The sequence below is a fragment of the Microcystis sp. M20BS1 genome, from assembly GCF_020245305.1.
Taxonomy (GTDB): domain Bacteria; phylum Cyanobacteriota; class Cyanobacteriia; order Cyanobacteriales; family Microcystaceae; genus Microcystis; species Microcystis ichthyoblabe_A.
Genome location: NZ_JADBUZ010000093.1, coordinates 1 through 57411, shown reverse-complemented (window position 1 = coordinate 57411; position 57411 = coordinate 1). Strand labels below are relative to the sequence as shown.

Annotated in this window: 59 protein-coding genes, 1 pseudogene and 1 riboswitch (1 of these 61 only partly in view); of the genes and pseudogenes, 22 read left to right on the top strand and 38 right to left on the bottom strand. The window is 42.7% G+C overall.

All coding sequences use genetic code 11. From position 1 onward, the window contains the following. From acnB to IM507_RS09550, 7 genes are all read left to right on the top strand, one after another. A protein-coding gene (gene acnB / locus IM507_RS09575) for a bifunctional aconitate hydratase 2/2-methylisocitrate dehydratase (RefSeq protein ID WP_287636932.1) crosses the window boundary here: on the top strand, positions 1 to 1718 show its 3' portion. 892 nt of this gene lie to the left of the window's left edge; only the last 1718 of its 2610 coding nucleotides appear in the window; the start codon falls outside the window, past its left edge; the stop codon is at positions 1716 to 1718. Between the two features lie 139 nt (positions 1719 to 1857). Continuing rightward, the gene (locus tag IM507_RS09570; RefSeq protein WP_002735016.1) at positions 1858 to 2151 is read left to right on the top strand and encodes a BrnT family toxin; all 294 of its coding nucleotides are present in this window, start codon (positions 1858 to 1860) and stop codon (positions 2149 to 2151) included. Beyond that, positions 2099 to 2365 carry a BrnA antitoxin family protein gene (locus IM507_RS09565; RefSeq protein ID WP_002746336.1) on the top strand — a complete coding sequence of 89 codons (267 nt, stop codon included), beginning with the start codon at positions 2099 to 2101 and terminating at the stop codon, positions 2363 to 2365. The genes IM507_RS09570 and IM507_RS09565 overlap by 53 nt, the downstream gene beginning before the upstream one ends. Positions 2366 to 2496: 131 nt before the next feature. After that, on the top strand, positions 2497 to 2850 hold the full coding sequence (locus IM507_RS09560) for a hypothetical protein (RefSeq protein WP_002732513.1): 354 nt from the start codon (positions 2497 to 2499) through the stop codon (positions 2848 to 2850). Positions 2851 to 2944: 94 nt separating this feature from the next. Continuing rightward, positions 2945 to 3091 (top strand): element excision factor XisH family protein, encoded by a 147-nt coding sequence (locus tag IM507_RS23490; protein ID WP_002734274.1) that lies wholly within the window; start codon positions 2945 to 2947, stop codon positions 3089 to 3091. After that, entirely contained in the window at positions 3084 to 3425 is a 342-nt protein-coding gene (locus IM507_RS09555) for a XisI protein (protein WP_002732365.1), read from the top strand. The genes IM507_RS23490 and IM507_RS09555 overlap by 8 nt, the downstream gene beginning before the upstream one ends. A gap of 178 nt (positions 3426 to 3603) precedes the next feature. Beyond that, on the top strand, positions 3604 to 4500 hold the full coding sequence (locus IM507_RS09550) for a polyphosphate kinase 2 family protein (protein ID WP_069474980.1): 897 nt from the start codon (positions 3604 to 3606) through the stop codon (positions 4498 to 4500). Positions 4501 to 4600: 100 nt separating this feature from the next. On the opposite strand, the gene IM507_RS09545 is transcribed toward IM507_RS09550, so the two are convergent. The 10 genes from IM507_RS09545 to IM507_RS09500 form a co-directional block, all read right to left on the bottom strand. Beyond that, positions 4601 to 5515, bottom strand: coding sequence for a DNA adenine methylase (locus IM507_RS09545; protein WP_002733157.1), 915 nt, complete (start codon positions 5513 to 5515; stop codon positions 4601 to 4603). A gap of 73 nt (positions 5516 to 5588) precedes the next feature. Continuing rightward, complete coding sequence (locus tag IM507_RS09540; RefSeq protein ID WP_123230515.1) at positions 5589 to 6104, bottom strand: alpha/beta hydrolase; 516 nt, start codon at positions 6102 to 6104, stop codon at positions 5589 to 5591. A 167-nt stretch (positions 6105 to 6271) separates the two neighbouring features. Then, positions 6272 to 6661 (bottom strand): hypothetical protein, encoded by a 390-nt coding sequence (locus tag IM507_RS09535; RefSeq protein ID WP_002777582.1) that lies wholly within the window; start codon positions 6659 to 6661, stop codon positions 6272 to 6274. 166 nt (positions 6662 to 6827) lie between these two features. Further along, positions 6828 to 7790: an orange carotenoid-binding protein gene (locus IM507_RS09530; protein WP_002777584.1), complete on the bottom strand. Its 963-nt coding sequence runs from the start codon at positions 7788 to 7790 to the stop codon at positions 6828 to 6830. A 301-nt stretch (positions 7791 to 8091) separates the two neighbouring features. Beyond that, on the bottom strand, positions 8092 to 8850 hold the full coding sequence (locus IM507_RS09525) for an ABC transporter ATP-binding protein (protein ID WP_002760935.1): 759 nt from the start codon (positions 8848 to 8850) through the stop codon (positions 8092 to 8094). A gap of 70 nt (positions 8851 to 8920) precedes the next feature. Next, entirely contained in the window at positions 8921 to 9736 is an 816-nt protein-coding gene (locus tag IM507_RS09520) for an ABC transporter permease (RefSeq protein WP_123230514.1), read from the bottom strand. A gap of 86 nt (positions 9737 to 9822) precedes the next feature. Next, positions 9823 to 10863: an ABC transporter substrate-binding protein gene (locus IM507_RS09515; protein ID WP_287636931.1), complete on the bottom strand. Its 1041-nt coding sequence runs from the start codon at positions 10861 to 10863 to the stop codon at positions 9823 to 9825. A gap of 63 nt (positions 10864 to 10926) precedes the next feature. Beyond that, positions 10927 to 11616, bottom strand: coding sequence for a hydrogenase nickel incorporation protein HypB (gene hypB, locus IM507_RS09510; protein WP_016515019.1), 690 nt, complete (start codon positions 11614 to 11616; stop codon positions 10927 to 10929). 58 nt (positions 11617 to 11674) lie between these two features. Further along, positions 11675 to 12031, bottom strand: a complete 357-nt coding sequence (gene hypA / locus IM507_RS09505) for a hydrogenase maturation nickel metallochaperone HypA (protein ID WP_002760929.1) — start codon at positions 12029 to 12031, stop codon at positions 11675 to 11677. Positions 12032 to 12037: 6 nt separating this feature from the next. Next, complete coding sequence (locus IM507_RS09500) at positions 12038 to 13216, bottom strand: agmatinase family protein (protein ID WP_069474976.1); 1179 nt, start codon at positions 13214 to 13216, stop codon at positions 12038 to 12040. Between the two features lie 68 nt (positions 13217 to 13284). Continuing rightward, positions 13285 to 13419: riboswitch (guanidine-I (ykkC/yxkD leader) on the bottom strand. 282 nt (positions 13420 to 13701) lie between these two features. Here IM507_RS09500 and IM507_RS09495 point away from each other — a divergent pair. Then, entirely contained in the window at positions 13702 to 15123 is a 1422-nt protein-coding gene (locus IM507_RS09495) for a hypothetical protein (protein ID WP_287636930.1), read from the top strand. Then, positions 15092 to 17725, top strand: a complete 2634-nt coding sequence (locus IM507_RS09490) for a tetratricopeptide repeat protein (RefSeq protein ID WP_287636929.1) — start codon at positions 15092 to 15094, stop codon at positions 17723 to 17725. The genes IM507_RS09495 and IM507_RS09490 overlap by 32 nt, the downstream gene beginning before the upstream one ends. 118 nt (positions 17726 to 17843) lie before the next feature. Here IM507_RS09490 and IM507_RS09485 read toward each other — a convergent pair whose 3' ends face one another. The 9 genes from IM507_RS09485 to IM507_RS09445 form a co-directional block, all read right to left on the bottom strand. Further along, positions 17844 to 18809 (bottom strand): permease, encoded by a 966-nt coding sequence (locus tag IM507_RS09485; protein WP_287636928.1) that lies wholly within the window; start codon positions 18807 to 18809, stop codon positions 17844 to 17846. A gap of 161 nt (positions 18810 to 18970) precedes the next feature. Beyond that, the gene (locus IM507_RS09480) at positions 18971 to 20308 is read right to left on the bottom strand and encodes an anthranilate synthase component I (protein WP_287636927.1); all 1338 of its coding nucleotides are present in this window, start codon (positions 20306 to 20308) and stop codon (positions 18971 to 18973) included. A 349-nt stretch (positions 20309 to 20657) separates the two neighbouring features. Then, entirely contained in the window at positions 20658 to 21035 is a 378-nt protein-coding gene (locus IM507_RS09475; protein ID WP_002734118.1) for a hypothetical protein, read from the bottom strand. Positions 21036 to 21071: 36 nt separating this feature from the next. Next, positions 21072 to 22790, bottom strand: coding sequence for an ABC1 kinase family protein (locus IM507_RS09470; protein WP_123230508.1), 1719 nt, complete (start codon positions 22788 to 22790; stop codon positions 21072 to 21074). Between the two features lie 146 nt (positions 22791 to 22936). Next, positions 22937 to 23515, bottom strand: a complete 579-nt coding sequence (locus tag IM507_RS09465) for a HEPN domain-containing protein (protein ID WP_242028711.1) — start codon at positions 23513 to 23515, stop codon at positions 22937 to 22939. Between the two features lie 2 nt (positions 23516 to 23517). Continuing rightward, positions 23518 to 23697 carry a hypothetical protein gene (locus tag IM507_RS09460; RefSeq protein ID WP_242028712.1) on the bottom strand — a complete coding sequence of 60 codons (180 nt, stop codon included), beginning with the start codon at positions 23695 to 23697 and terminating at the stop codon, positions 23518 to 23520. Next, complete coding sequence (locus IM507_RS09455) at positions 23681 to 24754, bottom strand: ParA family protein (RefSeq protein ID WP_287636926.1); 1074 nt, start codon at positions 24752 to 24754, stop codon at positions 23681 to 23683. Before IM507_RS09455 ends, IM507_RS09460 begins: the two co-directional genes overlap by 17 nt. Before the next feature lie 172 nt (positions 24755 to 24926). Beyond that, a complete protein-coding gene (locus tag IM507_RS09450) occupies positions 24927 to 25652 on the bottom strand; it encodes a Uma2 family endonuclease (protein ID WP_123230506.1) in 726 nt (241 codons plus the stop codon). Positions 25653 to 25811: 159 nt separating this feature from the next. Then, positions 25812 to 26051 (bottom strand): hypothetical protein, encoded by a 240-nt coding sequence (locus tag IM507_RS09445; protein ID WP_002750530.1) that lies wholly within the window; start codon positions 26049 to 26051, stop codon positions 25812 to 25814. An 8-nt stretch (positions 26052 to 26059) separates the two neighbouring features. Here IM507_RS09445 and IM507_RS09440 point away from each other — a divergent pair, with 8 nt between their 5' ends. Further along, complete coding sequence (locus IM507_RS09440) at positions 26060 to 26326, top strand: glutaredoxin family protein (protein ID WP_002750529.1); 267 nt, start codon at positions 26060 to 26062, stop codon at positions 26324 to 26326. A 230-nt stretch (positions 26327 to 26556) separates the two neighbouring features. On the opposite strand, the gene IM507_RS09435 is transcribed toward IM507_RS09440, so the two are convergent. Together IM507_RS09435 and IM507_RS09430 are read right to left on the bottom strand one after the other, a co-directional pair. Then, entirely contained in the window at positions 26557 to 27738 is a 1182-nt protein-coding gene (locus IM507_RS09435; protein WP_287636925.1) for a serine hydrolase, read from the bottom strand. Positions 27739 to 27765: 27 nt separating this feature from the next. Beyond that, a complete protein-coding gene (locus IM507_RS09430) occupies positions 27766 to 28566 on the bottom strand; it encodes an RNA methyltransferase (protein ID WP_002746411.1) in 801 nt (266 codons plus the stop codon). Positions 28567 to 28602: 36 nt separating this feature from the next. Between IM507_RS09430 and IM507_RS09425 the strand changes: the two genes are divergently transcribed. The 4 genes from IM507_RS09425 (at position 28603) to IM507_RS09410 (ending at position 32188) form a co-directional block, all read left to right on the top strand. Further along, positions 28603 to 28758, top strand: coding sequence for a DUF2256 domain-containing protein (locus tag IM507_RS09425; protein ID WP_002731581.1), 156 nt, complete (start codon positions 28603 to 28605; stop codon positions 28756 to 28758). 169 nt (positions 28759 to 28927) lie between these two features. Next, complete coding sequence (locus IM507_RS09420; protein ID WP_069474969.1) at positions 28928 to 30076, top strand: glycosyltransferase family 4 protein; 1149 nt, start codon at positions 28928 to 28930, stop codon at positions 30074 to 30076. Positions 30077 to 30085: 9 nt separating this feature from the next. Beyond that, positions 30086 to 31420: a TrkH family potassium uptake protein gene (locus tag IM507_RS09415; RefSeq protein WP_069474968.1), complete on the top strand. Its 1335-nt coding sequence runs from the start codon at positions 30086 to 30088 to the stop codon at positions 31418 to 31420. 78 nt (positions 31421 to 31498) lie between these two features. Next, positions 31499 to 32188: a potassium channel family protein gene (locus tag IM507_RS09410; protein ID WP_002732601.1), complete on the top strand. Its 690-nt coding sequence runs from the start codon at positions 31499 to 31501 to the stop codon at positions 32186 to 32188. A 148-nt stretch (positions 32189 to 32336) separates the two neighbouring features. Here IM507_RS09410 and IM507_RS09405 read toward each other — a convergent pair whose 3' ends face one another. The 6 genes from IM507_RS09405 to pirA all read right to left on the bottom strand — a co-directional run bounded on the left by IM507_RS09405 (position 32337) and on the right by pirA (position 38498). Continuing rightward, entirely contained in the window at positions 32337 to 33935 is a 1599-nt protein-coding gene (locus IM507_RS09405; protein ID WP_287636924.1) for a SpoIID/LytB domain-containing protein, read from the bottom strand. Between the two features lie 165 nt (positions 33936 to 34100). Further along, positions 34101 to 35150 carry a hypothetical protein gene (locus tag IM507_RS09400; protein WP_002798288.1) on the bottom strand — a complete coding sequence of 350 codons (1050 nt, stop codon included), beginning with the start codon at positions 35148 to 35150 and terminating at the stop codon, positions 34101 to 34103. A 124-nt stretch (positions 35151 to 35274) separates the two neighbouring features. Further along, positions 35275 to 37317 carry a PP2C family protein-serine/threonine phosphatase gene (locus IM507_RS09395; protein WP_287636922.1) on the bottom strand — a complete coding sequence of 681 codons (2043 nt, stop codon included), beginning with the start codon at positions 37315 to 37317 and terminating at the stop codon, positions 35275 to 35277. A 256-nt stretch (positions 37318 to 37573) separates the two neighbouring features. After that, positions 37574 to 38029, bottom strand: coding sequence for a GNAT family N-acetyltransferase (locus tag IM507_RS09390; protein ID WP_002732819.1), 456 nt, complete (start codon positions 38027 to 38029; stop codon positions 37574 to 37576). After that, positions 38022 to 38186 (bottom strand): hypothetical protein, encoded by a 165-nt coding sequence (locus tag IM507_RS09385; RefSeq protein WP_002732944.1) that lies wholly within the window; start codon positions 38184 to 38186, stop codon positions 38022 to 38024. Before IM507_RS09385 ends, IM507_RS09390 begins: the two co-directional genes overlap by 8 nt. Positions 38187 to 38336: 150 nt before the next feature. Then, positions 38337 to 38498, bottom strand: coding sequence for an arginine synthesis PII-interacting regulator PirA (gene pirA, locus IM507_RS09380; protein WP_002733724.1), 162 nt, complete (start codon positions 38496 to 38498; stop codon positions 38337 to 38339). Positions 38499 to 38632: 134 nt separating this feature from the next. Here pirA and IM507_RS09375 point away from each other — a divergent pair, with 134 nt between their 5' ends. Next, the gene (locus IM507_RS09375) at positions 38633 to 39430 is read left to right on the top strand and encodes an SAM hydrolase/SAM-dependent halogenase family protein (RefSeq protein WP_002750510.1); all 798 of its coding nucleotides are present in this window, start codon (positions 38633 to 38635) and stop codon (positions 39428 to 39430) included. Between the two features lie 47 nt (positions 39431 to 39477). Here the strand turns inward: IM507_RS09375 and nadC are convergent, their stop codons facing one another. Continuing rightward, the gene (gene nadC, locus IM507_RS09370; RefSeq protein ID WP_002731530.1) at positions 39478 to 40326 is read right to left on the bottom strand and encodes a carboxylating nicotinate-nucleotide diphosphorylase; all 849 of its coding nucleotides are present in this window, start codon (positions 40324 to 40326) and stop codon (positions 39478 to 39480) included. A gap of 71 nt (positions 40327 to 40397) precedes the next feature. Continuing rightward, on the bottom strand, positions 40398 to 40964 hold the full coding sequence (locus IM507_RS09365) for a Uma2 family endonuclease (RefSeq protein ID WP_002750507.1): 567 nt from the start codon (positions 40962 to 40964) through the stop codon (positions 40398 to 40400). Between the two features lie 161 nt (positions 40965 to 41125). Here IM507_RS09365 and IM507_RS09360 point away from each other — a divergent pair, with 161 nt between their 5' ends. From IM507_RS09360 to IM507_RS09350, 3 genes are all read left to right on the top strand, one after another. Beyond that, entirely contained in the window at positions 41126 to 41593 is a 468-nt protein-coding gene (locus IM507_RS09360; protein ID WP_002750505.1) for a CBS domain-containing protein, read from the top strand. Positions 41594 to 41635: 42 nt separating this feature from the next. Further along, on the top strand, positions 41636 to 41887 hold the full coding sequence (locus IM507_RS09355) for a hemolysin XhlA family protein (protein WP_069474967.1): 252 nt from the start codon (positions 41636 to 41638) through the stop codon (positions 41885 to 41887). A 91-nt stretch (positions 41888 to 41978) separates the two neighbouring features. Next, positions 41979 to 43025 (top strand): S66 peptidase family protein, encoded by a 1047-nt coding sequence (locus IM507_RS09350; RefSeq protein ID WP_123230501.1) that lies wholly within the window; start codon positions 41979 to 41981, stop codon positions 43023 to 43025. A 327-nt stretch (positions 43026 to 43352) separates the two neighbouring features. Here the strand turns inward: IM507_RS09350 and IM507_RS09340 are convergent, their stop codons facing one another. From IM507_RS09340 to rimM, 5 genes are all read right to left on the bottom strand, one after another. Continuing rightward, positions 43353 to 45458 (bottom strand): secretin N-terminal domain-containing protein, encoded by a 2106-nt coding sequence (locus IM507_RS09340; RefSeq protein WP_002732522.1) that lies wholly within the window; start codon positions 45456 to 45458, stop codon positions 43353 to 43355. Between the two features lie 73 nt (positions 45459 to 45531). After that, complete coding sequence (locus tag IM507_RS09335; RefSeq protein WP_002734484.1) at positions 45532 to 46323, bottom strand: hypothetical protein; 792 nt, start codon at positions 46321 to 46323, stop codon at positions 45532 to 45534. Then, positions 46320 to 47081: a PilN domain-containing protein gene (locus IM507_RS09330; RefSeq protein WP_002733761.1), complete on the bottom strand. Its 762-nt coding sequence runs from the start codon at positions 47079 to 47081 to the stop codon at positions 46320 to 46322. The genes IM507_RS09335 and IM507_RS09330 overlap by 4 nt, the downstream gene beginning before the upstream one ends. Positions 47082 to 47250: 169 nt before the next feature. After that, positions 47251 to 47814, bottom strand: coding sequence for a transposase (locus IM507_RS09325; protein WP_242028713.1), 564 nt, complete (start codon positions 47812 to 47814; stop codon positions 47251 to 47253). A gap of 553 nt (positions 47815 to 48367) precedes the next feature. Beyond that, positions 48368 to 48946, bottom strand: a complete 579-nt coding sequence (gene rimM / locus IM507_RS09320; RefSeq protein WP_002734345.1) for a ribosome maturation factor RimM — start codon at positions 48944 to 48946, stop codon at positions 48368 to 48370. A gap of 150 nt (positions 48947 to 49096) precedes the next feature. Here rimM and IM507_RS09315 point away from each other — a divergent pair, with 150 nt between their 5' ends. Further along, positions 49097 to 49894, top strand: a complete 798-nt coding sequence (locus IM507_RS09315; RefSeq protein ID WP_123230499.1) for a Tab2/Atab2 family RNA-binding protein — start codon at positions 49097 to 49099, stop codon at positions 49892 to 49894. Here IM507_RS09315 and IM507_RS09310 read toward each other — a convergent pair. Both IM507_RS09310 and IM507_RS09305 read right to left on the bottom strand, forming a co-directional pair. Beyond that, positions 49877 to 50671, bottom strand: coding sequence for a CPBP family intramembrane glutamic endopeptidase (locus IM507_RS09310; RefSeq protein WP_123230498.1), 795 nt, complete (start codon positions 50669 to 50671; stop codon positions 49877 to 49879). The two genes, IM507_RS09315 and IM507_RS09310, sit on opposite strands and share 18 nt — an antisense overlap. Positions 50672 to 51229: 558 nt before the next feature. Next, complete coding sequence (locus tag IM507_RS09305) at positions 51230 to 51616, bottom strand: AbrB family transcriptional regulator (RefSeq protein WP_002734386.1); 387 nt, start codon at positions 51614 to 51616, stop codon at positions 51230 to 51232. A gap of 532 nt (positions 51617 to 52148) precedes the next feature. Between IM507_RS09305 and IM507_RS09300 the strand changes: the two genes are divergently transcribed. The 3 genes from IM507_RS09300 to IM507_RS09290 all read left to right on the top strand — a co-directional run bounded on the left by IM507_RS09300 (position 52149) and on the right by IM507_RS09290 (position 55409). Continuing rightward, the gene (locus IM507_RS09300) at positions 52149 to 53132 is read left to right on the top strand and encodes a succinate dehydrogenase/fumarate reductase iron-sulfur subunit (protein ID WP_002732817.1); all 984 of its coding nucleotides are present in this window, start codon (positions 52149 to 52151) and stop codon (positions 53130 to 53132) included. 73 nt (positions 53133 to 53205) lie between these two features. After that, a complete protein-coding gene (locus tag IM507_RS09295) occupies positions 53206 to 54207 on the top strand; it encodes a CsgG/HfaB family protein (protein WP_287636919.1) in 1002 nt (333 codons plus the stop codon). Between the two features lie 239 nt (positions 54208 to 54446). Continuing rightward, positions 54447 to 55409: a protochlorophyllide reductase gene (locus tag IM507_RS09290; RefSeq protein ID WP_008202560.1), complete on the top strand. Its 963-nt coding sequence runs from the start codon at positions 54447 to 54449 to the stop codon at positions 55407 to 55409. 362 nt (positions 55410 to 55771) lie between these two features. Here IM507_RS09290 and IM507_RS09285 read toward each other — a convergent pair whose 3' ends face one another. Both IM507_RS09285 and IM507_RS09280 read right to left on the bottom strand, forming a co-directional pair. Further along, on the bottom strand, positions 55772 to 57043 hold the full coding sequence (locus IM507_RS09285; protein WP_353847147.1) for an esterase-like activity of phytase family protein: 1272 nt from the start codon (positions 57041 to 57043) through the stop codon (positions 55772 to 55774). A 150-nt stretch (positions 57044 to 57193) separates the two neighbouring features. Beyond that, a pseudogene (locus IM507_RS09280) lies at positions 57194 to 57385 on the bottom strand (hypothetical protein); the annotation flags it as partial. Positions 57386 to 57411 lie beyond the last annotated feature (26 nt).

The window sequence follows — 57411 nt, the reverse complement described above, 5'->3', positions numbered from 1 at the left end:
TTAAAATCTATCCCTACGAAGGCAAAATCACCAACGAAGCGGGCGCAACTATTAGCACTTTTAGCCTCAAACCTGAGACAATTCTGGATGAAGTGCGCGCCGGCGGTCGTATTCCCCTCTTAATCGGTCGCAGTCTCACCGATAAAACCCGTCACGCCTTGGGACTTGAGGCTAGTACCCTATTTACTCGTCCAACTATGCCTAGTGACACGGGTAAAGGTTACACCCTAGCGCAAAAAATGGTCGGCAAAGCTTGCGGTTTACCCGGGGTGCGGCCGGGTACTTCCTGTGACCCAATTATGACTACGGTAGGGTCTCAGGATACCACCGGCCCGATGACCAGAGACGAGTTAAAAGAGTTAGCCTGTTTAGGTTTTAGCGCCGATTTAGTCATGCAGAGTTTCTGTCACACGGCAGCCTATCCCAAACCGGTTGATATTCAAACTCATCACCAATTACCGGACTTTTTCTCTACCCGGGGTGGGGTGGCTTTACGTCCGGGAGATGGCATTATTCATTCCTGGTTAAATCGGATGTTATTGCCGGATACGGTGGGGACTGGAGGCGATTCTCATACTCGTTTTCCCCTGGGAATTTCCTTTCCTGCGGGGTCGGGTTTAGTGGCATTTGCGGCCGCTTTGGGAGTAATGCCTTTGGATATGCCGGAATCGGTTTTAGTGCGTTTTACGGGGGAATTACAACCCGGTGTAACTCTGCGCGATATTGTTAATGCTATTCCCTACGTTGCCATGCAAGAAGGCAAATTAACCGTGGAAAAACAGAACAAAAAAAATGTTTTTAACGGTCGTATTATGGAGATGGAAGGGCTGCCGGATTTGAAATTAGAACAGGCTTTTGAGTTAACCGATGCCACGGCGGAACGTTCCTGCGCCGGTTGTACGATTAAGTTAAGTACCGAGACAGTGGCGGAATATTTACGCTCTAATGTGGCCCTGTTAAAAAATATGGCGGCCCGGGGTTATAGTGATGCCAAAACTATCCTACGTCGGGTAGCAAAAATGGAACAATGGTTAGCTAATCCTGTCCTGATGGAGGCGGATAAGGATGCCGAATATGCGGATATTATCACCGTCAATTTAAACGAGATTAAAGAACCAATTGTCGCCGCACCCAATGACCCCGATAATATCAAGTTAATGTCGGAATGTGCCGGGGATAAAATCGATGAGGTGTTCATCGGTTCTTGTATGACTAATATCGGTCATTATCGCGCCGCCGCTAAGATATTAGAAGGAGCAGGAGTTGCTAAGGCTAAACTGTGGATTTGTCCCCCCACCCGCATGGATGAAAAACAATTGCGCGATGAGGGAATGTATGGCATTTTTGCCGCTTCTGGGGCCCGTACTGAGATGCCTGGATGTTCCCTTTGTATGGGTAATCAAGCGCGGGTTGAAGACAGAGCGACGGTATTTTCTACCTCGACTCGTAACTTCAATAATCGCATGGGAAAAGATGCGCGAGTCTATCTCGGTTCCGCTGAATTAGCGGCGGTTTGTGCGCTGCTAGGACGCATTCCCACCCTTGAGGAATACCTGGCAATTGTCACCGAGAAAATTAATCCTTTTGCCAGCGATTTATACCGCTATTTGAACTTTAATGAAATCGCTGGTTTTGAGGATGAAGGCCGGGTAATTCCCCTAGAAGATTTACCTAAGATTGAGGATATCTTAGGGATTCCTTCTGGTGTTTTGAGTTAGTTGACCGGTTATGGGTCATTTTGATCGAGGCGAAAGATTTCTTTTGATTTCGATCAAGATGACCCCTCTAACGATCAAATTTTCGACAATTATAGGATTTTTTTCGATATACGGAATGACAACTCGATAAAATAAAAATATGAAATTCGAGTGGGATCGACAAAAGAACCGAGCGAATATCATCAAGCACGATCTAGACTTCGCGGACGCGCAGCGGATATTTGAACATCCCATTCGAGTTTCCCTTGACGAACGAGAAAATTATGGCGAAGATCGATTGATAGGAATCGGTACGCTCGATGGCCGAGTGGTAGTTGTCGTTTTTACAGAACCGAGTAGAGATACAATTCGTATTATTTCACTTCGTAAAGCTTTACCCTATGAACGAAAACGATATGAACAATACCTCCGAGACGAATTGGGAGAAAGTTGACGCTCTTACGGAAGAGGAAATCGACACATCCGATATTCCGCCCTTAACCGAGGAGTTTTTTAGTAAATCGCGGTGGTGGAAACCTGTAGAGAAAGTAAATGTTCTTGTTCAAGTAGATCCCGAAACCCTAGCTTGGTTTCAATCACAGGGCGAGGATTGTGAACAAAAAATGTCCGCCGCTTTACGGATTTATGCGGAGGCTCACAAAGTATAGTCAAGTTTAGTTCGGGTACAAGCCACACAATAAAAAAGTTCGCTATCATTTTGAGCGGGATGAAAAGCCACACAATCTCATTTACCAATAAATCGCCTTAAATGAAATGATAAAAGTGAGTACGAAAAATTATGATTATAGATGTACCGACTGGAGATGATTTTAAATCCGCTGGCATTGATTTTTTAAATCTGGCTTGGGATACGCTGATAAGTTTATCTACAAAACTTAAGGATGCGGAATATTTTTATAATGTGTATTATAGCGATGAGAATGAAGAAGTAATCGATCAATTGTCATCTGAGCAATATTGGAAACAAGCACAACGTCCATTGAGTACAGCCCTTTCCCTTATTCAACAAGGAACCGAATTTCGGTTCTTCGGTTTGTCTTATGCAATGGACGGGGTTATAAGGGATGAAACCCTTATAGAAACAGACATTACTGCGATTTTTGTCAATTGTTTGCGATCTGGAGCGAACTAATCAATTAAATCTCTTGCCAGATAAGGATTTAGTCGATTTATGCCACCCTATCGAACCATACCAAGTAACGAAGAACCATTGTAATAAATATCTTGTGTGTATTAATTTCTTTATTTTTTTAATCGGACAAGAAATTTATGAAAAGTTTTTCGCTCAAGCTGCCATACAAATAATCTTGCAAAAGTATCAAATTTTATTGTTAATTGTTGACACTAATCAGGAGGAATCGTCCAATGGATAAACTAAATTATTATCAAAGCATAATCAAGAAAATTCTCACAAAATATGCAGAAATTTTCTCACAAGTACCCGATCAAGACATGGAAGAAATATTGATATTTGACGATAATAGAAGCCAATATCTTTGGTTTAATATTGACTGGAAAAATGGCAAACGAATTAAAGCAATTTCCGTTTATCTTCGTCTAAAAAATGACAAAATTTATATTGAAGAAGATTGGACAGAAGCAGGTATCGCCACGGAATTAATGCGCTTAGGAATTCCCAGCAGTGAGATAGTTTTAGCTTTTCAACCTCCCGAAGTGCGTCAGTTTACCGAGTTTGCGATCGCCTAAAAATTATTCTTTACTTTCTCTTCAGATGAGGAGTCGCTAAAATCGAGTATTTAAATATACTTGTTTCTCGGTCATTGCTGCCACTTCATCCTTGACTCGCCAGTTCAAGGGTTGGATATTTTCCGAGCAAAAGTGCTACAATGTAATTTTAGGGGTCAAAACAATCAAGGAGAAGAGCATGGTCAGCAAAATTGATCGCCAAGCATTTTTACAATCCTTAATCGTGCCACCGGGTAAAGAAATTTCTCTGCACAAAGACTACGATCCTGGGTTTAAGCCAGACTACATTACCAAAGAAGATGCCACACTGCTGCTGCAACAGGGGATCGAAAAAATGGCCGAGTTTCAAGATAAACTCTATGCCCAGGATACCTATGCCCTCTTAATTAATCTGCAAGCCATGGATGCGGCGGGTAAAGATGGTACGATCAGACACGTTATGTCGGGCTTAAATCCCCAAGGCTGTCAGGTATTTAGCTTTAAAGTTCCCTCGGCCGAAGAACTAGATCACGATTATCTCTGGCGATATTATAAAGCTTTACCAGAGCGGGGTCGTATCGGTATTTTTAATCGTTCCTACTACGAAGAATTATTAGTCGTGCGCGTCCATCAAGATTTATTGGAACGGCAAAAACTCCCCCCAGAAGACAGAACCAAGAAAGTTTGGCAGCGACGTTTTGAGGAGATTAATAATTTTGAAAAATATCTAGTTAACAATGGGGTTATTGTCCTAAAATTCTTTCTCAATGTTTCTAAAGAAGAACAGAAAAAACGATTTTTAGAAAGAATTGATCGCCCCGAAAAAAACTGGAAGTTTTCCGAAAATGATGTCAAAGAAAGAGCTTTTTGGGATGATTACACGAAAGCCTACGAGGAGGTATTCAATCATACCAGTACCGAGTGGGCCCCCTGGTATATTATCCCGGCTGATCGCAAATGGTTTACCCGTTTAGCTGTGGGGGCGGTTATTTATCACACCCTGGAATCCCTCGGTTTACGATATCCCACCGTCACGGAAGAACATCGCCAAGCTTTACTGAAAGCCAAAGAAATCCTCGAAAACGAGCCAGATTAAAAATGGAAGAAAATCCCGAAAAAGCGATAATTGCCAGAAAATCGATCTCTTGAAGAAATATTTTTATTCATGTCGTCTTTTCTGTTAGGCTGAATTTTTGTCAGTTATTGATCAGTAATTCCCAGATTTCTCCCCTATTATTGCCCTGGGAATTAATATTTCTTCGGGCTTTTACCCTTTGAATATTATAATTTTTATATAAGTCATCAAAAAAATTATTGTCAGAGTCAAAGTTTTTAAGGTCGGAATTGCTTAAAATAAATTTATAACCCGCTCGATCGACTTGATCGATAAATTGTTTTAATCGCATTTGCTCCTCATCGTTAAAATCTTCTTTGGTATAAGAGGTAAAAGCTGATGTTTTTTTAATCGGTTTATAGGGAGGATCAAAATAAAATAAAGTCTTGTTATTGGCATAATTTAGAGTTTGGACAAAATCTCCTTGTAGGATCGTCACTTTCTGTAAATGATGATTGACAGCTAATAAGTTTTCTTCATTGCAGATCAACGGTTTGACATATTTTCCAAAGGGGACATTAAAAAGTCCTTTGCTATTGACTCTATAAAGTCCATTAAAACAAGTTCTATTGAGAAATAATAACAAAACTGTTTTTTCTAGACAGTCATCGCAGCTGCGAGAATTAAATTCTATTCTTTTATCCAAAAAAAACTTTTGTTGTTCCTCTAGATTTTTAAGTTCATAAAAATCCTGCTGAATTTTTTTAAGCTTGACTATTAATTCTTTGACATTATTTTTAATAACATTATAAGCCATGATTAAATCAGGATTAATGTCATTAATAATGACTTTTTGGACAGGAGAAAAATCATTTAAGACTGAGAATAAAACTGCCCCACCTCCGACAAAAGGTTCAATGTAGTTAAACTGACAATTTTGAGAAATCTGGGAATTAATCAAAGATAGAATATTGGGAACCAGTTGAGTTTTGCCTCCCGCCCACTTTAAAAAAGGTTTGGCACTAACTGTTTTCCTTTCAGACAAAGAAGTGGTCATTATTCCTACCAGATTATCCTAATCTATTCAATTTACAGCGCAATTCATGAAAACCTGAAAGGCGGATTTGATATCAGAAAGGTAAACGGGGCATTTTTTTCAATACTGACTCAATTTGGTTGATTAAATCCAGCAGACGATTGCCATCCACATGAACCTCGCTGGTGGGATAATTAGCGAGGACTTCGATGATTTGAATCTCATTATCATTAAGTGCAGAAGTGACTAAGGCACCGCGTAAAGCTTGCCGACTAGCAGCTCTATTGGGGGTATGGACAATTTCAGTCGCATAATCTAGCAAACTTTCGCCAAAAAAACTATTAAGAAATTTGGAAAGAAAGACGGCATCCACCGCTACCCGACGATTAAGGATTTTGCGGAATTCTTCAGGTTTTTGGTTAGCCATCTTTAATTGTGCCGCTAAAGCGGGGGCTAATTCGCCTGTTTCGCTCAATTGCTTTAATTCTGATACCGATACGGACCCTTGGAAGATGTAGTATTTGATGATAGCTGATTCGGCGGCTGACAAAGGCTGACAAACACCGAGAAAGATAGATATTCCTAGGGGAAGTAAAAGATTTTTGAACATAAACCAAAGGTACAAAACAAGCGAAAAGCGATCAGGATGATTGACTCATTCTAGCGAAATTGGTTGCCGCTTAGGAAAAACTGAAGACGGTGTTGGTTATCTAGAGATGAATTTTCTAGTCACCCAACTAGAAGCAGAAAGCTGATAGCTTAATGCCAATCATTAATTTACATTCGCGAGAGGGCAGCGATTTTTGCTAGTTTATCTTTTTCCAAACCGTTGAGATCCTCTAGCTTCAACCATCCTTCCTTTAATAGTTGAGCAAAGACAAAAATTAGGGAAGTATAGCGATACTCATATTTACCATCAATCTGATGTCGTCGGGCGCTTAGATAATCGTGCATTTGCCAGATATCATCTAAAACCGTGATCTGACCAGACTGTTCTTTAATATGTTCTATTAAAGTCCTAGTTTCTCGCTGATAAGCTTTTTGGAAAGCAGTTTGAGCAATTTCTTGTTCGGTATCTGACCAAATTATTTCACTCATAGGCATGATTTTAGTTTTAGGGATGATAATTTTGGGTTTTTGAACTACCTCGACTCTTTTCGCCCACATCTGTAAGAATGATTGTTTAGTTATTCTTACCTAGATCGCAGAAGAAACCGGTGTATTTACCAATTTTTTTAAGTCAGCCTTTTAATTGTATAAAAAAAAGAGTTCACTTGACAAGGAACTCTAATAAGTTTCATCAGAATTTTTAATGATTTCTCTCAGTAGCTATTTAGCCACGGGCAAAGTTTAATAATTCTTTCGGAGAAGCTAATAAATCGATCGCCACGAAGAAAATTTTATTATCAGGAGTTAGGAGGAAGCGCCATGCCATATTCATACCCACACCCGCACCAAACCAGGGGGTTTGTACTTTTCCCGTCACTTTAATCTGAGTAAAACCGTCATCGGCGGGTTCCACCACACCGCGTTCGGGGATTAATTTTAAATTTTGGCATTCTTCGCGGAAAAAGCGATATACTGCCTCTTTACCGACGACGGGACGTTGGAAAGGTGGTTGCAGAGCGCCGTCAGGGGTGAATAATTCAATTAATACATCAAAGTCATTAGCGTTGAGGTTGTCCATATAGTTGAGGACGGTGGCATTGGTAACGCCTTCAATGCTAACTTTGGTCCGTTCGGCAATATTTTGGGGAGGAACCACGGGTTCGGAAATACGGTTATAATCGCCCAGTTTCTTCGGATCGTAGCCCATATCGACCACACAATTCCGCAGAACGGTGATTTGTTGTCCCGACTCTAATTTTTTAATCCCGTCTAAAACGGCACTAGCATTAGCAGATAGTTCATAACCCTTGGGAATTGGGGCAACACTGCCATCTTCCATCCATTGTCCTAATTGATACCAGAATCCCAGCTTGATATTAGCAGACCAAGTGCCATAGGTACGACAAATCGGGGTGTCAGCATGGTTGGCTAAGTCGCACATCACCTGCGACTGTTGCAGGGGTGACATCTGCCGAATTTCATTCATGGTTTTTTCGGCAAAGACCATACTAGCAGCGCCGGGGGCGGCAACGGTGATGGTTTTGCCCATTTCTAGATAGGCAAACCAAATCAAGGCTAGTTGATCTTCGGTATTCAGCTGATTGAAACGCGCAATCGTGGCAGGAACCACATCCGCTGACAGCGTGTTGGGGAAAATGCTCCGCGCTGATTCGATCGTAAACGGCATAGATTCACCTTGAAGTAAAGTTTTGTATCAATTTACCCTCATTCTATCATATTTGCGCCCCAAGGCAGCACCACTAGAGAAACTTTCCCAAAAAAAGCTGTACTTTAGATCACACTTACCCGGGATTATCACAAAATCTTAATGGTTGAACAACTGTTCCATCACTTATTTAGGGTTGGCGGCAGCAGCGAGCGATCGCTGTTTGGCGATGCTAGATAATGAAAAGTATCTCTAGAGGATGATTTTTGCTGCTCTAACTCGTTTTCAACCCGGGACTACTCTTGATCATCCCTAGTTTTTTCTAGGATTTCTCACCCCGTAGCAGGCCGTAAATTTCATCGGTATAGTCATAAAACTGAGCTTGTCGTTTAATTTTATGATTACGATCTAGGGGTAAATTAATTGTTAATTCTCGTTGTATAGTCCCGGGCCTAGCACTCAAAACATAAATACGTTGAGCTAAAAAAACCGCTTCATCCACATCATGGGTAATCATTAAAATACTACACCTAATTTTTTGCCAAATTTCAATTAAATATTCGTGCATTCTTTCTTTGGTTTGTACATCTAAAGCTGCAAAGGGTTCGTCCATTAATAAAACTTTGGGATGACAAGCAAGAGAACGGGCGATCGCTACCCGTTGTTTCATCCCACCCGATAGTTCTCTGGGGTAAGCATTAGCGAATTGAGTTAAACCGACAATATCCAGATAATAACAGGCCACTTCCCAGCATTCTTTTGTCGATAATCCCTGTAGTTTTAAGCCAAATTCAACATTTTTTTGGATCGTCATCCAGGGATAGAGTGTATAATTTTGGAAAACCATGCCGCGATCGGCTCCTGGCCCTGTCACTTCAACACCATCAACGGTAATTTTGCCGGAAGTGGGCAGCTCTAAACCCGCAATCATTCGCAACAAAGTTGATTTTCCCGAACCAGAGGCCCCGACCGCACAGACAAATTCAGCACTTTCAACGTGTAAATTAATATCTTTCAGAGCGACCACAGCACCTCGTTTAGTGGTGAAAATTTTATTGAGTTGAGTAATTTCTAAGTGCATTAAGGTTCTTCTCTTATCATTAAAATAACTTTATTGGTGACATAATCAACTCTGTTATTGAGTTTTTAAGTTAACGAGTAATTGACCATTTACAAGTCCACTGCAAAAACAAACGAAAACTTAAATCTAGGGCAAAGCCAATAATTCCCAGGACAATTAAACAGGCAAAAATTTCATCGGTTCTCAGAAATTTCTGGGCCAATAAAATCCGTTTGCCTAATCCATTATCGGCCGCCACCAATTCCGCCACCACTACCAAATTCCAGGCGGCTGCCATATTAACACGAAAAGTATCGATAACATTAGGAATAATATAGGGAGTAATCACTTTAAATAAAACCTGTTTTCGAGTTCCTCCAAGGGTATAAGTTACTTCGATCAATTCACGGGGAATGAACTTAACTGCATCCATAATCATCAGGGTATTAAAGAAAATTGTCCCGATAAAAATGAGCATAATCTTTGATGTTTCTCCAATACCCAAATAAATAACCAATAGGGGAATAAAAGCAGGAGCGGGCATATAACGTACAACGCCAATGATCGGTTCCATTAAACTACGAATACTCGGAAAAGTTCCCATTAAAATCCCCAGGGGAATAGCAAACAATCCTCCCCAAAAAAAGCCCCCAACTACTCGTAAAAAACTGGTAATAGTATCTTGAATTAAAAAGCCCTGTTCTGCCAATTTTCCTAGGACCTGAATAACGGCTAAAGGAGAAGGCAAAAATACGGATTCAATGCCCGCAAAACTAGAGATTAGTAACCAGAAAATAAGCGGGACAATAATAGAGGAAACCATTAAAGTCCATTTGAGGGATTCGGGAATATCCTCGGTAATCCGCCAAAAAGTGCTTTGAGGAAGCGTTTTAGGTGTTGTGGTCATGGGATTTGCCAAAGAAAAGAATAATTTTGATAGCCAATATCACCCAGTTATCAAACAATTCTTGAAGTCAATGATCGAGGGACTAATTAGGATTTTTTGTCTTGATTTGCCAACGACTTGACAAATTTGGGCTCTAAAATGGTTGTTAGATCGGGGACTTTTTTAATAAAGCCAACTTCCCTCATAAAACCAGCCATTTTTTGAGCGGCAAAGGGCATATTTTTCATGGTTTTCCCCGGACTAAAAGCTTCTAAGTTTTCTTCTAAGGTGAAAAACTTCGTTCCCTCTTTATATAAGGCCAATTCTTCTGGGCTAATGCCGGCACGCTTGGCCATAATCTCATCGGCTTTTTGGGGATTTTTAGCCATAAACTCTCGAACATCAAACCAGGTTTTGACAAGAGCCTGAACCTGTTCTGGTTTTTCTTTGATTAATTTGGCACTGACAACTAATAAATCGGGAATAGCACCGGGAAAAGCTTTGGAACTAATTAATTCTTTAGAACCTTTTCTTTTAAGGGCTGTTGACCAAAAAGGTGGAAAAGCACCAACTGCATCTACTTTTCCCGATGCAAAAGCGGCGGCAGCAGCCCCTGTTTCCATGGGGACAATTTGCACATCTTTACGGCTCATTCCTTCTTTTTCTAGAGCTAAACTGAGGAGAAAATCACCGACAACGCCTTCTTCAGCAGCAACTTTTTTGCCTTTTAAATCTTGAATCGTTTTAATCTCTTCTGTGACAATAACTTTGTCATTTCCTGACGAGTTATCATTAACTAAAACAGCAACTTGACCATTCACTGCATCTCCCGCAAAAGCGATTGTATCGTTGAGAGTTTGACTATTTCCATCTAATTGTCCGGCGGCCAAAGCTTGTAAGGATTCAAGATAACCATCAAACCATTTCATTTGAACATTAGCCCCATTTTTAGCAAATAATCCCTCTTCTTCAGCGATCGCCCATGGCCACCAACCGGCCCAATTACTATAACCGATGACAATCGGGGCAGTATTACTCAGAGAACTACTTGCATTGGGGGTTTGCTGAGGAGCTTGATTACAACTAATGGTCAGGAGTAAGCTACTAAAAAAAACGAGAAGTAAGGAGAAAAAATGGCGCCGTTTCATAGGTAATAGCCTTTAGAGATGACAGCTAGTAAAACAGAAATAAATCTCAAAAACTGTTACTGATTAACAATTCAAAAACCTCGGAATATTGACTTGGCTTTTTAGCCAATTTAACCAGTCTTCTAAACCTTCTCCTGTTTGAGCAGAAAGAGCAATAATCTTTACATCGGGATTCATGGAGCGAACATTTGCTTCTAAACGTTTTAAATCAATCTCTAAATAAGGAGCCAGATCTAATTTGGTAATAATCAGACAATCCGCTTCTTGAAACATAATTGGATATTTGAGGGGTTTATCTTCTCCTTCAGTAATACTTAATAGAGCAACTTTAGCGTGTTCCCCTACCTCAAATTCGGCGGGACAAACTAAATTTCCCACATTTTCCACCAACAATAAATCAAACTCTTTGGGGTTATAATCTTCTTTGAAACGATGAATTCCCCCAGCTACCATTTTGGAATCTAAGTGACAGGAGCGACCCGTATTAATGGCAATTACCGGAACTCCATATTGTCTCAGGCGCTCTGCATCTAGTTCTGTAGTCATATCGCCTTCAATAACAGCCATTTTTAATTGATCTTTTAAGGCTGCGAGGGTTTTTTCCAATAATACAGTTTTACCCGCACCAGGACTACTCATCAGGTTTAAACAGGTGATGCCCCACTCGTCAAAATGTTCCCGGTTGTGATCGGCTCCTGCTTGATTGGCATGAAGTAGATTAATTTCTAGGGCTGCGTCAAAAGTTTGGTGCATTTTAGTTGAGAATGAATAATTGATCATCGAACTTGTAGAAGCGATCGCCCAACTTTGTTTAAGAATCTAAAGAATATTCAATGTGGTCAATTTTTAACTCTCGACCTGAACGAATATCCTCCATCGGCGATCGACAAGTTGGGCAGGAATATTGCTGGCCAATTTGGGGTTGATAATCCTTTTGACAGCAATGACAATAAGCAATTAGGGGAATATTTTTAATCGCTAATTCCACGCCAGCCAGAAAAGTATTGGCAGTTTGAACTTCAAAGGCAAATTGTAAACTGACTGGTTCGACACAGGTAAATTCACCAACCATGAGATGAATTTTTTCAATTTTGAGCTTTTCAGGTTGGCTATCATACCAATCTCGAACTGTCATAATTAACGCCTTGGTCATATCAGTTTCGTGCATAGGAAATTACTGCCAGGGTTCGTCAACGGCCAGATTGGCATCAGGATGAATATAATAGGGCTTTTCTTTACGCGGTAATTGACCTGAAATAACCAGATGGGCCATGGCATCACAAATAACACGGGTAGCCATCAAAGAGGTCATATCACTAATATCGTAGGGAGGGGAAACTTCCACCACTTCCATACCACAAATGGGAGCTTTTTGGATAATTTTACCTAATAAAGCTAAGGCTTCACGGGGTAATAAACCCCCCGGTTCTGGCCAACCCGTGCCGGGGACAAAACCGGCATCAATGCAATCAATATCAAAACTAATCCAAACGCAATCCGTACCATCTAAAGCTCGTTCTAAGGCAAATTCGGCGGCCGCATCAATGCCTCGTTCCACAATGTCGGTGACGGTCAAAATATTAGTGGCCCGCTCGCGGCAAACTTTAACACCTTGACGGGGAACTTGCCAACCACCAATCCCTAATTGGACGAGATTTTTAGCAGGAGCATTTTTCATATTGGTGGCATGAAACCAGGGGCAAGTGTGCATCCGTTCATCTAAATCCGTTTCCTGGGTATCCACATGGCGATCAAAGTGAATAATACCAACTTTTTTATTCCCTAAATGCCGACAAATACCCCGCACTGTCGGAAAACCAATAGAATGATCACCCCCTAAAATAATCGGCAAGGCACCGGAACTAAAGACATGGGCAACCCCTTTAGAGATTTGATCGAAGGACTTTTCATTATTAGCAGGAATGGTGAAAATATCCCCTAAATCACAGAGCGTAATTTGTTCGCGCAAATCTACCCCTAATTCAAAATTGTAGGGCGTATAAAGGGCCGAAATCCGCCGAATTCCCTGGGGTCCAAAACGAGTTCCGGGTCGGTAAGTTGTCCCCGAATCATGGGGAACACCGACGATGGCCACGTCATAATTGCCCACATTCCGCACATCTTCCAAATAGGGGGCCTTCATAAAGGTGTTAATTCCCGCATAGTGGGGTAACTCACCCCTGGAAAAGGTGGGAATACTGCGATCGCGAATACTATCGGCCGCCTCTAAACCGTAGGTTAACCCCTGGGAAACTTCCTGTTGCCAACCGGTTAGGGGCAAATGGCGTTCTTTTTCTAGGGCCTGTTGAGCTTCAGTTACATGAGGGGGTTGAAAAGTAGATTCCTCGGACATCATTTTACCTCAAAATACAATAACCCGGGAGTCTTCAAAGACACTGCCTCAAAACAGTTATCCTTAAAGTCTCCCGGGCTTTTATCCCGCCGTGTAGCCAGCTTAGACGGAAAAAATGTTTGATCCGCTCATTTAAGACTAGCTTGCTCCTCTCGGACCTGACATTTAAGGACGCTTAAATCGGAACCCTAGAAGCAATTTTCTTGACATTAGACGATCTCAATCCCAAAAACAGTATCATAGACTACACAAAAGGGGATTTTTTCCCGCTTAAATATGGTTTGCTGAATAATTAGGTGGGTATTAAAAACTTTCAGATGCCCCCCTTATTAAGGGGGGATTAAAGGGGGGACTAAGGGGGGATCGGCATCCTCCTTATCAAGGGGGGCTAGGGGGGATCGAACCTAAAATCCATTTTTAATTTAATTATAACCAGCTACTTATATAATAAAAAGTATCTCCAGAGAATGATTTTTCCTGTCTCTATGCAACACCCCTCTCTGACTCGCTTTGAACCTGCGACTACTCTTGATGAAATCCATTTAACTATATCTCCTGAACCCCTATTAACTCAGAAGGAAATAGATGCTTTTTATCGAGAAGAAATGAATAAAGTGAGAGGGGAAGATAAAATTCAGCGTCTAAAATTAGGGTTAAAACGGGTCATAGATACGCAACAATATTACAAAGCCTGTTTAATGGGACACACGGGGGTAGGCAAATCGACAGAATTAACTCGTTTAATTAATGATCATGAGATTAAACAGCATTTTGAACCCCTGCGATTTAGTGTTTTAAGTGAACTCGATGCGATTAATTTCAGTCCCCTTGATGTGTTTCTCTTTATGGTGGTGGAAATTGTTGAGAAAACCGCTAAAATTTCTCGACAACCCAGTGATGAAAATTTACAAAAGCTTTGGGATTGGTTTAGTTCTGAAGAATTTACCCGCAAGGAAACCAGAGAAAGTCAAATCAAAACGGAAGCAGGAGCGGGAGTAAAGGAAGATTCTTTCTGGAATAAAATTCTCGGACTTTTTGCCTCTCTCAAGGGAGAATTCCGGTTTGCTTCCTCGCGAGAGAAAAAAGTTGTTGAATACCGTCTTTCCCGTTCCAGAGATTTAATTAATATTGCTAATCAACTCCTGAAAGAGTGTAATCAGAACTTACAGGAAACTATGCAGAGAAGCTGGTTAATTATTGGAGAAGACTTCGATAAAGCTGGTGTTTCACAAGAAGCGGTCAGGGATTTATTTTTAAACTATTCTAACATTTTCAAAGATTTAGACATTCACATTATTTTTAATATTCCGATTGGATTGTATAATTCATCTCCTGGGATTAACCTCACTTTTGACCATAATCTCCTGATTCCCGATACTCCAGTTTTTTGCCAAAAAGATCATACTCCTAACCAAAAAGGACGGGAAGCGGTTAGAAAAGTTTTAGAAGCAAGAGTTAAATCTAATTTATTTGAAGATGGACAAATAGAGCGGGTTATTATTGCCTCTGGTGGCAATATCAGAGATTTATTTTATTTAGTTAGAGAAGCTTCTGATGAGGCAATTGTCAATCAACAAAATCTGATCATGTCTAGTCATATTAGCAGGGCAATTCGCAGTTTAAGAACAGAATATGAAAGACGTTTAGGCCAAAATCCTTATGATATCGATTCTGTTAGTTATGGGGATAAGGTATTATTGTTAAAACGAATTTATGATGCTAATCCAGAAGCACAAATTCCCAATGAGATATTATACGCTTTATTAAATGATCGAGCGATTCAAGAAGTAGATGGAGACGGGGAAAGATGCTTTATGGTGCATCCCCTTGTGGTTGATATTTTAAATGCTCAAGGTCATATTCCTACTGGTCCCGATGGAGGTGTCCCCGGTGGTACATCAAGTTAATCAAACTAATCGATCGGAGTTAGAACCGGGTACTATTTCCCATACGGCAGCTCGTTTGCTATTATGGGGACGAAGACCATCTAGAGGTTTAGCTAGGGTGGAATTTTATGATGATTTTTCCCGTCAGCAAGTAGTTAGAGAATTAGAGAATAAACTGCAAGAACAAGGCATTATTTTTCATAAAATTGTCTTACCAAGATGGGAAAAACCCTCTTTTGTCTTGAACTTCTTGTTAACACAATTGGCAGAATTGGAGTCGGGAGTAGTATCAATTACTGGTTTTGAAACCGCTTTTTCTAATGCTTCCCTAGTAGATGCCTTGCAATTAATTAATTTCAATCGAGAAAATTTAGCTCGCTTTAATCTCCGACAAATTTGGTGGATGAATCATGATTTTACTAACAAAGTTATTCGGTATATGCCAGATTTAAATTCTTGGTTTTTCCTGCGGTTATTTTTAACAGAAAATTCAACCCAAGCTACCAACTATAATCAGCTATTTACCGATAAAAATACCGTTCATGATCCCTATAATTTACCAGGAACAGCAGTTAACTTTGTTGGTAGAGAACAGGAATTATCCCGGATTCATCAAGCTTTTCAGCAATCTTCCCCAATTGTTTTAAGTGGGATGGGAGGTTCGGGAAAAACTGAATTAGCTTTACAGTATGCTTGGCAACATAAAGGGGATTATCCTGCGGGTATTTGTTGGATAAATGTCCTTAACAGTGACCCCGGTTTGGCTATTTTATTTTTTGCCAGAGAATACCTGGGTTTAAACATCCCCAATCAGGGAACCTTAAGTGAACGAGTGCGTTACTGTTGGCAAAATTGGCCCGAGGGAAATGCTTTAATTATTTTTGATGATGTGCGTGACTACGACCAAATTACATCTTATCTACCATCAGGAAAAGAATCTCGTTTTCGGGTTTTAATTACCACTCGCTTTAGTTACTTAGGGGTATCGCTATCAACGATAAACTTAGATGTTCTCACAGCAGCGCAAGCTTTAGATTTACTGCAAACCTACTTAGGAAAAGAACGTCTAACCGCGGAGTTAGAGGCAGCCAAGCAACTTTGTCAGTGTTTAGGATATTTGCCTCTAGGATTACAATTACTAGGCAGTTTTCTGAGACAAGCAACCACTGAAACTTTAGCAAATATCAAGGAAAAATTCCCCAAAAAAGGCTTAAAATATCTCAACTCTGATAAGGAGGAAGTCCGCAGTATTAAAACAATTCTCGATCTCAGTTGGCAACTGTTAGAAACAGAAGAACAAAAATTAGCTCTTTATCTCAGTTTATTTGCTTCGGCACCTTTTCCCAAGCACTTAATCATCAGTTTATTTTCTGATGAAGCTAAAGACGAGATAGAAAAATGGTTAACCGATAGCTTGGTTAAGCTTAATTTGCTGAAATCTTTAGGCAATGAATGGTATCAACTGCATCCCCTCATCCGTCTTTATCTACGGGAAAAATTAGAAGGTTCCGAGATAGCCAATACCGCAAAAAGTCGTTATTGTACGGTGATGACAGATACATCGAGAACAGTCCCCGAAACTCCTACTCTAGATATTATTCAAAATCTGACTCCCTTAATTCCCCATATTGAACAAGCTGTCAGGGAATATCCCCAATATATCGCTGATGAGGATTTAGTTTCGTCCTATACGGGTTTAGCTCGTTATTATAAAGGACAAGGATTGTATGCTATTGCTGAACCTTACTATCAAGCTTGTTTAACCGCAACTCGAACTCGCTTAGGAGAAAATCATCCCCATGTGGCACTTTCCCTCAACAATTTAGCAGCATTGTACGATTCCCAAGGCAGATACTCAGAAGCAGAACCTCTCTATCTAGAAGCTTTAGATTTGACAAAACGACTCTTAGGAGACAATCATCCCGATGTGGCAACTTCCCTCAACAATTTAGCACACTTGTACGATTCCCAAGGCAGGTACACAGAAGCAGAACCTCTCCATCTAGAAGCATTAGATTTGTATAAACGACTCTTAGGAGACAATCATCCCCATGTGGCAACTTCCCTCAACAATTTAGCACACTTGTACGAATCCCAAGGTAGATACTCAGAAGCGGAACCTCTCTATCTAGAAGCATTAGATTTGAGAAAACGACTCTTAGGAGACAATCATCCCCATGTGGCAACTTCCCTCAACAATTTAGCAGCATTGTACGATTCCCAAGGCAGGTACACAGAAGCAGAACCTCTCCATCTAGAAGCATTAGATTTGTATAAACGACTCTTAGGAGACAATCATCCCCATGTGGCAACTTCCCTCAACAATTTAGCAGGATTGTACGAATCCCAAGGTAGATACTCAGAAGCGGAACCTCTCTATCTAGAAGCATTAGATTTGAGAAAACGACTCTTAGGAGACAATCATCCCGATGTGGCAACTTCCCTCAACAATTTAGCAGCATTGTACGATTCCCAAGGCAGGTACACAGAAGCGGAACCTCTCTATCGAGAAGCGATTAAGATTGCTACCCAAGTATTAGGAGACAATCATCCCGATAGCCAAACAATTATGGAGAACTATAAAACTATGTTGTCGCAACTCCGACAAGCAGAATTAAGATGAGTTAGAGTTTAAATGCTTAGGAAAATAGGGTTCGTAGGCGCACGGATTTTCCACTATGAATACAGTATCATGTCAAGGGGCTTTTGTCAAGAGAAAATTTTTTTGACCCGGAAGAAATTCAACCTAGATAAAAACTGAGGATCAGAGCCACTAAAAAACTCATTAACAGGCATAAAATTCCGAAATAAAGGACGATTTTAGGACGGAAAGCTGATAGGAGAAGGATAAAAGCTTTAATATCAATGAGGGAAGCGACCAGTAAAAAAGCTAGAGTGGAACCCACGGACAGATTAGTAATTAAAGAACCGGGGACAAAAGTGCTAAGACTGGCATTAACAGGGAGAGTGAAACCAAAAAACAACTGCACGAGAATTTGAGTAACGGGAGTATTCCCCCAGGCAATTAATTGACTCTGAGGTAATAATAACTGAAAGACACTAGCGATCGCACAGCCAATAATTAATAATCCCCCTAATTCCAGTGCTTCATCGATAAAGTTATCGAGAAATAACTGCACAGAAATTGGCCAAGCTTGCCTATCTCTAGTTTTATACTCATAAACAAGACTGCCGACTCTTTGTAGGGGTTGACTGGCTGCTTCCTCCGGTAAAAAACTACCGGAAAGAACTAAACTCGATTCTAGGGGAATTTCACTATCGGTGCGGGGTTTTTCCCGATAGAAACTAAAGAGAGTGCCGATAAAAATTGCCATTAACCAGACCGAAAGCGATCGATAGAAGAAAATACTAGAATAGGTGAAAGTCTGCCAAGTTAGCCAAAGAGTGACGATATTTAGGGTAGGTGCAGCGGTGAGAAAGCTAAACACCACCCCTGGGGGTACCCCCTCTAATAAAAATCTTCTAGCGACGGGAATCGTGCCGTATTGTCCGACGGGTAAGATTAATCCGATGGCACTGCCAACGATCGCTCTTAACAGTCGATTACGGGGAAATATCGCCGCTAATCGCTGTTTATTGACGAAAACCAGCAAAAAACTGGAAACGGCTGCCCCGAAAAGTAAAAAGGGAAGCGAGGTCAAGACTAAACTAAGAAAAAAAGTAACGGCGATAGAAATTTGATTCATGAATAGGGTTCAAGATCGGAAGCTATCCTACAAAATAGCAGATAAGGTAAAAAGTAAGTAGTCGTGCCAAATTAATTTCTTGGTTAGGATAGGCACTCATGCAAAAGGCAAAAGGCACTCATGCAAGATGCAACAATAGGTTAGTTTGTTGAAATCAACAATTAAAAAGAACGTAAAGCGATTAATTGTGCCTCAGCTTTATGAAGGGATTCTAACCATTCTTTTTCGGGATCGCTATCGGCAACTATTCCCGCTCCCACTTGTCCCCAAACGGTGTTTAAATTCCCTTGATTAGTCATTAATAGGGTACGGATGAGAATATTCAAATCTAAATGACCCCGTAGGTCAATATAGCCACAGGAACCATAGAATAAATTGCGTCGCACTGGTTCCAATTCTTCGATAATTTCTAGACAACGAACTTTCGGACAACCAGTAATTGTTCCCCCAGGAAAAAGAGCTTTAATTAAATCAATAGCATGATACTTTTTATCTAATTTTCCTTGAACATTACTGACCAAGTGCATAACGTGACTATAACGCTCGATCGTCAGTAATTCATCCACATCCACCGATCCCCATTCACAAACTCTACCCAGATCATTACGTTCTAGATCCACTAGCATAATATGCTCGGCGCGCTCTTTTTTATTAGTTAATAGTTCCTCGGCTAATTGTTGATCGAGTGCCTCGGTTTTACCCCGGGGACGGGTTCCAGCTATCGGTCTAGTGCTGGCTATTCCCCTTTCTAATTTGACCAATCTTTCGGGAGAACAACTAATCATTTCTCCCCAAGGGGTGCGCCAATAACTGGCAAAAGGAGAAGGGTTAATCTGTTGTAAACTGCGATAAATTTGCCATCCTTTTGCCCTAGTTGTGCTTTGAAATCTTAGGGATAAATTTGCTTGAAAAATATCACCTTTTCTGATATAATCTAAGGCTTTTTTAACAGCTTTTTCGTAGTCGAGTTGAGAAGTATAAAAGATTAAGGGAGAGGGTTGGGGATCGATGAACTCAAAATCGGGGTTAGTGGTTAAAGATTGTTCGTATTTATCTAAATCTTCGGGTTTAGTGGCAGCTAACCAGAGAATTTGTGCTTGGTGATCGAGAATGGCAAAACTATCCGGTTCATACCAATAAGCGACGGGAAAAGGGAGAGTATCAGCTTTCCTGTCGGGTAATTTTTCTATTTCCCAAGCTAAATCGTAGCCTAACCACCCCAACCAACCGCCATGGAAGGGAAGATGATCGGGAAGATGACCACATCGGGGTTGGGGGAGTAAACTGCTTAAAAAGGGCAAAATTTCCCCTAATGCGGGGGTCCAAAGCTGACGCGGGGAACCAGCACAAAGAGAGTAACGGGAGAGGGAATTACCCGGATAGGGACTTTCTAGTAAAGTAGCGATCGCATCTTGGGCGAATAAGCAAGCAAAAACCTCGGAACCAGTGCGCTGATGCAGAGGAAGCGATCGCCAATGCCATGCTAAAGGTTTTTGCATCTAAAATCGCGGGCCAAAATAGCTGGGAAATTGGGTATAACTAGGGTTTGCGGCAAAAAGTTTTTCGTGGGGGTAGGGTGTAGGGTGTGGGGTGTGGGGTGTGGGGTTTTACCCATTTTCAGGTGGTCAATTACCTAATTTTCAGGGAAAAAGTCCCGGAATTTTCCCCCCAATCACTCCAATGGTCGGCACTTTTTGAGGGAAAAAAAGTCTAAAGACCTTATCCAACAAGGTTTTTAGATTTATTCAGCCAACCCTAACTAGGGGTTTGGTGTTAGTTGTGGGGTAGTTGATCTTTCCTATCTGCTAACACCTATTCTCTTAGTCCTAAATGTTTGCTGCCTCGTAATTATCCCCGATAATCGAGGTCAATTTCTTTAGAACCGCCGCGCTGTAATTGGCCTAACAATTCCCCTAACTGACTCCAAACCAAACCACCGATAAAGATAGTCATCGGGAGAGAGATAGCGTAGGCAACCCAACCATTGAGAATAAATATATCTAATCCCGAGGCCAGGAAAAGACAGATTCCTACACAAATACCAATAAAAGGAATTTGTAAGGAACTGGATTTTAAAAGATTTTGATCGTCTGAACCCTTATTTTTATACCAATTGTTAACCACTTGCTTGAGACTAGCTTCAAAAGCAGCCCCGCAGGTAATACCGATAAATAAACCGGCAAAAACTAGAAAATAGGGAGGTTGGGGCAGAAAATAATAATCCATAGAAAAAGTGATTAAGCGATAATGACCTTAAACACTTTAACGCGAACTGGTTTCTCGCGGAAGGACAGCGGCCACACCTTGGGACGATAATTCCCGAAAAGCGCTCATGGCCACATCCAAGAGTCGCCGCGGTTGCAATTCTCCTTGAATTAAACCCCAGAGACGTTGCACTTCGGCAGTATGGAGACGGTCATCTTCCGTTAAAGCTAATAGCAATTGACGACGCAGATAACGACCTTCTTCCGAGAGAAGAAAAGTGATGCCTAATTGCGCTGTGGGCAGTAAATCGAAGTTACTTTCCGATCTAGCCATTGTAATCATGTTTTCTAGGCGTTGCCACTGGAATTTACCGTCTTTGAACAGCACATCCAGTAAACGTCGGCGCAGTTGGGGCGATTCCCCGGTCAGGAGACGTTTAGCGACGTAGGGATAGGCCACTTGGACGATTTTGAAGTTAGGATCGAGGGTGAGGGCTGCCCCTTCTTGGGTGACGAGGGAACGAATAATCAGGGCGAATTTGGCGGGAATCCGGAAGGGATACTCGTACATCAATTCGGAGAACTCATCGGTAATAGTGCGGAAATTGAAGTCACCGACCCTTTGACCGATGGCATTGCCTAAAACCCGTTCTAGAGCCGGAATAATGGGTTTTATATCCGTTTCTGGGGTTAAAAATCCCAGTTTGACAAAGTTGGCGGCCAGGTTTTCGTAGTCTTTGTTAATTAAATCGACGACGCAACTAGCGAGGGTTTCTTTAGTTTCCTCCTCTAACTGGTCCATCATGCCAAAATCAATATAGGCCATGCGACCATCAAAAGTGGCGAAAAGATTACCCGGATGGGGATCAGCATGGAAAAAGCCGTGTTCGAGGAGTTGCTGTAATCCAGAGGTTACGCCGATTTTAACGATATTATTGGGGTCTAATCCTAAAGCTTTGATGTTCTCGGTATCGGTGAGTTTATAGCCATCAATCCATTCCAGGGTGAGGACGCGGCGACCGCTATAACGCCAGTAGATACTGGGAACTTTAACTTCGGGGTTATTTTGGAAGTTGGTGGCGAATTTTTCGGCGTTGCGACCTTCGTTTTGATAGTCGATTTCCTCAAAGAGTTTGGTGCCGAATTCATCGACAATCAGGGTGAGGTCGTGGCCGAGATTGAGGGGTAATAAACGGCCGAATTTTTGGGCGGCCCAGCGCATTAGATATAAATCAAGGCTTAAAAGCGACCGCAGCCCGGGCCGTTGCACTTTAACGGCTACTTCTTCGCCGGTGGGGAGAATAGCTTTGTAAACCTGTCCTAAACTAGCGGCAGCTACCGGGGTGGGGGATATTTCTCGATAGGCTTTTTCTACAGGCATCCCCAATTCTGTCTCGATAATGGCAAAAGCGATGTGGTTATCGAAGGGGGGAAGTTGGTCTTGCAGTTTAACTAATTCGTCTAAAAAGTCTTTGCGAACGAGGTCGGGACGGGTAGAGAGAGCTTGACCGACTTTGATGAAGGTGGGACCCAAACGGGTGAGAATTTGCCTAAGTTCGCTGGCACGCCGGTATTTATTGGCTTCTTCTTGCTTTGTCCATTTGTCCCAGAGGAGACTGAGGAGAAATAATCCTAAAGACCAAATAATCACGAAAGCGCGACCGAACAATTGCCAAGGTTTATAACGGTATTGTTGAGCGATCGCTGCTGCACTGTAAGGAGTGAACTGTGTTTCTTCTCGTTTCCGGTCAGTTTGACTGTCTTGATTCCGACTCACAAGCTAATCTCTATATATCTTACGCCACTTCATATTGTAGCTAAGTTCTTGACTTCAGTATACAAAACTACACATTATTTAATAATTGTTATAATTCCCTGAGAAATCATAAGTATTTATGGCTGGACTGCCGGGGAAATTTTCGGCTAGTGGATGTCCTCAAGTACCTGATGGATATTTTCAACAAGCTGTTCTATAAAGGTAACGGCATCATTAACGAGATTTTCATCGATATTCCAGCGACTGCCAATGCCGTAACTCGGGTCTATATCAGCTTCGTGGGCGATTTTGTTCCTTCGATCAACAATTATGCTAAGTTGGCTTTTAATATCTTTGGCTGGTTTATTTAGTTTGCTGGCCACTTCTTCCCACAATTTCTTGGCTGAAATTAATCTAATGGCCTCCGCTATCTTGTCCGGTTGTTGAAAGCTTTTATATCTGAGGTTTTCTCTAATTTCAGTCTCTAGCCAATAATTACTATTAAGTTTGTTGGTGAGGAGATTTTCAATCATTGGTAGTACCTCGGAAATTGAGCGAGATTCTTGATCAAAAAAAGAACCGTAGTTTTGTTGAATTTCGTTCTCTAACCAAGAGCCAATACTAATAGCTATCAATCGTTCTTGTCGTGCGCCATTCAAGGAGACTTGAAAACGAGAAAAGGCAGATTGAGAACTGTTAGGAGTGGGAGAAGGTTCTGAACGTTGGCCTCGATAAATTTCTAGCATTCCTAGAGTAACCACTTCGTGAACATAATATCTAAAGCGCTCACAGTCAGGACTAAAGCGGCTCTGAGGATATCCGATACATCTAGGTCCGAAGTAGTCTGAGATTTGAGGGAATTGTGGATAGCGATCAAGTCACGAACGCGGGCAAGACTAAGGCGAAATTGTTCAATGGCTAACTGCATAAATCTCGGAGGTAAGACCGATAACTTTGTCTGCTAAGTCAGAAAAAATCTTTTTAAAGTCCTCTTGTTTTTCTTGGGCTTTACCTAACACTTTACCCTGCCACTTAGCTGATTTCAATTGTTCAGCAGTTAGCGCAAAAACAGGCATTTGATGCTCTTGAGATAAGGCAATAAGACTATTAAAATTAGGAATTTTTACTAGAGTACAGCAGTCTGGTACACCATTCTGATCGTAGATAAATTTCGGTAGCATCATGCCATTTTTTCCTAGGGCTGGAATCATTTTATTGCCGATATTTTCCTCGATTGTGTTAATCCAGTTTTCAAAGGCTTTTGTTTCTTTTCCACGAATAATTCGATAGTTTTGAACAATAGTTCCCAAAAAATGTAGGTTAACTTCAGGGAAGGGATAGTTGGCGGTTTTGAGAATTGGTAAAGCACTAGCTGCCTTGGCCCATTGGTGCCACTTAGGCAAGATTTTAGTTAAAGAATCGATAGCCATAACCGAGAAAAAATCCGCTGTGGTTGGCACAATAAAAAAGTTGCTGGTCATCAGTATATTTTGATTGATTGACCCCAAACTGGGACTCATATCGATTAAAATATAGTCAGCTTGAAATCTTTCGGCAGTTTTGTCTAATAAATATGTAATCGCACCGGGGAGATTTTTTAAAGCCTGAATTGACCCACTAAGTTCTTGAGCAATACCTAGGGTAACTTCATATTCAGCCAACCCCACATGACCGGGCAATAGAAATAAACGATCACGACCATCAATAGGAATACAGTCCACAGCTTCAATTAATCTCGGTTGAGACTCAAAAGCAGGTGCTAAAGCTGTTTTAATATTAGAGTAAGTATTGTAGATTGCTTGTAGTCTTTCCTCCCTATCTTCACTTTCATTAGTCAAAGCCATACCAGTTAAGTTACATTGGGGATCGGTATCGACAATAATTACTCTTTTGCCCTTCTCAGCAAGCATCCAACCAAGGTTAAAAGTGGTTGTAGTTTTGCTCACTCCACCTTTATGATTAAAAAAAGCTATTTTTTGCACCATGGCATTAATTATATTTGAAGATTGTTGCCCTTGGTCATTATTGTAACATCAGTGTGGAGATTTTGCCATGATTTCTAGGCTAGAATCAGAGTTTCGGATTACTCGTTTTAATGCCTAGCAATTAAGGAAAAATTGCGCCATGGTTTCCACCCTAACACCCCCAATCGGATATTTAAGCAATTTCATCGGGATTAATGCCCAATTCTCGCAGCTTTTGGGCTAATTTTTCCGCCCGTTGTTGTTCTCTTTCTTTGGCTAATCTTTCCTGTTCTTTGGCTAATCTTTCCCGTTCTTTCGCTAATCTTTCCTGTTGGGCCGACTCTTGAGGGGTGGGAACCAATTCACCCGATTCGGTGAAATAGCGCAATTTATTGGCAAAAATTCCTAAATATAATCCCAGTTGCTTACTCCATAAATAACCTTTTTCATTAGGGGTAATCGGTTGGTATTGTCCCTCGATTAAAGTAAATCCTTGCCATTCTAAGGTATTGGGATCAAACCAAAAATATTCAGGAGTCCGGAAAGTATGCTGATATAGTTCCTTTTTGGCTTTTCTGTCCACATTAGCGGTGGAATCGGAGAGAATTTCGATGATTAGATTGGGATATTTACCCCCTTCTCCCCAGACGACCCAACTTTTCCTGGGACGTTTCTCTGTATCTAAAACCACGAAGAAATCTGGTCCACAAAAATCTCGCTGTTTTAGTTGTCTTTCGTTATAATAAATAGTCAAATTGCCCGAAGCATAGTAATCGTTTCTATCTTGCCAGAGCCAATCAAGACAAGATAATAATAAAATAATTTGTTGTAAATGCAGATCACTTTCCAATGGTGGTTCATCACTCCATAAATCGGTGGGAGGACAGACAATATCGGTAGCAATATCTAGGGTTGTCATCGTTTATAAACCCATTGAGTCAATTTGGGGTGATTCTAGCAACAAGCCACAATCAATACAATTATATTATAAGTCCGATCGTTTTGCTTGTATATAGGGTGTTAGGAGTCGGTTGGGGAAGTCAGAATATCATGACCTCAATCCCCTTGGTTGAAGGACTTATAAAAACCAGAAAAAAGCAACTAAAATAACGGTGAGAGTGGCGGCAAAAATGAGAGCGTATTCAATTTTTTGATTGATAATACCAATAACCATGACTAGGGTAATTGCCAGAAGAAACACACCGATATAGACTAGATTTTGAGAACCTGAATTAACTAAATTATTATTTAAAGTCGGTGTGGGTGTGGGAGTTTGTAGAATTGTTGATGAGAGACTAATCGTGGAGGTAATGAACATAAATATTTATGACTACCATAGAACTAATTTTATACAGTAAGCCGGACTGTCATCTTTGCGAAGGGTTGCTAGAAAAACTAGAAAAAATCCGTCAACCGGAGTGGCAGTTAGAAATTAGGGACATTACCAGTCGAGAGGATTGGTTTAACGCTTATCAGTACGAAATCCCCGTTCTCTGTCAAAAACTGGCCACGGGGGAAAAAATCCTCCCTCGTCTTTCCCCCCGGGCAAATGCCGAACAATTAGCCCGTCTTTTAGCCAATAATTTAACCTAGGGGCTAATTAGGGTTTGCTGAATAAATCTAAAAACCTTGTTGGATAAGACTTTTAGACTTTTTTTCCCTCAAAAAGTGTCAGCCATTGGGGGGATCGGGGGCAAAATTCAGGTACTTTTTCCCTGAAAATTAGGTAATTGACCACCTGAAAATGGGTAAAACCCCACACCCCACACCCCACACCCCACACCCCACACCCTACCCCCACGAAAAACTTTTTGCCGCAAACCCTAATTACCCGGACTAGGAATAACGACTGGACTAGGAGAGGGAGAAGACTGGGCGACTGGTTGCGGTTTGGCTGCGGGTTGAGTTTGATACCATTTAAAGTGTTGGTAGGCCGTGCGCGATATTTGTTGAATCAGAGTCCTAGCGTTACTATCATTGTGGGGACGTTTGACCATCACTGCTCCTAGATAGCGTTTCCCGTTGGGCATATCAATAATCCCCGCATCCGCTAACATTGAGCCAATATCACCGGTTTTATGGGCAATATCGGCGGATTTCTCGATACCTTGGGGCAGCAGGGTGCGAGTGCGCGTTTCCTGCATAATATTCAATAGACGATCGCGGGAACGTAAACTAAGTAATTCCCCTTGATTAACTTTTCCTAAGATTGTCACCAAATCTCTCGGACTTGTGGTATTGGTTCCTTCCAAGTCTGGTAAAGGGTTATTAATTACCGTACTGGTCAAACCCCAAGCTTGAAAACGCTGATTAAGAGCCTTTTTGCCGCCCATCCGCTTAATTAACATATTAGTAGCGGTATTATCGCTAATTACGTTCATTTTAGTGGCGGTTTCTAGGGCAGTATAGGTTTTATTCAATCCTAGATACTGCATATCCCCAGACCCACTGGCCAGGACATCCTTAGTGGCCACAAGGGTTTCATCGAGACGAATTTTCCCCGCGTCCACATCCTCAAAAAAGGCCACCAGAATCGGGATTTTAATCGTACTAGCGGCAGCAAAAATAGTATCTCCGCGAAAATTAGCGTAAGCACCGTTATCAAGGTCAATAAATAATGCTCCCGTCTGTAATTTCGGATATTTGACCGCTAAAGCCTGTAATTTCTGGTTAAGGCTGCTGAGATTTTCGTTGAAGACTAAGGTGGTCGGTTTTGGGGTGACGGGTTTGGGAGTCGGGGAATTAGTAGCGGTGGGTTTTGGGTGTAGGGGTAATTTGCTCGGATCCACCACCGTTAAAACCGTACCAGCGATCGCACCTAAACCGACACCAAGGATAGAGAAGCGAAGAACCTGAAGGAGAAAAGAAGCGATTAGGTTAGGTTTACGCTGTTTTTTTGCCCTTTTAACCGGTAAAGACTTTTTTTTGTTGTTTGAGTCCAGGGACTTAGGGGACCCAGGGCCAGATTGGACTTTAGTAGGACGACGAGTTACTTGACGAGTCACGGTTTTCCTCAAGGGTATCCAGATTTATTATCGGTCGCTAGGAGAATTTTTTTTCTTGCCCTTGAGACTATCAAGACCGAGAAAAAGTTGCCCGATACTTTCAATATGACCGATAATACCCCGCAGCAGGGCTAATTCCTCCACCGTGGGCCGGGCCCGATGATAAAATTGCCGGAATTTCTCCATCCTAGCGGCGGCGGTGTGGGGGTAAAGATAGCCAATTTTGAGCAAAAAGCTCTCTAAGTGCTGATAATAGCCTTCTAGAGCCTCAAAAGTGGCATTAGGGAGCATTTCTAACGGGGGTTCGAGCCTATTTTCCGTCGCCATTTGGTACAGTTCGTAGGAGCAAACCGCCACCGCTTGGGCCAGATTAAGGGAGGAATATTGAGGATTAGCGGGAATACCGACAAAACGCTGGGCGTGGTTCAGTTCGCTGTTACTTAAACCCCGGTCTTCTGGCCCGAAAATTAGGGCCGATTCTAGGTTAGGGGTGAGTAACCAGGGTAAGGCGGTCCGGGGTGTTTCGAGGGGAGTATTCAGGTGACGGGGTTTCGAGGTGGTGGCAATGATGCGATGACAACCCTGCAAAGCTTCCCCCAGGGTGGCTACCTGTGAACAGTTTTCTAGGACTTCAATTCCGTGTACTGCCATGCGTCGCGCTTCTTCTGCAAGGATATCACAGGCGGGATTGACGATAATTAAGCGACTTAAGCCCATATTTCGCATAATTCTGGCAGTGGAACCCACATTTAAGGCTCCTGCAGGTTCAACTAAAATAATTCTCAGGCGATCGAGTGGGGAACTCGGATTATTTTCATCTACACTCATAGATAAGGCGCAGTTTTTGACTTTTTAATTTTAATCATGGCACGTCAGCTCTCGAAGTCCGATCTTCCCAGTAAAATTTGTCCCGTTTGCGGTTTATCCTTTACTTGGCGCAAAAAGTGGCAAAACTGTTGGCATGAGGTCAAATACTGTTCAGAACGTTGTCGTCGTCGCAAGTCCTCGGCGAATCAGTAAAAAGCCGAGAATTTTAACTATCAAATAGGCACTCTTGCAAAAGGCAATTTTTAGCTGAGGACTTAGATGGGTAATTAATTTTGCTTAGGTACTCTATTCGCTTTTAATTTTACGGTTAATTTAGTAAGCTGATATTTGGCTAAATTAACTTTTTCTTAAGAGAATCTCAATGCACATTGCCTGGTTAGGAAAAAAATCTCCTTTTTGCGGTAACGTTACCTATGGGCGAGAAGTGACTAATTCCCTGCTCGATCGAGATTATCAAGTCAGTTTTCTGCATTTTTCTTCCGAAAAACCCACCGTAAGCGATTGGCCCGACTTTTACGACGAAATCACCCTGCCACGTCTCTATAGTTCCCAAGTCTATACTATTCCCACCCTGAAATCGAGTCGGGTTCTACAGGATAAACTCAGGGAACTGAAACCCGATCTAGTTCATGCGTCCTTACCCCTGTCTCCCCTCGATTTTCTGCTACCAGAAATTTGTGAGTCTTTAGATTTGCCTCTAGTGGCGACTTTTCACCCGGCTTTTGATAGTAAAATTCGCAATCTCATCTCTAGTACCCAATTATTAACCTACCAACTACACGCCCCTTTTTTAGCTAATTACGATAAGGTAATTATTTTTTCCACCTCTCAACGGGATTTTTTAGTTAAATTGGGAGTTCCCGAAGAAAAATTAGCAATTATTCCCAATGGGGTTGATATTAATAAGTATTGTCCAGGACTATCGAATATTAAAGCTCAATATAATGCCGATTGTTTATTTATTTATCTCGGTCGGATCATGCCGGAGAAAAATGTAGAATCTTTATTGAAAGCCTGGAAAAAAACCAATTTAGGGGATAGATGCAAACTGCTCATTGTTGGAGATGGTCCGTTGACTCCTTCCCTTAAACCTTTTTATGGGGAAGAAGATGGTATTATCTGGTTAGGTTTTATCGGCGATGAAAATAAACGAATTGAAATTCTGCGCGGGGTTGACGGCTTTATTTTACCCTCTTTAGTGGAAGGTTTATCGATTTCCCTTTTGGAAGCGATGGCCTGCGGTGTTGCTTGTCTGGCTACGGATGTGGGTGCCGATGGGGAAGTGTTAAAAGGTGCGGGAATAGTTCTAGATACTAGAGGACTAATTACCCAATTAAAAACTCTCTTGCCTGTATTACGAGATCATCCCGAATTAACCACAATTTTAGGTCAAAAAGCCCGTCAAAGAGTTTTAGAATCTTACACTCTTAGCAAAAATATCGATCGCTTACAGTTAGTTTATCAAGAAGTGTTAGCCCAAAAACATTCTTCTCTTAGCTACTTTCACTAAGGAATTTATATGACGATTGCCCGGACAATTTGCTTGGGATTTATGGCGGTAATTTTAGCGGGAACTTCCCTGTTAATGTTGCCTGTTTCTACCACTAGCGGCACTTGGAATGATCCAATTGTTGCCCTCTTTACCTCCACTTCTGCTGTCTGTGTCACGGGTTTAGCAGTGGTAGATACGGGTACTTATTTTTCTTTTTGGGGTCAATTATTTATCGCTTTATTAATTCAAGTGGGTGGACTGGGATATATGACCACTACCACTTTTTTAATGTTATTAATTGGGCGAAAATTTGACCTGAGACAGAAGTTAGCAATTCAAGAATCTTTTGATCGACCTTTCCTACAAGGTAGTCAAAGTTTAATGAAATCAGTGATTGCTACTACTTTAGTTTTTGAGTTAACAGCAACTTTGGTTATGTTAACTGTCTTCGCCCAAAAGTATGATTTTAGATATGCGGTGTGGTTATCTTTATTTCATAGTATTAGTGCTTGGAATAATGCGGGTTTTGGCTTGTTTAAAGATAACTTGATGTCCTATCATTCTTCAATTATTATTAACTTATCTATCACAGGACTGATCATTTTTGGAGGTATCGGTTATCAGGTAATTATCGAGTTTTACACTTGGTTTATTTACCGCTTTCAATATAAACGAAAAGGCTTTGTTTTTTCTCTTAACTATAAAGTTGCTATCAGCACAACTATATTTTTATTAGTGATAGGAACCTTGGCTTTTTTACTTACTGAACAGGGAAATGGTGACACTTTGGCTAATTTATCACTGAAAGATAAATTGCTGGGTGCTTGGTTCCAATCGGTAACATCGAGAACAGCAGGATTTAATACCATTGATATTGGTAAAATTTCCGTAGAAGGTTTATTAATTACCATGGCTTTGATGTTTATAGGAGCCAGTCCTAGCGGTACAGGGGGAGGTATTAAAACCACAACTTTTAGGATTTTATATAACTGTACCCGCTCGGTTTTACGGGGACGTGAAGAAGTGACTCTTTATCAAAGACGCATTCCTATGCCGTTAATTTTAAAGTCAATGGCGGTGGTTTTTGGTTCAGTTATAGCGATTATTATCTCCACCCTAGCTATCTCATTTGTGGAGACAGATTTTAAAATGATTCAACTATTTTTCGAGGTAGTTTCTGCCTTTGGAACTGTCGGCTTATCTATGGGAATAACCGCCGCTTTATCACCGATCTCTAAGTTAATTATCGTTTTTATGATGTATCTTGGACGGGTAGGAGTTATACTTTTAATAGCGGCCATTATCGGCGATCCGAAACCAACAGTTATTAATTACCCCGAAGAAAACCTTTTAGTGGGATAATTAATATCAGTTATCAGTTTCTCTTGTCTCCTCACTCATTGACACTAGCATTTTAAATGCGTAACAGTTTAACTTCTTATGCAATCAATTAAATTTTTTAGTAGTATGCGTCCCCAAAATCGCCAATTTGCCGTCATCGGATTAGGCAGATTTGGGCGAGCCGTTTGTGAAACCCTACGCAAACAAGGTTATCAAGTGGTAGGGACAGATATTGACGAAGGATTAGTAGCACAAGCGTTATCTGATCGAATAGTAGATAATGCGATCGAACTTGATTCTACCAAACCTAACGCTCTGCGAGAAGCGGGAATTTTTGAAACCGATACGGTGATTGTCGCTATTGGTAAATACGTGGAAGAAAGTATCATTACTACTCTCAATTGTAAGGAAGCGGGGGTTAATTTTGTCGCCGCTAAAGCCTCCACAGAAATCCATGGAAAATTACTCAAAAAAGTTGGCGCAGATTTAGTAGTGTTTCCCGAATACGATGCCGGTTGTGAGTTAGCGCACCGTTTAACTAGACCATCAATTTTAGAACGATTTGATCTCGATCCTGAACATAGTATTGTCGAGTTAAAAGTCCCGGAAGCTTTTCACGGTAAAACCCTAGCAGAGTTAGAAATTCGTAATCGTTATGGGTTAAATATTGTCGCTGTCGGTAATGCGGAAAAATTCAAGATTAACCCCAATCCCCAAGAAAGATTACACAAGGATTTAGCCATGGTGGTAATTGGTTCTAACCGAGATATTCAGCGTTTACCGATGTAAAATTTAGTCAAATAGATGAAGGCGATTTTTTAGCCGTCAGCCTTTTAGCCGTCAGCCGTCAGCTTTTTTCTCCTGATATCCCTGTTCACTGATAACTGATAACTGATAACTGATAACTGATAACTGATAACTGATAACTGATAACTGATTAATTTCCTCGCCAAAAGATAATCGAATTATTGAGAGGTTGGATGGTGGTACCGGGATAATAGAAAGCGAGAATTTGTTCGGGAGACCAACCCAAACGGGCTAAATTATAGGAACCAAATTGACTTAATCCCACCCCGTGGCCAAAACCGCCACCAATAAAGTTATAACCCTGGATCTGTCGATTGGTATCGTAGATAGGATCGATGTAGAATAGGGTACTGCGAGGCGGTCCCAAAGCACTACGCACCTCATTTTTATGCAGTTCCAAAATCCCCTTATCGGTTTGAATGGTCATAGTCAGAATCCGACCGGAAGGAGAGCGTTTAGTCACTTCCATCCATTGGATTTTCTGGAAGTCGGCCAGGGGATGTTTTCGCCGTGTTAGATAGGTTTCTAGGTCTTGACTCAAATCAGCTAAAGAAGCTTGTTTTTGCCAGCGAAAAACCCGTCGTCCCGTCTCATTAAAACCATCTTTAAGATTAATAAACTGGCGAAAAGTTGTCTCATTAGCGAGGGATTGTTTCGACAGATCCCAAACTCGATTAGGGGAGTCCACCACTGCCCGGAGATAAGGTCTTTCTTCCCCATCCCACACATCACTAAAGAGGGCAGTTACTCCGCCGGTGGTGGAGGAATAAAGGGCATCCACTAACTCATTTTGGTAGGTTAAAACCAGGCCTCGCGTGGATGCGATCGCTTGATCAGCCCGGGGATTAGTTCCCGTCAATCCATAATAAACTTGACAATGGGTATCGGCACAGAGTTCGTAATTATCGGCTTGAAAACGGCGGAGATTGCGGAGGGCGTAGGTACGGGCGATAATAGTTTGCGCTTGGGTGGCACTTTCTGGGGCATCATGACCGATTTCGTGGGGGACAACCCCGCGCAGGTAGGTTTCGAGGGGAACGTTATTAACTAGGGTAAAAGTGCCGTAGGCGTTGGGCTGTAGGCGCATAGTCCCACCGTACAAACGTACCTGATCGGGGCTATGGCTGACTTGAATTAGGTTTTTTTGGCTCTCGATTTCCAATTCTTTGGGAAAATAGCGCACCCCGTTGATTTGGAAAGAAACTTGCGGCTTTTCTTTGAGTAAAACACTATTAATATAGGGTTGATTGTAGCCTTTGGCTTGCAAACTGGTCAGCAACCAATGTCGCACTAGGGGATTTTCATAAACTTCTCGCTTTGCCCAAACCTGCCAGCGTCCGGGTTGGGTGATTTCCACTTTAATGCCCATTTTTGCCCAGTTTTTGGCGCTATTTTCGGCGGTTTCAAAGGTGGCGTGGTCGCTTAAAATGACTTTTTCTTGGAGGATGGGAGAAGCAAGGGGACGGGGAATAACTTCTAATTGTAGGCGATTGGTTTGCAGGGTTTGGGATTGGCCATCTTCTCCTACCACGCGCAGGGTGAGATTATCACCACTGGTACTGCTCAGGGTTAATTTTTCCTTGGCTTCATCGCCAAAACGTTGGACAATGCCCACTCTCAGAAGTACATCCTTGGCCATAGCGGCAGGAATTAGGGTTAAACTGAGCAAGATCGCCGCAGTTATGGAACCGATGCTAATTATTGGTTTTTTTTCCTTGATTTTTAGCATAAAGTCAAGTATCTGTTAATAAGTTTTCATAAAATTTGAGGATATTCAGAGATTATAGCAGCAAGCCGTTGGGGAAATGGGGAAATGGGGAAATGGGGAAATGGGGAATTTCAGCTAAAACCCTAAAACCCCAACACCCTAAAACCCCAACCGCCAACAAAGCACCTAACTTCCCCCATCGCTGATAATGCGTAAACGTACCATTTTCTGGCCACCTTCATCCAGTTCCACTTCGATCACTTCACTGGTTAAACTTTCCAAACAGGTTAACATCGATCGCAGATGGGGATTACTTGCTCCCGTATCCACATAGAGGCGATCGGACAAACTACCTAAACGTTTCCAAGTAGTATAAAGTTTAGCCACAGCCTGCTCTAATTGTGTGGCTTGTTTAACCAGATCCGCCGCCGTATTTAGACAATCGACGCGCAAAGCTTCTTCTAGAGCCATTTCAATATCTAAATTACCCCGTCGGAGAGTTTGTACTTGGGCCGCCGCGTCGAGATATTTGGCTAAACTGCGTGCTTCCGAGGTAATTAATTTTACCGTGTCCACATCGGGATTAGCGGCGATTTCTTGGCGAAGAGTGTCGATATGAGTATCGGGTAACTTTTCTAATTCTTTCACTAGGGGAGCGAGATGACGCGCCGGTAAACTGCCATCGCTGGCCTTTTCCTTCACTTCATCGGGTAGTAAATCTGAACTCATAGCCGTCCATTCATCGGCCAATTGCTTCACCTCCCGACGGGTAATTCTCTCCCCTTGTCGGGCCGCATCACTGACTAATTTTTGAATTTCGGGGGCAGATTTGGCCGTTTCTACGAAGGCGCGTTTACTAAAATTATTGATACTATCGGGATCCAGTTGTCCTTCTGCGAGGAGAGTATCGGCACTATTAGCCAATTGAATCAGAGCATAAGCTTGACTTTTAGTGATTTCTCGCTGTTTTAACCAGTTTAAAAAGCCCGTACCGCGACTATCACCGCCTTGCTTCTCCCGGTCGCGAATAGCTCGTAAAATTCGCCCCCGCCAGATTTCCGTTTGCAAATCAAAGCGATCGCAAACTTTCCAAAAAGAATCCAGTTGCTGCTGAAAGTCATGATCTTGGATAGTTTCATCTTCGGGATCCGGCAGTTGAAAGTTAAACTCTAGAGGCGTTTCAAAGGCATCAATGATCGCGGAGGTGTCGGAGGAGAACGTCGCAGCATCAACCATAGGATAGACTCGGCAGTTAATCAGGCATTTTATCTTAACTCGCTCAGGCAACCCCCGACAAGCCGATTAATCTTCAGGTAAAACCCCACACCCTGTTCCCACGAACAACTTTTTGCCGCAAACCCTAGTTAGGGGAAGCATTGGGGGGACTCGGACCGGTGACGGGTGCGGAAGGTGTCGTCCCGGTCGTGGGACTGGTGACGGGTGCGGAAGGTGTCGTCCCTGGATTGGTATCGGTGACAGGTGTGGAAGGTGTCGTCCCGGTCGTGGGACTCGGACCGGTGACGGGTGCGGGAGAAATCGATGGATTGGGAGCGGGATGACGACCCAAGAATTGCCAAGCGATCGCAGCCAGCAAACCGAGAACACCGATAGCGATCGCTGCCATCGGGGGTGAAACGCTAGTGAGCGCGGGGGGAAAAGTACGACTAGAAACCGAAGAAGATGCAGGGGAGGGAGTGGGTATTGCCGTCACCACTTCTTCTCCGGGGTCGGTGTCCCCGTTGTGATCAAAATCTTGGTCATTAAGATGGGGAATAATTCGTTCTTTGACCTCAGCATAAATTAAAGGCCTGACAGTTTCAGCCGCAGGAACTACCCGACAATAAACTAGGGCGATGGTGGAGTTATCGTGACCGTTTTTCTGGTTAGCTAGTTGTAATAAACTTTCCCCCACGGCCGTCACGGTTTTCTCTCCTCGCAAAAGAGGCAGAATTTCACTGTCCCAGTATTGTTCTACCCGATCATAATCACTTAAACCATCGGAACAGAGGAGAAAAACACAATCTTGATCAACAATCAACCTCTGAACAGTGGGATGGAGATTAGTGGCGCTACTCATGCCCAAAGCTTGCACCAAGGCCCCCGCGTTGGGATACTGTATGGCATCACGATAGAGGAGATAGCCTAATTTCACTTCCCTAGAAGCGAGATCATCATCTACCGTCACTTGATGACAACCCTGGGGGGTAATCCAATAGATACGGGAATCCCCCACATGGGCAACGTACATTTCCTGAGCATGGCCAAAGGCCATAACTAGAGTCGTACCCATGCGCCGGCGGTCTTGTCTTGACTCCTGATCGTTGCGTTGACTGATCAGATCATTGGTGACACGAATCGCCTGTTCGAGGACAAGACTGTAACTATCGGGATAGACTTCCATATCAGTGGTGGGACTGGGATTAATTTCCCTAGGCAGGGTTTCGATCGCCAATTGAGAAGCGATTTCGCCCCCTTCCTGACCGCCGATGCCATCACAGACAATCGCCAGGGGATTTTGACCATTAGACAGGGTTATGGCCTGATTAGCTGGGGGATAACAGCCATCCTCGTTGTGTTCCCGCATCGGACCGGTATCGGTGCAGGTGAAAATCTCATAGCTGCGCTCTTGACCTGCACCGTAGTGCTGTAGGGCATAATCGAGAATAGCGATCAGGGATTCTGGGCGATCGAGATCACCGGATTCTAGTTCTTGGGTTAGGGATGCGAGAAAATCTTGAATATTAGCGGCTGCCGTCGGGATCAGACTGGACCAGAAGGCCCCTAAATCTTTGAAATTGGGAGCGGTAGCCTCGTCTTTGCTTAATTCTAGCAATTGCAGCAGCTGATTATTCACTCTCGTCAGCGAAGGGTTAAGCAGACTAGAAACCACAGCTTTTTTCTGGAGGGGATGCCAGAGTTTGGCCATTTGCCATAACCAGTGAATTTGTCTTAAATCGGAAGCTTGCGACCAAACCTCGTCCAGAGTGGGCAATAGTTGTGGATAAATTAATTCTCCGGTTTCATCGAGGGGAATAGTGCCGTATTCTAACAGCCAGATGTCCATTTCTAAGCGTTCGTCGGGACTGGGAATATAGCCATAGACTTGGGGAATATGGAGATGAAATGGTAACAATTTTAGGTAGAGGGAGAGCCAGCTAGGAGGTTCTTCCGGTGCTTGGGGTGCTTGAGCGGGTTTAGTATCAAGAACAATTTGTGGTTGTTTGACCAAATAACGATTATCAATTAGCTCACCAACACGATAATAGGTTCTCACCCAATCACCCATCATCCATAAATAGCGCTTAACTAAAGGAGTACCGCATTTTTCACAGAATCTATTAGTGAGAGCGTTCGAGGATAGACAAGTTAGGTTTTGACATTGGAGGGTTGTCAGGGAGTCCATGAAAACTGCTTACTCCTAAAGCGCGATTAGTATAGGTTACTAAAATAGCGTGTTTTTACCACGTTGACTGCCAGTGTATTGCAGTGTTTCCCAAATTTTAACCTTTGTCGCTTGATCGACAATAATTAGGGTTTGCGGCAAAAAGTTTTTCCTAGGGCCAGGGTGTGGGGTGTGGGGTGTGGGGAGAATAAATAAAATAATCTCCTGTCTCCTGTCTCCTGAATCCTGTCTCCTGACGACCAGCTCCTAAAAGTTTCTAAATATTTTTCCACATCAGCAAAGAGCGAGTTTGAAAGCCGAGATTTTGGTAGAGATTGAGAGCATTGTCGTTATTGATGAAGACCTGTAAACCGATGCGGGTTTGTCCGCGACTTTTTGCCCAATCCTTAGCTCGATCGATTAGTGCGCTGGCGATACCTTGGCGACGATGCTGGGGATCGACGTAAATTAGGAAAATATGACCATAGCGATCGCCTGTCACCTGATCGACGGCGCTCCCCATCCAGAGACAAGCGATCGCCGTTTGTTGTCCTTCGACGATCCACAGAGGAGTATCAAGGCAAAAAAACTGTCTGACTGTATCAGCTAGATGGGAGAGGTTTTTTTGTTCGGGAAAAAATTCTTGATAGCTGCGGGTGAGAAAATTAATGAGTAGATAGCGATCGCCCATTTTGCCCAGTCGCAGCCGATAATCTTCGGGAAGGTTAGCCATGCCAAGGATAAGAGAAAATTATGCCCAGGGATGGCTCGATCGGAGCGGGTGCCGCTAAATCTGCCGGCAAAAAAATCCGGATGCCAGTGGCAACCAGAGCCACTAAAAACACTAAGATAGTCAGGAGCGGGGCGATATATTGTCGGAAAAAAGCCATAATTATTTGATCTCTAAATTGCTGTTCCTTCTATTTTAGGGATTGCCAGTTAGGATATCAGCAATTAAAAAAAATTCGCCCAAAAAAAAGTGATCGGCATACCGATCACTACATACCGACAACTAGACTATGACTAAACACCGATTAAATCTAACGAAGGTGCAAATAGGCCGCCTCTGCTTCTAATTGACGCACTAAAGCTTCATTTCCCTGCGCTCTAGCTACTTCCAGTCGGTGTTGCAAATTTCTGCGGAGTGTTTCTCTATGAGCGACGGTGGCCTGTGTTAGGACTTGCTGACGATTTTTGTTCATGATGGACAGACTTTTGAGCGACTTAACTTACCTTATATCTAAATCATAACATTCTCCTTGGTAAAATGTATCTTTAGCTACTGAATTTCCCATTAAGATTTATTAACGCTGTTGGCCAACCTAGGGACAAGTCGATGAAGGAACAGGCACTAATAACCCTTACTAGCGATTTTGGACTACAGGACGGTTATGTGGGCATTATCAAGGGAGTAATCGCAGGAATTGCCCCCCATGCTCGCACGATCGATCTGAATCATCAAATTTCGCCCCAAGACCTCTACGCTGGTCGTTTTATCCTCCTGAATGCCTATCAATATTTTCCCCAAGGCACTATTCATCTGGCAGTTATAGATCCGGGGGTGGGAAGCAAAAGACGCGGGGTAGGGATTCGTTTTGCTGGTGGTTATTTAGTCGGGCCAGATAATGGTTTATTTAGTGGCATTTTAAGCCAATCTCCCGCTATATCTGCCGTTAATCTCAATAATTCTTCCTATTGGCGCACCCCTAACCCTAGCACTACTTTTCACGGTCGTGATATTTTTGCTGCTGTGGCCGCTTATTTGGCCCAGGGAGTACCCCTAGAAATATTAGGTGAGATTATTGATCCCGATAGCTTGCAACAGTTAGCGATCGCTGTTCCGCAAATCGAGGAAGATAAAATGAGGGGACAAATCCAATATATTGACATTTTCGGCAATTTAATCAGTAATATTCCCGATTATCTCCTAGAAGGAAAAAATTGGTCAGTGCAGTTGGGTCCAAAAATTATCCCCACAAAAAACACCTACAGTGATGTTCCTTCGGGGGAAATAGTCGCTTTTATCGGTAGTCACGGGGGGTTAGAAATTGCCGTCAATAGTGGGAGCGCCCAAAAGCAATTACACTTAAATATTGGCGATGCGATCGAGGTTAGAATAGATAGGAGTCAGTGATCAAAACTGATAACTGACAACTGATAACTGATAACTGATATAGCCTTTTAATCAATTTTCATACTAATATCTAACCAAGTAGAACGGGTAACTGGGGCGCTAGTGGAAATATAATCTACTCCTGTTTCGGCCACGTTGCGAATGCGATCGAGGGTAATATTTCCCGATGCTTCTATTTTGGTTTTACTATTAAAATTGCGGATCATCTCCACAGCAGTTTGCATCATCTCTAAATCCATATTATCTAACATAATGATCTCTACCTGCTGCTGCAGAGCTTGATTCACTTCTTCTAATTGACTGGTTTCCACCTCAATTGTGAGAGGATAGGGCATATTTTGCCGTACACGAAGCACTGCTTCCTCGATGCTGCCGGCTGCTTGAATATGATTATCTTTAATCATAATTGCATCATCTAACCCCAAACGATGGTTAATAGCGCCACCGATACCGGAGGCATATTTTTCTAAAATTCGCAATCCGGGGGTAGTTTTGCGAGTATCCACCAATCTTGTCGATAAATCGGCAATTTTCTCCACATATTTGCGAGTTTCACTAGCAATCCCACTCAAGCGCATGGCAAGATTTAAAGCGACTCTTTCCCCGATTAACAGCGCATCGAAGGAACCCTCTATCTCGGCAATAACTTTAGATTTGGGGCAGAATTCCCCCTCGGCAACGGTGGGGGTAAAGTGAATAGTGGGGTTAAGTAGTTGAAAAACTCTTTCAGCTACGGGTAAACCGGCAATAACTCCCGCTTCCTTGGCAATCCAAGTGGCTTGACCGATTTTAGCATGACCGAAGAAAATTGCTTGGGTGGTGCGATCGCCTCTACCGAGATCTTCTCGTAACCAGTTTTCTAACAAGGGATCAAGAACTAATAGGGGCGGTAACATAGAATTTATCGAAACAATCGGGACGTATTTATTTTAATTCTAGGAAGGTTTGACCTGTTTGTAAACTTTCTTTAATCGAAACTTATCCCTTCATAGATTAACTCGATCGCACAGTGAAAATCGAGACTAGATAGAATAATTTCTTCCCCTTGACTATAAGCGCAGTAAAACCAAATTTTATCTTCACCGCGACGATAAACCTCAACACTGATCGATTCAGGATCGACTAAAACGTATTCTTGTAAACTAGGAATCTGACGATAATATTGTAACTTTTTAGTGCGATCATAGTTTCCTGTGCTGGGGGAAAGCACTTCAATAATCACTTGTGGATGTTGAATAAAATTACGAGATTCTCTATCCCTAAAATCGCAACTAATCACCAAATCGGGATAAAAATAACGACTATTATTAGCTTGTACTTTCGCATCAGATACATTGACTCGACAGCCTCGCGGACGGAGATGAAGTCTTAAAGCAGTGTAAAAATTCAAGGTAATATCATTATGGGGCAGACTACCCCCAGTCATGGCGATAATTTCCCCATCAATGTATTCATGGCGCAATTCCTGTGTAGCTTCCCATTCTAGATACTCTTCCGGGGTCATTCTTTCTGGGTATTGAGGTTGAGCGATCATTTTTCTTTTTCCTTGTCAACTAACTAAATTAATATCCCATTTCCTTTTTATGTTATACCATTTTCTCAGCCGAAGATTGAAGAATAGTCATAATTAAGCGGCGACTGATTACCCTAATGATAAGATAGAGAGAGAAAGCATTATTATCGCGAGTCCCTAAGATGACGAAAACAGTTGCCGATATCATGACTCCCAATCCCATCACCGTCACCGCTAACACTTCTCTGTCTGAAGCAGTGAAGATTTTGGCCGAAAAGCGGTTTAGTGGTTTACCCGTGGTGGATGACAATATACGACTGATTGGGGTTATCTCCGAAACTGACCTTATGTGGCAGGAAACGGGAGTAGAAGCTCCTCCTTACATTATGCTCCTCGATAGCGTCATCTATCTACAAAATCCTAGCCGTCACGAGAAATTACTCCATAAAGCTCTCGGTCAAACCGTGGGGGAAGTAATGACCGATAAACCTATTAGTATCACGGCTGATCGCCCTTTGAAAGAAGCGGCCTCGTTAATGTATGATCGTCATGTGCGTCGTTTACCGGTGATTGAGGAAGAAACCCACAAAGTAATTGGTATTGTCACTCGCGGCGATATCATTCGCGATATGGCAAAATCGGAAGCATAATGGCTTTTCTAGGGCAACAATTAACTAAAAAGTCTTGAACAAATGAATCAATCTCAGGAAACGGTTACTTATTCCCTAGAAACTATCTTGATGCGGATTGAGGGAAAAATCGATTCGTTACAAAAAGATATGAGGGATTTAAAGGTAGGACAAGCGGTGTTAACGGGAAAAGTTGAGGGAATAGAAAATCGACTAAACTCATTAGAAGGAAACCAAAAATATCAGGTTTGGACATTAATTGTCCTCTTAGCCGGGGTAATTGTGAAAAATTTTTTTCCCTCGATCCTCCCTTAATCCCCCCTTAATAAGGGGAGCTTCTGATAATTTTTAACGCCTACCTACTTAAATTCTTATTTCCCTGGCAATTTCTCTAAAAACTATCAGGATGAAGCGCCGTCAATTTCTCACTACTACTGCCCTAACTGCTCTTAGTTTTTCCCTAATTCCTAGAAAAGTTGTTAGTAATAATTTTCCTCTAATTAAACCGCCACATCTACAACCGGGGGATGGAGTGGGTATTATTAGTCCGGCGGGGGCAACTTTTAAAGAAGATGACTTGAATATAGTCATTGAGGCTGTTAAAGCTTTAAAATTAGTCCCAAAAGTTGGTCAACACGCTTTAAATCGTTATGGTTATTTAGCTGGTAAAGATAGGGAGCGAGCATCGGATATAAATCGATTTTTTGCTGATGATAATATTGCCTTAATTTTACCAATTCGCGGCGGTTGGGGCAGCGCTCGTTTATTACCTTATCTCGACTACGATTTAATTCGTCGTCATCCGAAAATCATCTGTGGTTTTAGTGATATAACTTCCTTATTATTGGCTATTTATGCCAAAACTGGTTTAGTTACTTTCCATGCTCCCAATGGCTTTTCTAGTTGGCGCACTGCTCAAACTGAAAGCTTTCGACAAGTTTTATTTTCTGGGGAAAAGTTAACTTTTAGAAATCTTCCCGATCCCGATGATGCTAATCGTTTAATGCAGGTAAAAAACCGCATTCAAACTATTACTAAAGGTCAAGCAAAAGGTCAATTAATCGGTGGTAATTTAACCACTTTAGCCTCAATAGTTGGCTCTCCCTATCTACCAGATTTTACCGGAGCTATCCTATTTTTGGAAGATATTGGTGAAGATGTTTATGAAATTGATCGACTGTTAAATCAATTAAAATTAGCGGGAATTTTCGATAATTTAGCTGGATTTATCTTCGGTCAATGTAGCAATTGTAGTGCCAATAGTGAGTATGGTTCCTTAACTTTAGAAGAAGTAATCAGAGAATATATCCAACCCTTAAAAATTCCCGCTTGTCTAGGATTAACTATCGGACATTTAGAAATTATTGAAACTATTCCCATCGGTATTGCAGTAGAATTTGATGCTAATCAGGGAACGATTACTATGTTAGAATCGGCGGTTAGTAAACCCTAAAATAGCTGACTGTTGCTATTCGCTTTTTTAACTGATAAAGGAATATTTAGACCAGCGAATTCGGCTCCATCTTATTATTAGACTAAATCCTTGGCTCTTCTCGACTTTGTGTGATAAGTTTAACTTATATAGTAGCGATCGATCTTTGTGTCCTCTGTGTCTGGAGTGGTTCCTTCCACTCCCTCGCCCGCAAGACTGTATCTTAGAATACATTTTACCCACCAAACCTGGGAGAGCCCCTTTGAGTATAGGCTAGTTATCAGGAGAGGCACTCATGCAAGAGGCAAAAGCTTCAGAAGCTGATTACTGATTACTGAAAAAAGCTGATCACTGTCGTGGTTGTACGGGGAAACCTTGACGCTGCAACACTTCCGCCGCATCTTGGCCCGGTTGATAGTTGATACCGAGGGTAGAGGTGGCCGTATCTTCGATGATTTTGGGAGTGAGGAGAATAATCACCTCCGAGCGACTATTCTGATTGGTACGACTGCGGAATAAAGCCCCTAAAATAGGAATATCCCCTAAAATCGGCACTTTTGTCTCAGAACTTTGTTGGCGCTCTTGTATAATCCCGGAAAGAATTAAACTCTGTCCATCCCGGAGACGAATTAAACCCGATAATAATTCCCGGGTAATCAAAGGAGTCAATTGGTTGATTGTCGCCCCACCGCTATTAAATGGAATCTGGGGACCTGGTTGGGCAATTGTAGGCGCAACATTTAAACTGATGTAACCATTATCATCAATTTGATTCACATCGACGGTTAAGGTCAGTCCAGCATCACCAAACACAGGAGTTGTAGTTCTCACATTGCCATTGCTATTGGTATCAATTGTTGTTGTAACACTGACCAGCACTTTCTCGGTTAGTTTCACCACTGCCTGTTGACCTTCCTGCACCACCAGCGAGGGATCGGTGAGAATCTTGGCATTTCCTGTCTGAATTGAGGCTTGCAGGGTCATCAGGAATCTTTGGGGATATTGAAATAGGGTCGGGGGTTCGTATTCATACTCTATTATTCCCGTCTCTGGGTCAATATTAACATCACTCAAACCGGGTTGGAAGGGGTTAACAGTGCGACCAAAACTGGGACGAGCATAGGGTGTTGTGCCACCTACAAAGTCATTCGGTCCCTGGTTAACACGGCCAAAGGAAGCGCCATTCTGAACATCAAAAAAAGGTGCTATTTCCTGGTCCGCGTTTGTACTCCCCGATATGATATCGAAAATCGGCACAACAGGCTGTGCAAAAGCCCCCGGTCTGCCTACAGTCGAGCTAGTGGGTGGGTTGATATTGCCAAAGTTCAGTACTGCCGCCCCGTTATCTTGAACAAAGAAACCATCGTTAAAACCGAAGGAAAAACTACTGTTAAAACGGTCTGTATTGAGCAGGTTGACATCGATAACTTTGACATTAACCACTACCTGACGACGACGGGCATCCAGTTGGGTTAATAAGGAGGTGGCGATCTGGACTTGTCGGGGTTCGCCGATTAAATTGATAGAATTAAGGCGCTCGTCGGCGGCAATTCTTAAACCGGTTAAAAGTAGGGCAGCTTTTGAGCCTTCTGTGTTTTGGGGTTTCAGTGGCTCTAGGGTGGGAGGAACATCCCGGCGACCGATTACCCGTTGGGTGAGGGGATCGACGATATCTTCGGTTTGGGTAACTAAACGCTGGTATTCTGCCCCTTGGGTGGCGAGGAAAGTAGCAGCATTGACGGCTTTCACTTGGTTGAGACGCAGGGTGCGGCTAATCAGATTACGAGCGCCCTGGGGTAATTGCGCCCCGACAAAGATGGTCTTACCCTGACGGTTGGCCTGGAGTCCAGAAACTAACAACACGGCGTTAAAAATGTTTTCCACCGATTCGTTAGTAAATTCCAAGGAAACTGTCTGAGAAGTGGCGTTAGCTTCCCCCTGGGCGCTGGTGAAAACGACGTTATAACCGGCAATGTTAGCAAGGGTCATTAACACTTCTCTAGCGGAAGCTTCCCGCAGTAAAACACGAGGTACGGTGATATTGCGATCAAATTTGATCTTTTCGGCACTAGCATCGATATTAGAGATGGCAATATCTCCCACTGGTGGGGCGACGGCCCGGGGTAGGGTGGGAGCGCCGGGGGCTTGAGGTATGCCTTGAATGATAATTTCCGGATTGGGGACAAGGGGCACACTTTGGGCAAGTAGTTTTTCACTGTCTAAAATGCGATCGCTGATTTCCTTTTCTACGGCCGCGCTGGAAGGGACAAGCTGATTTAGCGATTTTTGTAAAGTTTCTTGACTAAACTCTTGCGAAAATTCAATTTTTGATGTAGCAGATTTTAACTCTGAACCATGGAAGGAAATGGCGGTTTCGGCCAAGACGCTCAGGGGAGCCATCAATAAAAACGAGGCAATTGGGGGGATAAACAGGGCATAACGGGACGGATTCACTTTAACTTCACTCCTCAACGATTACGGGATTCAACGGACAAAAAACGCAATACTCACACCGGATTGAAGACTATTATTGGCGCGGACTGGCGGAGGGTTGACCTTCGGCGGGGGGTTGACCTTCAGGAGGTGGGGGTGGTGCTAACTTGGCTAATTCGGCGGCACTGAGAGGAATAATTACATTGAGAAGAAAAGTCGTGGTCACGGGTCGATCGCCTTGGAGAACGATAGTGGCCTTATTGTTGCCAGTACTAACTACTTTAAACGTCGATCCTTGCTTTTCCATCTGGGTATTGAGACTGTTGAGCAAAATGAGCGGCTGTAATCTTTCTAAATCCCGAATAACCTCTTGAGTGTTAACATAGTTTCCTTGAATCTTGACGTTAAAAGTTTGACGTTTGAGCTTATTATTAACCTCACTACCGAGGGAACCATCGGAGACTACCACCGGTTCTAGTCCTTGGGGTTGAAAACTAACCAGCTTAACATCGCCAGACTTAAAGATATTACTAACATCTAAGAGAATAGTGCTTAAGTCCCTTTCTCTAGCAAAAAGCGAGAGTATTTGCTGTTTCATAGCTTTTTGTTGTTGTAACTGACTCTCGATTTTTTGGAATTCTGAAAATTCGAGACGGCTTTTTTGTTGATCTAGCAGTTGTTGTTTGTCGGCGGCATCGGTTTGCAGTTGCTGCAAGGTATCATAAGCGGGCATCACCCAGTTAAAAAGCAGATAGAGGGAGCCAAGTAAACCTAGCATAGCGGCAGCGATGCCACTATTACGGGGAGTAAAATTTATCCCGAAAGCGATAGGATACTCCTGAAATTCCTCTAATGTCAGCTTCTCAAATTCTTCGTTAAAGGTCATGGTTGAATGGCTCCTTGGCTTTTGAGAGTATTAATCCTAGTGATAACTCCGATCGCTCCATTCCTGACCAGATTGGGCAGTTGTTGAGTGGTGGGAGTATCACTTAATTGGGCGGTGATCACAAATTGAACCACTTGGGGGAAAGTAATATTAATATTTTTATACTGATTGTCCACCTCTACGGGTAAATCGGCCAGGGCAGCACTTTCGATCACCGTTTGCTTACCCTGCAAAAAAGGAGAAGCTTGTAGAGTTAAGAGATAATCATTGACTGCTTCGTAATTACTGGCAAAACCACTGATTTTTAAGCGCGTAGCCGAATTGGGTTGCCCTTGATTGAGGTTCGCGGGAACCTCCACCTGTTGCACACTATTTAACTGCACCCTAGGAGGAGTTTGTTGGCGAATTTCTTGGAGAATGGCTGACCAAGGACTAATCTGATTGAATACACCCACCAGAGCTTGATTTTCTGCTTCTACCGCCTTTAGTTCCCCTCTGATGTCTTCTAGTTTTTTACTTTGGACTTGTACTTGACCTAATTCCCCGTCCAATTGCTGAATTTTGGCCTGAGCTTCGCCAGTTTTCCAACCGACGGCTAAACCGAGTAATCCCGTCAGTGCCAATAATCCGGCCCCAACTCCCACACCGATGAACAGGGGTATTTGTTTACTTCGGTCAATAACGGTGGAAACCTCGAAGTTAGAGGCTGTTTGGTTAAGATGGCGATCTTTAAGAAAATTAACGTCAAGACTATACATAATTTCTGTTTATACCGATACTTTTTTGCTAACATTGATTAAGCTGAGACGTATTTTAATCGCTTATTCTTGGATTAGCCGAATTTCCCCCAATCCCTTTACTTTTGCCTCTTGCCTCGTTTCAACAAGCAATTTGAATTAGGAACAGCTTAACATTTCTGTTAATGGGTTAACAATGCACGCTCAAAGAGTCTTTGAACGAGGGTGTATCTACCAGAGCAAGAAGGAAGAACCCCCGTACTCCCTTAGGATACCTGTCCATTTGTCGCCCATCAATTTCTGATTTAATTACTTTTTTTCCACCCAAATTATCGATTAATTCACCAGTCCGGCTACCTGTCTTTGACCTATAAGCTTCACAACAATTTATAACGGTTTTTTCGTACTCAAATGCCTTAGATCTTAAGAATATTTTAAACTGATACTGTGACCAAGTTAACATCTGTCTAACAGACTTTGATTGGATTTTTCTTCCAGACCTTAAGACCATTTCTGATACTTCAAATGTCGGCAATAAAATCCCATCGAAGTTTTCTACTAAGAATCTAGCTACTTTGTGATGTAGTTCATCAACTAGGTTTTTAATTCTTAATCTTAGTCGGTTACAGGTGTTATGATGGCATTTACAGGTTTTGGCTTTAACTTTAGTGGAACGAAAAATTAAGTCATCTAAATGATAGCACAAACGAAGACTTCTAATCACTTTAAAATGAGCGGTAATGTCTTCACTCATTGACAGTCTTGCCCCTTTGAGAGCCAGTTTCAGATCAGACCTATCCATAATATTATCTTAATACTAAAAGTTTTTCTAGTTAAGGAATCTAACCAAGTAAAAATGATTTTAATTGTCTCATATTTTTTCAGTGCAATTGAATTAGCAACGATAGATATACATTTCAGCCATATAAATAGTCAGTTAGTACACAAGCTAAAAGCAAGCTGTGATTGGGTTATAATTTTTGAAGATATCTATTGTCGATAATATCATCGGGTAATTTTGAGAGGGTGTTCGGTGAGCTCAGTCGAGCCGTTGGCCAGGGTTTTTTTTTTGACTTGATCTCCTTCTTGATAGGAATCTGGTCGAAGAACAGCGGGAGGGTAATTACGATTAGGAACTTTTTCTATATACATGACCTCTATTCTAGCAAATGGAGAGAATTCTTGTCCATTAATAAATGTTACAAATTACATGGCTCCATCAAGAAAAGTTAATGGGTGTATCCATTGATGGATAAAGGTTTTAGGCTATTATAGTAGATATGTATGGGGGAAGTTCAGTAATAAGTCTATGACCAATTGATCTCTAATAACCCCGGTGGTGGCGCAATCTCGATGCGTGCCGCTTTCAGATCCACCAGTGGAACAATTTCTTTGACAAAGGGAACCAGGGCCGTGGCTTTTGAGTCGGAGGAAGGGCTTTTTTTCTTAACAGAGGCGAGATTTGCTTCTAGTTGCACTGCTAAAATGTCATTACCCGCCCACAAAATATCTACTACAACCCCGATTTTTTCTCCTGTCAGGTGATGATAAACCTCCAAGTTTACTAGCTCACTAACATGATATTCATCCGCTTTTAGGCGAGGTTTTTCCAGTTTATTCGCCCATAATTTATATCCGCGCAAAGCTTGGGCCTGTTCCCGATTTTCAACCCCCTCTAACTTGATAACATAAACATTTTTGCCCGGTAGCTCACGTCCCCTGAGCAGCGTAATTTCTCGGATTTCTCCCCCTTGGGTCCCTTGTATTCCCCTAATACCTCGCTTCTGAAAACGTTCGGGAAAATCTGATACCGATAAAACTCGCAATTCTCCCTCCAGTCCCTGGGGTGCTACTATTGTCCCAATTTCTAGCCAATTTTCTTCCATTGTCTCGATATGTTTTGCTATAGCTTTCCCTAGTATATAGCCTTTTTTGTCTCGCTCCTAGATTTTTAAAGTCTTGGTAAGGTAAAATTTTTAGTTGACCTCTACTCCTGACCATTTTTTGACTTTTTACTGGTGGCTTTTGACTGAATTATGACTATTTGGCAAGCGGATTTTTATAAATCTTCATCTTCTTCCCCTCTTGGCACAGTCTGGCAATTGTTAATTTCCGATCCTCTCGGTCATCTTATTTATGAAAATTCCTGTCCCCAATCCCAAGCTAATAGCGACTGGTTAACCCAACAGTTAGAGCAAGCTTGTCAAGTCTCCCCCCCAGAAATTATCCAAGTTTTTCGCCCCCAATGCGCCAATTTATTTCTCCTCGCTGGTCAGAATTTACAGATCAAAATTGAGTTAACCCGTCACGTTAACGCTCTGAAAAAACAGCTAGAATTACGGCAAATCCCCATCAATATCGACTCTCCTCCACCGCAACCCCTACCAGACCGATTTTTAGGTCAAGAGTGGCGTTTTGCTCGTTTTCCCGCCGTTGATTTAGTTAACTTTTTTGGCGATCGCAGAATACCGATTCTTTCCCTACCAGAGGCCTTTTCTCCTTTAAAATTGGGTTTAGCCTCCACTCTCATGATCCCCGGTGTGGTTATTACCGGTGGTAAAAAATCTCTGGCGATCGCTCGTTGGTTAGAGGAAATTAACCCGGTATTTATCGATCATATTCCCACAGAAACGGGGCGATCGGGCGGTTTAGTCTTGGAATCGGGTCTAAATGAACGCTGGATTTTCCTAACCTACGAGGATGAAGAAGTGGCCCTGGCAGCCAATGTTTATCAGGCAACCAAAGAGGAAAGCCAAGGTTTACACTTTCTTCTCATACAACCGGATGATTCTGGTCGCACTTTTACCGGCTTTTGGTTACTGAAGCAGGTTTAACCCCCAAGCTGTCCCCAAGAGGCAAAGAATACCCGCTAAACCCGCTAAAGGTTGGTTATAGATACCTTTAACCCAAACTAACCCAGAATCGCTGTAAGACATCAATTCGGCACTGTCTAGCAAAGCTAATCCCCACACCCAACCGCTATGAAGTCCCCAAGCTAATCCTAAACTACCATGATCGATCGCCCGCGCCCAGACCAGAACCATCCCCATCAGAAATAAACCGGGTAGTTGCGGCAGCGTTTGCTGACGTTCCCAAAGCAAGTGCAGCAGGGCAAAAATTAGGCTAGAAATGGCTCCCGCCACCCAAAAACCGTATTCTTGGCTTAATTGGCTCAAAAAGATGCCCCTAAAGATTAATTCCTCGGTAATACCCACCCAGAGAGCCACTATCAACAGGGGTAAACTCAAGGCAAAAGCACGAGTTAGGTTTTTGGGCTGCCAATGTACCCAGGCCAAAATCCCCTCCAGAAAAAAAATTATCCCTAATCCCACCACTGCCAAGATTAATCCTTTGGTTAGGGAGATAAATAGGGAAAATGACGAAATTAATCCGTAATTATCGAGGCTGCTCCCCTCTATCTTCAATAATCCCCAGATAACTAAGGGAGCCAAGGCGTAAAGAGAGGCCACCAGGGGCAATTTCTGGTCAGGTTTTGTCCCTTGCAGCGGTTGCCATCCCAAACGACTCCCTAAACTAATGGCAATCGGCAGCCAGAGAATTAACCAGGCTAACAGGAAAATAATAATTTTTATTAAGGCAGCCATGTTCATTGTCAATTAGGTGTCAGAGAAGTGGGGTGTAGGGTGTGGGGTGTGGGAAGAATAAACAAAAATGGCTCTTCGGGACTTGGTATGGTTCGATAGGGGGGCATAAATCGACTCAATCCTTATCTGGCAAGAGATTTAATTGATTAGTTCGCTCCAAATCGCAAACAATTGACAAAAATTGCGGCAATGTCTGTCTCTATAAAGGTTTCATTCCTTATAACCCCGTCCATTGCATAAGACAAACCGAAGAACCACAAAAATAATCTCCTGAATACTAACTCGGAGTCTCCTGTCTCCTAACACCCATAAAACAAACCCCCTAGGCATAGGATAACTGTGGAACTCTGCTCTGGTAAAGCCTAGCTCCAACAAAAATCCATCCCTAGGGGGTTGCGAAAAAGAAGAAAAAGTGCTTAAAGAAAACCCCTCAAGTTGATAAAAGAGGCGGTCAGGGGTTAGAATTAGGGGTAAGAATCTATATTGTCTTCTTAGTCGGTCTTGTCAAAACTAGCCCTTTTGACTGCCGATTTTTTTTGTCCTTATCCCTACTCCGTAACCTATTTAAGCTTCTACCGGTTCTTCTGATTCCGTTTGTTTGAGGTGGATGTGCTTGTAGCCAAGTTTGATTTCAAACTCATCGCCGGGCTGCAAGTTCATTTGTTCGGTATAGGTGGAACCGATGACGATTTGACCATTTTTATGGACACTAACCCGGAAAGTGGGTTCGCGGCCGCGGCCATCTTTAGTGCCTTCGGGATCGAGAGGAACCCCTTTTGCACCTAAAACAGCATCGTAAAAGTCGGTTAAATTGACCCGAACCTGGCCATCTTTACTTTGAGAGTAGTAACCACAACGTTTTGCCGTTTCGCGACGGGGTAAGTGGGATAACTCTTTGACTTTTTGAAGTAGAGCTTTCCCGGTTAGGGGAGTAGGAGAGATGTCACTCATGGTACTTTTTAATGTTCCTTGATTTTTGACTGACTGTCAATTAAGTTTACACTGACAAATTGATCATACCAAAAATCTTGCCAAAAATGTCTAGAGGGGAATAATAAATTTTTTAAAACTGATGGTTCGGTGATGACAATCGTGCTAAGAAGACCCCGGACTAGGTAGTAAGTATAAACCTTGTGGGGGAGAGGAAATTTTTGGCCAAGACTCCGGCAATTTTTGGTCGGGTGCGGGGAAAACAGGGGGGAGAAAGTGAGGACATAAAACCGTTTAAGCTATACTTAGCAAGGAATTGAGAAACTATACTTGTGGTTGGAGTTGGCAAAAAACTAATGACCCAGAGCAGTAAATCCGGGGGGATTAAACTGTTTTCGAGCGACTTCCCCATCTATCATTAGACCTAGATACCCACCCCTTGGCTCAACCGACCGGGGAAAATCTTAAGGATTAATTACCATTACTAGCTCCCCCTTGGCCCGTTAACATCGATTATCCTGAGTATTAGGAGTCCCTCATCCCCGTGCCGAGTATGGAAGTTTCTTTTAAAATTCTGCGTCAACGACCCAACGACACCCCCTACCTAGAAAATTTTACCCTAGAGGTGGAGGCGGGAAATACAATTCTCGACTGCCTTAATCGCATCAAATGGGAACTTGATGGAACTTTGGCCTTTCGTAAAAATTGCCGCAATACAATTTGTGGCAGCTGTGCGATGAAAATTAACGGCCGTTCGGCCTTGGCTTGTCAAAAAAATATCGCCAGTGAATTAAACCATTGTAGCCAAAAAGATGCCGGAGAAATTCCCGAAATCACGATCGCCCCTCTGGGTAATTTACCAATTATCCGGGATTTAATCGTCAATATGCAACCGTTTTGGGACGATTTAGAAAAGGTTGAACCTTATATTAGTAGTCAAGCACGCACCATTCCCGAACGAGAATTTCTGCAAACTCCAGAAGAAAGAGCCAATCTCAATCAGATGGGTAACTGCATTATGTGCGGGGCCTGTTATTCGGAATGTAATGCCAAGCAAGTGAATCCTGATTTTGTCGGTCCCCACGCTTTAGCAAAAGCGCAGCGCACCCTAGCAGATTCCCGCGATGGTAATCAAGAAGGTCGCCTAGAACTTTATAATCAAGGCACCGCCGGGGTTTGGGGTTGTACCCGTTGCTATTTCTGTAATGCGGTTTGTCCCATGGAAGTGGCTCCCATGGATCAAATCGGTAAAATTAAACAGGAAATACTCGCTCGCAAGTCGGACGATAGTAGTCGTCCCATTCGTCACCGGAAAGTTTTAGTGGAATTAGTCAAAGCAGGGGGATGGGTTGATGAACGCAAATTCGGCCTCTATGTGCTGGGCAATTATTGGCGCGATTTACAGGGTTTATTAAGTATTGCCCCCTTGGGATTGCGGATGATTGCTAAGGGTAAATTTCCCACTTCCTTTGAAGCTTCCGAGGGAACTGAGGAAGTGAGAGGTTTAATTACTGCCATTCAAAATTCTTCCTCTTGATCACTCTCGATAGTTAGAGCGATTTTCAGATGTATTATGATCTATATTCTATTTGACTGGAGAACCCCTTATCATGTTCGATCGAGATAGTATCCGTGGTTTTTCTGCCCTAATCACCCTTGTGGGAGTCGCTTCTAGTTTGGGTTTTAGCCTCAACGCACCGGCTTTCTCCCAAGCTATCTCTAACAATTTACCCCTACTCTTAGCCCAAAAAAGCGAAAAGGTGCGCGTAGCGGTTTTAGACTTCGATTATAGCGGTCTCAGTAATCCCCAGTGGTTAACATTTTTCAATGGTGGAGCCAGTGGTGTCAGCGATATTCTCGTCAATAAATTGGTGGAAAGTGGTCGCTATACAGTCATTGAGCGCAGTCGCATTGATGCTGTCCTCAGAGAACAGAATTTGGGAGCTTCGGGACGGGTAGATGCCGCTACCGCTGCTCAAATCGGGCAAATTTTGGGGGTAGATGTGGTGATTATCGGTTCGATTACCCAATTCGATTTACAAAAAAAACAATCCGGTGGCTCGTTTATTATTTTTAGCACCGCCAAGACAGAAACCGATGCTTTTGTCAAGTTAAATGTCCGAGCAATTAATACTACCACGGCCGAAATTATTACCACCGCTCAGGGAGATGGTAGTGCCAATCAATCCGATGGTTCAACCGTGGTTTTAGGGGTTGGGGGTGGTTCCCAAACCTCCAACGAAGGGAAATTACTCAGTATTGCCACCGATAAGGCAGTGGCGCAGGTGGTGGATAATCTCAATAATAAAGCCGACCAAATCGCCGCTACACCTCGCTCGCTCCCGACTGTCACCGCTTTAGTGGCTGCCGTGGCGGGAAATCAGGTAATTCTCAATAAAGGTACGGGAGAAGGATATCGTGTCGGTTTACGCATTTCCATCGAAAGGACGACTCAAACGGTCAAGGATCCCCAAACGGGTAAGGTTATTCGTCAGATTACTCAACCGATTGGCACTCTCGAAATTGTCGAAGCTGATGGTCAATCTAGCGTCGGTCGTATCATTACCGGTAATGGTTTTAAAATCGGTGATTTAGCTAAACCGATTCGTTAATTGGGAATTATGAATTATGAATTATGAATTGGGGAAGTGGGGAGATCGGTAAACTTAAATCTGATAACTGATCACTGATAACTGATCACTGATAACTGATCACTGATAAGTGAACACTCACGAAAATTTGAAGTTATGTAAAGCGAACCTGGGGGTCAGGTAAGACAACCGATAAAATTTATGATTGGAATCCCTTGGATATTCCCTAGACCAGAGCGATTAACGAAAACTATCAAAAAATGGTACAAGATCAAAAACCCACGGTGATCATTACTGGGACAACTTCTGGAGTCGGTCTCTACGCCGCTAAATCCCTTGCTCAAAGAGGTTGGTTTGTGGTTATGGCCTGTCGGGATATCCCGAAAATGGAACAGGCTGCCAAGGAATTGAACATTCCCCGGGATAACTACTCTATTGAATTTATCGACCTCGGTTCCCTCGATAGCGTCCGGCGCTTCGTTAAAAATTTCCGGGCCTTGGGCCGCTCTCTAACCGCTTTAGTCTGCAATGCCGCTATCTATCTGCCTTTGCTCAAAGAACCCTTAAGAAGTCCCGACGGTTATGAATTGAGCATGGCCACCAATCATTTAGGTCATTTCCTGCTCTCGAATTTGCTCTTGGAAGATCTAAAAAATTCCCCTTCTCCCGACCGCCGTTTAGTCATTCTCGGCACTGTCACCCATAATCCCGATGAATTAGGCGGTAAAATTCCTCCTCGTCCCGATTTGGGCGATTTGGAAGGGTTTGCCAAGGGTTTCAAAGAGCCGATTACTATGGCCGACGGCAAAAAATTTGAATCGGTCAAAGCCTATAAAGATAGTAAGGTGTGTAATGTTCTCACCATGCGGGAACTGCACAAACGCTATCACGAATCCACCGGAATCACTTTTACTTCCCTCTATCCGGGTTGTGTAGCCGATACACCCCTTTTCCGCAATCATTACCCCTTTTTCCAGCAGTTTTTCCCCTGGTTCCAGAAAAATATCACAGGTGGCTATGTTTCCCAAGAATTAGCTGGGGAAAGAGTGGCCATGGTGGTGGCTGACCCCGAATACCGTCAATCTGGTGCTTACTGGAGTTGGGGCAACCGTCAGAAAAAAGAGGGTAAATCTTTTGTACAAAGGGTTTCTCCTCAAGCTCGCGACGAGGAAAGAGGCGAAAAAATGTGGGAATACAGCGCTAAATTAGTCGGATTAGCCTAATTTCCGATTTTGAACCTAAAAAAGGACACAAGTTAACTTGTGTCCTTGTGGAAACGGGGAGCGCTGGGACAGGGAGAAACAGTCCATAACTGGGTTTTTAAAGTTTGATTGGCAGTTAATGATATTATTAAAAACCGATTTGGTATTAGGCTCTCTTGGATTTGGTGGGTAAAATGTATTCTAAGATACATTTCTCCTAGCGAGGGGCTAGACTAACCACAAAGACACAAAGAACACAAAGATTGATCGATCCTATGTAAGTTAAACTTATCACACAGAACCTAGAAGAGCCATTGTCCAATTGACGAAACGCTCGGCAACCCCAAAGATAGCCTGATCTCTATGCTGTTGCCAGATTTTGTTTAGCTTTCCCGTTTTTTGACTAGAATAACAACGCAACCGATCACCAGCAATCCTGCTAGGGTTGAGGGTTCGGGTACAGTTTCGACGCTAAAGGCGAGAAATTGAGTAAATTGGAACTGGGTAAAGTTATTGTCGCTGACGAGAATTATTGAGCGCTTGCCGTTCGGTAAATAGGGGCCGAAGGTAATCCCCTCCACGTTATCGATGGGGATATTTAACGAGGTCAGATCGAATAATAGGGTTTTCTGGGCGGCCACGATACCCGAAACCCCATTAATACTGGGAAAGGCACTAATATCGGTGGCCCCCTCCAGGGAAACCTCGTAGATTTTCACAGTATAGCCCGTATTCCCTGGTGTTCCCGTCGTTATGGAGAAAGAACGTTCTAGGGAGAGAAAGCGTTTGCCACTATTATCAAGTGCCAGTAAATCGACGAGTCCGTTGACATCGACTGGGCTTGGAATAATCGGGGGAAGGGCGATTGGATCGGTATTGTAGAGGAATTGAGCGATCGGCTGTCCATTAGCGAGATCGTACTGCAATATCCGTGAGGGAGAACCGTTCGTTGGCGTCGCAGCCGGCCCATCCTGCACAAGCGCGTTCTCGGAGGCCGTGAACAGGAATCGCTGATCTGGGGTGGTGGTCAGACTTTCTAGAGCCAGATTATTGCGAACCCCGCTTGTGGTGGGAATCGAGTTCGGCGCGGGGATAAACTGGTTTGGAATCGGTAAAGTATTGTTCTGTTGACCGTTGGCCAGCGCGAATCGATTGACAAAGGGATTGAGAATCTGATTGTTAGAGACCTCCCCTTCGGAGGAAATATACAGATTAGAACCCACGAGCGCGATCCCTTCTGGATCGAGACTCAGCGCGGGGAAAGTTTGCCCGTTAGTCTGTAAAAGTGGGGTAACACCGGTAAAGGTAACGCCGCTATTCGTCCCATTAACATTAAATAGAGTCGGATTGATCGTTGCGGTGTAGAAACGCGCCGGGCCGTTCTGAGAGCGATCGTCCGAGATGATGTAAAAGTTATTAGCCGCCGGATCGTAGGTAATGCCCGATAATCCCCCGACCGGAACGGAGACACCGTTCACGGTTCCCGCTGGGCCTGAGGGAATAAACCCCGTGGGAACAATCGATTGACCGAGAAATTGTAAATTTAAAGGCGAAGCTTGAACCGACGAGGTAGCGAGGAAACCGACCGTTATGGTTCCGGCGATCCCGATGAAAAAACGAGAGGGGGATTTCATGATTTCTATCCAAAAAAACATTAGAACTCTTGCAAATTAATTATATGTTACAATAATGTGTTAACTAATTTTTTTGGGAAAATTAGTCGCTTAGTAAACTCGTACTAAATAGGAGCCTGAAGTTTAACTTTTAACCCAAAAATATTTAGATATGCTTTAATCTCTTCGGGTCTAATTCCCCGCCGCTCGCAGGGTATAATAGAAAAATGAGTGAATACATCCATAAGAGCCATAATGTAAGTGTTTTGGGTTCTTCGTTACTTGGTATGATTCGATAGGGGGGCATAAATCGACTAAATCCTTATCTGGCAAGAGACTTAATTGATTAGTTTGCTCTAGAGCAAAAACAATTGACAAAAATCGCTAAATGCCTTTCTATATAGGGGTTC

Coding starts and splice junctions, on each gene's coding strand:
- IM507_RS09525 (WP_002760935.1), bottom strand. CDS start 8,850: ATGCACTTAGAAATTACTCAACTCAATAAAATTTTCACCACTAAACGA.
- IM507_RS09570 (WP_002735016.1), top strand. CDS start 1,858: ATGAAATTCGAGTGGGATCGACAAAAGAACCGAGCGAATATCATCAAG.
- IM507_RS09330 (WP_002733761.1), bottom strand. CDS start 47,081: ATGTATAGTCTTGACGTTAATTTTCTTAAAGATCGCCATCTTAACCAA.
- IM507_RS09400 (WP_002798288.1), bottom strand. CDS start 35,150: ATGGTTGATGCTGCGACGTTCTCCTCCGACACCTCCGCGATCATTGAT.
- IM507_RS09315 (WP_123230499.1), top strand. CDS start 49,097: ATGACTATTTGGCAAGCGGATTTTTATAAATCTTCATCTTCTTCCCCT.
- IM507_RS09425 (WP_002731581.1), top strand. CDS start 28,603: ATGGCACGTCAGCTCTCGAAGTCCGATCTTCCCAGTAAAATTTGTCCC.
- IM507_RS09465 (WP_242028711.1), bottom strand. CDS start 23,515: ATGCTAGAAATTTATCGAGGCCAACGTTCAGAACCTTCTCCCACTCCT.
- IM507_RS09355 (WP_069474967.1), top strand. CDS start 41,636: ATGAATCAATCTCAGGAAACGGTTACTTATTCCCTAGAAACTATCTTG.
- IM507_RS09460 (WP_242028712.1), bottom strand. CDS start 23,697: ATGCAGTTAGCCATTGAACAATTTCGCCTTAGTCTTGCCCGCGTTCGT.
- IM507_RS09325 (WP_242028713.1), bottom strand. CDS start 47,814: ATGAGTGAAGACATTACCGCTCATTTTAAAGTGATTAGAAGTCTTCGT.
- hypA (WP_002760929.1), bottom strand. CDS start 12,031: ATGCACGAAACTGATATGACCAAGGCGTTAATTATGACAGTTCGAGAT.
- IM507_RS09310 (WP_123230498.1), bottom strand. CDS start 50,671: ATGAACATGGCTGCCTTAATAAAAATTATTATTTTCCTGTTAGCCTGG.
- IM507_RS09390 (WP_002732819.1), bottom strand. CDS start 38,029: ATGGCTAACCTTCCCGAAGATTATCGGCTGCGACTGGGCAAAATGGGC.
- IM507_RS09445 (WP_002750530.1), bottom strand. CDS start 26,051: ATGTTCATTACCTCCACGATTAGTCTCTCATCAACAATTCTACAAACT.
- IM507_RS09490 (WP_287636929.1), top strand. CDS start 15,092: ATGGAGGTGTCCCCGGTGGTACATCAAGTTAATCAAACTAATCGATCG.
- pirA (WP_002733724.1), bottom strand. CDS start 38,498: ATGAACAAAAATCGTCAGCAAGTCCTAACACAGGCCACCGTCGCTCAT.
- IM507_RS09485 (WP_287636928.1), bottom strand. CDS start 18,809: ATGAATCAAATTTCTATCGCCGTTACTTTTTTTCTTAGTTTAGTCTTG.
- IM507_RS09530 (WP_002777584.1), bottom strand. CDS start 7,790: ATGCCGTTTACGATCGAATCAGCGCGGAGCATTTTCCCCAACACGCTG.
- IM507_RS09495 (WP_287636930.1), top strand. CDS start 13,702: ATGCAACACCCCTCTCTGACTCGCTTTGAACCTGCGACTACTCTTGAT.
- IM507_RS09305 (WP_002734386.1), bottom strand. CDS start 51,616: ATGAGTGACATCTCTCCTACTCCCCTAACCGGGAAAGCTCTACTTCAA.
- IM507_RS09385 (WP_002732944.1), bottom strand. CDS start 38,186: ATGGCTTTTTTCCGACAATATATCGCCCCGCTCCTGACTATCTTAGTG.
- IM507_RS09500 (WP_069474976.1), bottom strand. CDS start 13,216: ATGTCCGAGGAATCTACTTTTCAACCCCCTCATGTAACTGAAGCTCAA.
- IM507_RS09420 (WP_069474969.1), top strand. CDS start 28,928: ATGCACATTGCCTGGTTAGGAAAAAAATCTCCTTTTTGCGGTAACGTT.
- IM507_RS09375 (WP_002750510.1), top strand. CDS start 38,633: ATGAAGGAACAGGCACTAATAACCCTTACTAGCGATTTTGGACTACAG.
- IM507_RS09285 (WP_353847147.1), bottom strand. CDS start 57,043: ATGTTTTTTTGGATAGAAATCATGAAATCCCCCTCTCGTTTTTTCATC.
- nadC (WP_002731530.1), bottom strand. CDS start 40,326: ATGTTACCGCCCCTATTAGTTCTTGATCCCTTGTTAGAAAACTGGTTA.
- IM507_RS09430 (WP_002746411.1), bottom strand. CDS start 28,566: ATGAGTGTAGATGAAAATAATCCGAGTTCCCCACTCGATCGCCTGAGA.
- IM507_RS09395 (WP_287636922.1), bottom strand. CDS start 37,317: ATGGACTCCCTGACAACCCTCCAATGTCAAAACCTAACTTGTCTATCC.
- IM507_RS09475 (WP_002734118.1), bottom strand. CDS start 21,035: ATGGATTATTATTTTCTGCCCCAACCTCCCTATTTTCTAGTTTTTGCC.
- IM507_RS09405 (WP_287636924.1), bottom strand. CDS start 33,935: ATGCTAAAAATCAAGGAAAAAAAACCAATAATTAGCATCGGTTCCATA.
- IM507_RS09560 (WP_002732513.1), top strand. CDS start 2,497: ATGATTATAGATGTACCGACTGGAGATGATTTTAAATCCGCTGGCATT.
- IM507_RS09540 (WP_123230515.1), bottom strand. CDS start 6,104: ATGTTCAAAAATCTTTTACTTCCCCTAGGAATATCTATCTTTCTCGGT.
- rimM (WP_002734345.1), bottom strand. CDS start 48,946: ATGGAAGAAAATTGGCTAGAAATTGGGACAATAGTAGCACCCCAGGGA.
- IM507_RS09515 (WP_287636931.1), bottom strand. CDS start 10,863: ATGAAACGGCGCCATTTTTTCTCCTTACTTCTCGTTTTTTTTAGTAGC.
- IM507_RS09535 (WP_002777582.1), bottom strand. CDS start 6,661: ATGTGGGCGAAAAGAGTCGAGGTAGTTCAAAAACCCAAAATTATCATC.
- IM507_RS09565 (WP_002746336.1), top strand. CDS start 2,099: ATGAACGAAAACGATATGAACAATACCTCCGAGACGAATTGGGAGAAA.
- IM507_RS09550 (WP_069474980.1), top strand. CDS start 3,604: ATGGTCAGCAAAATTGATCGCCAAGCATTTTTACAATCCTTAATCGTG.
- IM507_RS09365 (WP_002750507.1), bottom strand. CDS start 40,964: ATGATCGCTCAACCTCAATACCCAGAAAGAATGACCCCGGAAGAGTAT.
- IM507_RS09440 (WP_002750529.1), top strand. CDS start 26,060: ATGACTACCATAGAACTAATTTTATACAGTAAGCCGGACTGTCATCTT.
- IM507_RS09290 (WP_008202560.1), top strand. CDS start 54,447: ATGGTACAAGATCAAAAACCCACGGTGATCATTACTGGGACAACTTCT.
- IM507_RS09350 (WP_123230501.1), top strand. CDS start 41,979: ATGAAGCGCCGTCAATTTCTCACTACTACTGCCCTAACTGCTCTTAGT.
- IM507_RS09335 (WP_002734484.1), bottom strand. CDS start 46,323: ATGACCTTTAACGAAGAATTTGAGAAGCTGACATTAGAGGAATTTCAG.
- IM507_RS09450 (WP_123230506.1), bottom strand. CDS start 25,652: ATGACAACCCTAGATATTGCTACCGATATTGTCTGTCCTCCCACCGAT.
- IM507_RS09555 (WP_002732365.1), top strand. CDS start 3,084: ATGGATAAACTAAATTATTATCAAAGCATAATCAAGAAAATTCTCACA.
- IM507_RS09410 (WP_002732601.1), top strand. CDS start 31,499: ATGCAATCAATTAAATTTTTTAGTAGTATGCGTCCCCAAAATCGCCAA.
- IM507_RS09545 (WP_002733157.1), bottom strand. CDS start 5,515: ATGACCACTTCTTTGTCTGAAAGGAAAACAGTTAGTGCCAAACCTTTT.
- IM507_RS09300 (WP_002732817.1), top strand. CDS start 52,149: ATGGAAGTTTCTTTTAAAATTCTGCGTCAACGACCCAACGACACCCCC.
- IM507_RS09520 (WP_123230514.1), bottom strand. CDS start 9,736: ATGACCACAACACCTAAAACGCTTCCTCAAAGCACTTTTTGGCGGATT.
- IM507_RS09455 (WP_287636926.1), bottom strand. CDS start 24,754: ATGGTGCAAAAAATAGCTTTTTTTAATCATAAAGGTGGAGTGAGCAAA.
- IM507_RS09360 (WP_002750505.1), top strand. CDS start 41,126: ATGACGAAAACAGTTGCCGATATCATGACTCCCAATCCCATCACCGTC.
- IM507_RS09295 (WP_287636919.1), top strand. CDS start 53,206: ATGTTCGATCGAGATAGTATCCGTGGTTTTTCTGCCCTAATCACCCTT.
- IM507_RS09415 (WP_069474968.1), top strand. CDS start 30,086: ATGACGATTGCCCGGACAATTTGCTTGGGATTTATGGCGGTAATTTTA.
- IM507_RS09480 (WP_287636927.1), bottom strand. CDS start 20,308: ATGCAAAAACCTTTAGCATGGCATTGGCGATCGCTTCCTCTGCATCAG.
- hypB (WP_016515019.1), bottom strand. CDS start 11,616: ATGCACCAAACTTTTGACGCAGCCCTAGAAATTAATCTACTTCATGCC.